Origin of the sequence: Nocardia ninae NBRC 108245, assembly GCF_007990755.1 — a bacterium.
GTDB classification, from domain to species: Bacteria; Actinomycetota; Actinomycetes; order Mycobacteriales; family Mycobacteriaceae; genus Nocardia; species Nocardia ninae.
In genome coordinates this window covers 1-44,496 of the sequence record NZ_BJXA01000075.1, presented here as the reverse complement: position 1 = coordinate 44,496, position 44,496 = coordinate 1, and the positions used below count along the sequence as shown (strand labels likewise).

Sequence of the window (44,496 nt, the reverse complement as noted above, 5' to 3'; positions counted from 1 at the left end):
CTTCCAGAACGGCGTAGTCACCGGCTGGATCGAACTCGACGGCAGGCGGATCGATATCGACCCCGAGCAGTGGTGGTTCGGCCGCGACCACTCCTGGGGCGTGCGCCACGGTCCGGGCGGCGGCAGTCTGGACGAGGGGCCGGGGCTGCAACCCACCGAGGTACCCGACGGCGTCCTCTACTACATGGGCATCTTCCAATTCGGCGACCAGCTGGTGCATTTCGCGCAGCGCGAGACGAGCACCGGACAACGCTGGCAGTTCGAGGGCGAGGTGTTGTACCCGCTCGCCACGGGCCGCGCCCCGACGCCGATCATCGATGTCGAGCACGAGCTGACCTTCGAGCCGGACCTGCGGGTGATATCCGGCGGCACCTTCACCGTGCACCGGGCCGACCGCACCAGCACCACCCTCGAGGTGCAACCGAGCTGCCGCTTCTGGCCCGGCCTGGCCGGCTACAACGAATACCGCGGCTACGCCTCCGGCATGTGGCGCGGCTCCGCGTTCAGCAACGGATTCACCGTCGACCTCACCGATCTCGACCAGATCGGGCCGGTCAGCCTGCTCAGCGAAACACTGTGCACGGTAAGGATGGGCGACCAGGTCGGGCACGGCCTGGTCGAGATGGTCTGCGTGGGTAGCTATCCGCGCTACGGCTACACCGGATGGTGACCGCAATGACCGTACGTCCGACCCCTGAACAGCTGCCCCCGCTGCTGGAAAAGGTGATCCGCCAGCGCATTCCGAGCGCCGAGCAGGCTACCGTCGTCGACTGGCAGCGCGCGGAGCAGGGCTTCGCCTCCGACACTTACCTTTTCGCCGTCGATGGTATCGAGGGCGCGCAGGCACCGCTGGGCTTGGTGTTCCGCCGACCTCCCGAGGTGCCCCTGTTTCCCGACTACGATCTGCGCCGCCAGTTCGTCGTGATGAAACGCCTTGCGTCCACCAGCATTCCGGTGCCGGCGGTGCGCTGGATCGACACCGGCACCGCCGACCTCGGCAGCCCCTACCTGATCATGGACCGCATCGAGGGCGGCCGGACACCGAGCGATGTGCCGCCGTACCACGAATCCGGCATGTACCTCGCGGCCGCACCGCACGAGCGAACGACGATGTGGTGGGGCTGCGTCGACACCATGGCCCGGCTGCACCAACTCGATCCGGCGGCGCTGCGCATGGACTTCCTGCGCCTCCCCCGATTCGGCAGCCACCCCGTCGAACAGGCCGTCAACTATCTCGACTGGGCCGTGCACTGGGCGGCGCCGCACATCCCCGACACCATCGAGCGGGCAATCGCCTGGCTCCGCGACAACCGCTACGACCCCGAGCACCTCGCCCTCTGCTGGGGCGACTCCCGGCTGTCGAACATGCTCTACGACAAGGACTACGCGGTGATCGGCGCGCTGGACTGGGAGGTCGGCCACCTCGGCGACCCCGAGTCCGACCTGGCGTGGCTGCTGCTCACCGACTGGGTCTCCAGCGAATACCTCGGCAAGCCGAGACTGTCCGGCACACCGACCCGCGCGGACACCATCGCACGCTACGAAGCCGCCACCGGCCGCCCAGTCCGTCGGCTGCGCTACAACGAGATCCTCGGCGCGGTTCTGCTCTCCATCGCGCTGCTCCGGATATCGACCTACCTCGACATGGGCGACCTGTCTGCGGTCGCCGTCGCGCGGCTGGACTTACTGCTCGGTGGGGAGGCGTAGGCGGGATGTGAGGGAGCGTCAGCGAGCGAACCGAAGACACAGTGTGCCGGTAGCGCGCACGACGGAGCCGAGCGCCAGCGAGGCGGAGTCGTGAGCGCTACGGTCACCCCCTTCCGAGCGCGACGGTCATTGGCGCTACCCCGCAACGGGCCTAGCCTCGGGAACACCGATCCGGACGGGCGGGGTTCGGCCGTGGCCGCGTGCCCTCGTCGAGGACGACAGAGAGCGGAGACATGGGACCACTGCACGGAGTGAAAGTCATCGAGATCGCCAGTCTCGCGCCCGGCCCGTTCGGCGCGATGATCCTGGCCGATCTCGGCGCGGAGGTGCTGCGCGTGGACCGTGGCGGCGCGCCCGGCGAGGGCATCGTCTCGCCGGAGGGGCCGCTGGATCGCGGAAAGCACAGCATCACACTGGATCTCAAGCAGCCCGCGGATCGGGAGACGCTGCTCGCGCTCGCCGACCATGCCGATGTGCTCATCGAGGGGTTCCGTCCCGGTGTCGCCGAACGCCTCGGCTTCGGTCCCGCCGAGCTCGCCGCGCGCAACCCGCGCCTGATCTACGGCCGGATGACCGGGTGGGGCCAGGACGGCCCGCTGGCCCGCACCGCCGGGCACGACATCGATTACATCGCGATCTCCGGCGCGCTCGGGTTGGTCGGCCGCGCCGGGGAGCCGCCGGTGCCGCCGGCCAATATGCTCGGCGACTACGCGGGCGGTGGCCTGCTGCTCGCGCTCGGTGTGCTCGGCGCGCTGTATGAACGGGAACGTTCCGGCAAGGGGCAGGTGATCGACGCGGCCATGGTCGACGGGTCCGCCCTGTTCACCGCCTCCATGCACGGGCTGCACCACCTCGGCCTGTGGAACTTCCCGCGTGGCGAGAACATGCTCGACGGCGGCGCCCCGTTCTACGACACCTACGAATGCGCCGACGGCGGGTACCTCGCGGTCGGCTGCGTGGAGATCCCGTTCTACAACCAGATGCTCGCCATCCTCGGCATCGACGACCCCGAGCTGCCGTTCCAGCTCGACAAGAACGGCTGGCCGCAGCTCAAGGAGGTGCTCGGGGCGAAGTTCAAGGAGCGCACCCGGGACGAGTGGGCCGAGATCTTCGCGGGTTCGGATGCCTGCGTCGCGCCGGTGCTGAGCCCGTGGGAGGCCCACGAGCACCCGCACAACAAGGCCCGCAACGCCTTCATCGAGGTCGACGGCGTGCTCCAGCCCGCACCGGCGCCGCGGTTCGACCGCACCCCCGTCGACGTCCCCGCTCCGCTCAGTTCCGACCCGGAGCACGTGCGAAAGCTGCTGTCCGGCTGGGGTGTTCACGCCGAACATATCGAACGGGTGACCAGCTGATCCGAGTTCGACTCGAAGTCCCTTTCCGTCCGCTACCTTCGATCCATGGTCGGCCCACTGCGTCCGCGCGAACCGTAAGATACAGTGGTCGGCACATGTCTCGAAAGGACGGCTGATGCGTTCGACGCTGCTTTCCCGGCGCGATCTCGATTTCCTGCTCTACGAGTGGCTGGATGTCGAGGAGCTCACCAAACGTGGGCGCTACGCCGATCATTCGCGCGAGACCTTCGACGCCGTGCTCGAGCTCAGCGAGCAGCTGGCCACCAAATACTTTGCCCCGCACAACAAACTCAACGACGCGAACGAGCCGACCTTCGACGGCGAACGGGTCACCATCATTCCCGAGGTGGCTACCGCGCTGGCCGCGTTCGCCAAGGCCGGATTACCCGCCGCGGCAATGGATTACGAGCTGGGCGGCGCGCAGCTGCCGGTCACCGTCGCGCAGGCGAGCTATGCCTGGTTCCAGGCGGCCAACCCGGGCACCTCGGGCTACTCGTTCCTCACCGTCGCGAACGCGAACCTGCTGCTCAGCCATACCGGCCCGGAGTTCACCGAACGGTTCGTCCGCCCGATGCTGGAGGGCCGGTTCTTCGGCACGATGTGCCTGTCCGAGCCGCAGGCCGGTTCGTCACTGGCCGACATCGTCACCCGCGCCGAACCGCAGGATGACGGCACCTACCGGCTGTTCGGCACCAAGATGTGGATCTCCGGCGGCGATCACGAACTCGGTGAGAACATCGTGCACCTGGTGCTGGCGAAGATCCCGGGCGGCCCGGCGGGTACCAAGGGCATCTCCCTGTTCGTCGTGCCGCGGTTCCTGGTCGACGACGACGGCGCAGTCGGCGAGCGCAACGATGTCGCGCTGGCCGGACTCAATCACAAGATGGGCTTCCGCGGCACCGTCAACACCGTGCTGAACTTCGGCGAGGGCCGCTGGATCCCCGGCGGCGCGGCGGGCGCCGTCGGCTACCTGGTCGGCGAGCCGCACCGCGGGCTGTCCTACATGTTCCACATGATGAACGAGGCGCGCATCGGCGTCGGCCTGGTCGCGACGGCGCTCGGCTACACCGGCTACCTCGAATCCCTCGACTACGCCCGCACGCGCACGCAGGGCCGAGCCAAGCTGCCCGCCGACCCGTCGGCGCCGCAGCGGCCGATCATCGAGCATGCCGACGTCAAGCGAATGCTGTTGGCGCAGAAGGCCTACGCCGAGGGCGCGCTGGGGCTGGTGCTCTACTGCGCCCGGCTGGTCGACGAGCAGCACACCGCCGACTCGGACGAGGAGATGCGGGCGCTCACCCTGCTGCTCGACATCCTGACCCCGATCGCCAAGAGCTGGCCGTCGCAGTGGTGCCTGGAGGCGAACAACCTGGCCATCCAGGTGCTCGGCGGTTACGGCTACACCCGCGAATACAACGTCGAGCAGCACTACCGGGACAACCGGCTCAACCCGATCCACGAGGGCACCCACGGCATCCAGGGCCTGGATCTGCTGGGGCGCAAGGTAACCCAGCAGGGCGGTGCGAGTCTGATCGCCCTCGCCGGCCGGGTGCAGAACACCGTGTCCGCCGCCCGCGCGTCCGGTGGCGAGGCGGCCGAGCTGGCCGGGCAGCTGGATGCGGCGTGGCAGCGGCTGATCGAGGTGACCGCGGGATTGTTCGCCGGCGGTGACGTCGAGACCGCGCTGGCGAACAGCTCGGTCTACCTCGAAGCCTTCGGCCATATGGTGCTGGCCTGGATCTGGCTCGAGCAGCTGCTGGCCGCCGCCGGGCACACCGGCGACTTCTACGACGGCAAGCGGCATGCGGCGCGGTATTTCTACCGGTTCGAACTGCCCAAGACGGCACCGGCATTGGATCTGCTCGCCCGCCTCGACACCACTACCCTCGAGATGCGCGACGCCTGGTTCTGATTCGGTACACGCATGGGAGGATGTACCATTTTTCGATGACCACCCCGAGCCAGCGAACCACCCGCCCACCAGGACGACCGGCGTCGGCGACCCGCGAACAGGTCATCGCGCTGGCCCGACAGGCGTTCCTGGCCGGTGAACGGGTAGACATTCAGGCCATCGCGGCAGAGCTCGGGCTCAGCCGCGCCTCGGTCTATCGCTGGTTCGGGTCCCGCGAGGGGGTACTCGGCACGGTGCTGGCCGGCGAGTTCGCCGCGCTACTCACCCGCGCGGACGCCCGGCGGCGCTCGACCGGGGCCCGGCGCATCCTCGACGTGCTGTATCGGGTCAATCGCTGGATGACCGACAACGTGCCGTTCCGGCGGTACTTCGAGAACGAGCCGCTGTCCGGTCTGCGGATTCTCACCGCGAGCGAGGGACCGGTGCAGCCGCTGGTGGTCGCCACCGTGCGCGAGCTGATCGCCCGAGCCGAGCGGGAGGACGGCTACCGACCGCCGGTCGAACCGGACCTGCTCGCCTACGCGCTGGTCCGCCTCGGCGAGGCTTTCCTGTACAACGATAATGTCGCAGGCATCAGCGGGGATGTCGACCGGCTGCACGAGGTGCAGGCCGCGCTGCTCGGCATCCCCGAGGCGATCACCAGACCTGCCACAGGAAGCTGACATGTCGGACGCATTGCTGCACAAGCGTTTTCCTGAACTCACCGACTCGCTGCCGTACGTGCGGCTGGGTACCTCACCGACCCCGATCCGACGGCTCGACGTCGGCACCGGAGCTCCCCTGTGGTGCAAGGACGACGGTCGCTACGGCGACGGCGGCTGGGGCGGCAACAAGGTCCGCAAGCTCGAATGGCTACTGCCCGAGACGCATCGGCGCGGCGCGCGGACGATCTTCACCGTCGGCGGCACCGGCACCAACTGGGGGCTCGCCACCGCACTGTACGGCCGCGAGCAGGGCATCGAAACCGTGCTCGCGCTGGTCGACCAGCCGATGGACGACCATGTCCGCGTGCAACTGCGGCGCCTGGAGAACTCCGGCGCCACAGTGCATTTCACGCACACCAAGCGGCGCACCCTGCTGACGGCTCCGTGGTTGTACCTGCGGCACATGCGGGGCCGCAAGCGGCCCTACTACCTGCCGGTGGGTGGCTCGTCGCCGATCGGCGCGCTCGGCTATGTCGAAGGCGCCCTCGAACTGGCCGAGCAGATCGCCGCGGGCGCGATGCCCGAGCCGAGCCACATCGTGACAGCCGTCGGGTCCGGTGGCACCGCAGCGGGTTTGGCGCTCGGCCTGCGGCTGGCCGGGCTCAGCACCCGGGTTGTCGGCGTCGTTGTGAACGACGCACTCCCCCTCGATGCCCCGCACATCGTCCGCCTGGCCGGGCGCGCGGAGCGGCTGTTGCGGTCGCGCGGTGCCCGATTCGAGCCGACCGGCCTGCGCCCCGACGACCTCACCATCACCACGGACTGGCTCGGCCCCGGCTACGGTCACCCCACCCCCGCCGCCCACGAGGCGCAGACCCTCGCGGCGCAGGACGGGCTCCAGCTCGAAACCGTGTACACCGCCAAAGCATTGGCCGCGGCACTGCACCTGGATACCGCCGACTTTTTCGGTGCGGGGCCGGTGCTGTTCCTCAACACTTACGGCCCCCGGTAACGCGCACTTCCAGTCCGATACGTTTCGGCGACTGGACCAGCAGCTGACCGAGGTTTCTACGCCACGTCGGCCACGATGATCACGCCTGTCGACGCCTCGAGTAGCGGAATCGTCCGTGCCGCAGCGTCATACACGTGCACTCGGGGATGCGGTGGGTGCTGGTCTTCGTAATAGGTGCCGGGGCCGTAGAACTGGCCGTACTTCACGACGACACCGTCGACATCGAGGACGGCGGCCTCGTGGTCCTGGATGACCTGGCCGCGGCCGCCCGCCGGTTCCCAGGCGATGCTCTGGGCGAGGAATCGCTTCGCTCCGGCGGCGCGGGCGGCAGCGATGAGATTGCGGGTGCCCTCGGTGCGGATGCGGGCGTTCGCCTCGGCGCGGTCCGGGAGCAGGGTGGCGTCGTCGGGGAGATCGGTCAGCTGGTGCATCACCAGGTCGGGGCGAAAGTCGACGACGGCCGCGGTCAACGCGTCCAGGTCGTAGACGTCGCAGATCACCGGTACCGCTCCGGCGTCGCGTACCTGGTCGGCTTTGGCGGCTGATCGGGTCATGCCCGCGACCTCGTGTCCGGCCTCTACCAGCAGCGGGACCAACCGTGTTCCGATGACGCCGGTCGCGCCGGCCAGAAAGATCCGCATCATTCCACCCTAGTGACCCGGTCCGGTGTGAGACTTTCGAGGTGTCGTCGGCGAGGTGAGGAACTTGATGCATGCGTCAGTAGTAGCGCTACCCCAGGGCAAAGTCCGGGGCAATGCGACCGGGTCGGTATCCGCTTTCCTCGGAATACCCTATGCGGCAGCGCCATTGGGTGCCGCACTGTTTCAGGTGCCGGGTCCCGCGCCCAGCTGGGATGGGGAACGGGATGCGACCCGCTTCGGGCCGACCGCGCCGCAACTGGGCTACGCGGAGCCCTTGAGCTCGATCTTGCACAACCCGATCATCGACGGGCCCGAGTTTCTCAACCTCAATGTGTGGACCCCCGATCCTACGGCCTCGGGCCTGCCGGTCATGGTGTGGATTCACGGTGGGGCGTTCCGGGTCGGTTCCAGCGCCGTCTCCGTCTACGACGGGCACGCCTTCGCCCGTGACGGCGTGGTGCTGGTCAGCATCAACTATCGCCTCGGCGCCATCGGTTTCGCGGCGATCGACGGTTCACCCGCTAATCGCGGTCTGCTCGACCAGATCGCCGCCCTGCAGTGGGTTCGCGACAATATCGCGTCGTTCGGCGGGGACCCCGAGCGAGTCACCATCTTCGGCGAATCCGCGGGTGCCATGAGCGTCGCCACGTTGATCGCCTCACCTCTGGCTACGGGTCTGTTCCAGCGCGCGGTCATTCAGAGCGGCAACGGGACCATAGCCTCCACTCTCGAGGACGGGCACCTCGTCGCCGCCGATTTCGTCGAGCGACTCTCGACTGCTCCTGAAGACGCCGGTATCCCCGTGCTGCTCGATGCGGAGCGAAATCTAGTGCTCGACTTCATGTTCCAGCAGCTCCCCCGCCGTTGGGGCGAGTCATCCATTGCGGCAGGGTTGGGCATGATGGCTTTCGTCCCCACGATCGACGGCCACAGCCTCACCCAACTCCCCCTCGACGCCATCGCCGGGGGCGCTGCGCACGACATCCCGCTCATCGTCGGCAGCACCACCGATGAATTCCGCCTGTACACGGCGCCCGCGGGGCTCACCGCCACGCTGACTCCGGAACTACTCGCCAAAACGCTGGCCGCCCGAGGACTCGACCCCGCTATCGCCGACATCTACGCAGCCAACCGCCCCGATGCGAGCCCCGGCGACCTGCTGTCCGCCATCCTCACCGACTGGGCGTTCCGGCTTCCCGCCGTCCGCTTGGCCGAAGCCGCCGCCACCGCGCATGTCTACGAATTCGCCTGGCCCACTAGTCATCTGGACCTGCGCGCCTGCCACGCACTCGAAATCGCTTTCGTCTTCGACACCTTGACCGCCGAGGGCACACCTATGCTGGTCGGCGCCGACGTCCCGCCGCAGACGCTCGCCTCCGAAATGCACCACATCTGGGTCGATTTCGCGCACGGGCGCACGCCCTGCTGGGCTCCCTACGACGCAAGCACCCGGACCGTCATGACCTTCGACGCCCCACGCTCCCACGCCGTGTCCAATCCACGTGCCGACGAACTCGCGATCTGGCTCGACTGACCGCCAGTGGGTTCCGTGCTGCGCGGGCCGTTTACGATGTGCGCGGGGATCTGCGACGAGGAGCGGCTTGATGGAAGCGACGTTCGATGTGGCCGCACTGGTCGGGCACCACTATCGTGCTGACGACTATTACGAGGTCGGCCGGGAGAAGATCCGCGAATACGCGCGTGCGGTGCAGGATTTCCATCCGGCGCATTGGAGCGAGGACGCCGCCGACGAGCTCGGCTACGCCGGCCTGGTCGCGCCGACCACGTTCGTCTCGATCCCCGCGATGCTGGCCAACCGCAAGCTCTTCGAGTCCGTCATCACCGGTTACGACGTGTTCGTGCAGACCGATCAGGTCTTCGAGATGTATCAGCCGGTGGTCACCGGCGATCGGCTGGTCAGCGATGTCGAGCTCGCGTCGGTGCGCCGCATCGCGGGCAACGACCTGCTCACCATCAAGAACACCTTCACCGATCAGACCGGGCGGGTCGTGCAGGTCATGCACACCACCGTCGCGGGCATCACCGGCAACGACGTCGCCGCCGGGATCGGCGACGCGATCGAGCGCGTGATCATGCACGGCATCGAGCTCCCTTCCCGCGCCGCAGCCGCCTCCAGCACCCCCGGCGAATCGACCCGGACCACCGCACCGAGCACGAGCCTGTCCGAGGTCTCCCGAACGCGGTCCCCGCGCACCACGATCCGCTTCGAGGACCTCACCGTCGGCGACGAACTCCCGCCCCGCACCAACCAACTCACCCGCGGCGACCTCGTGAACTACGCCGGTGTCGCAGGCGACGCCAACCCCATCCACTGGCACGACGCCATCGCCACCCTGACCGGCCTGCCCGACGTGATCGCCCACGGCATGCTCACCATGGGCCTCGGCGCCGGTTACCTCACCGACTGGCTCGGCGACCCGGGCGCCATGACCCGCTACGGCGTCCGCCTCTCCAACTACACCGTCGTCGACGCCCGCTCCATCGGCACCGTCGAATTCACCGCCCGCATCAAATCCCTCGACCCCGAAACCCGCTCCGCCGTCCTCGTCCTCGTCGCAAAGTCCGCAGGCCGCAAAATCTTCGGCCTCGCCACCGCCGAAGTCCGCCTCGCGTAAGCCACCGAAAGGCTGGGTTCATCCGCGATGAGTGCAGACTTTCGCACTGACCGCATAGGCAGCGCCCTGCGCGGTGAAAACCCTACTGTGCTGCGAAGGTTGGCCGCCGGGTTCGCCGTGATAGGCGACGTTCAGTTCCTGCCGGGATACTCGGTATTGCTCACCGACGATCCAGCGGCGCAACGACTGTCCGATCTGCCGAGGGGCAAACGGATTGCCTTTCTGACCGATATGGACCGGCTGGGTGAGGCCGTCGAGCGGGCCTGCGCGAGTCTGGACCCGGCGTTCCGGCGAGTAAATCTGGAAATTCTCGGCAACGCCGACAGCTTCCTGCATGCGCACGTATGGCCGCGATTCGATTGGGAGCCAGTCGATTTGGTGCACCTGCCGGTGTGGCTGTACCCCCGCGAAAATTGGAGCGACGAGCGATACGCGCTCGGTCCGCGGCATTCCGCCCTGCGGCAGGCAATCGCGGCTGAGCTGGACCAGACCGCACGCCGGTCTTCCTGACCAGCTGAGGCACGAACCTGGTTGCCGGAGACGGCGGACGGCGCATCCCTGACTCGGCGCGAGAGGTCGAACTGCTACGAATGCCCGCTGAAGGTCATTTCGCTGATCAAAATTGCCGGGGACAGGCCGAAGGTTTTCGTGCAGACGCGGGTGAAGTGGGCGCCGTCGTAGAAGCCTGCGGCGTGGGCGGCGTCGGTGAGGGTGTGGCCGAGGGCGATGTGGTCGATGGCGCGGGACATGCGGAGCCAGCGGACGTAGGGGCGGAACGGGAGTCCGGTCTCCGCCGAGAACAGGTGGCCGAGTCGGCTTTCGGACACGCCGACCGCGGCGGCCACGTCCCGCAACCGGACCGGGCCTGCCGCGACGAGTTCGGGTAACCGGCGCACCGCCGCGGTGAGCGCGGGGTGCCGCATGGCGGCGGCGGTCGGCTTCGCGTAGGGCAATCCGTCTGCCCACCAATGGTTTTCGCCGAGCCCGGCCAGCAGCGTGGCTCCCGCGGCCGCCCATGCCTCGGCGGATGCGGGTTGCGCCACCGTCCGGGTCAATTCGATCCCATCGGCGGATTCGGCAGCCAGCTGCACCATTTCGCCGTCCACTACACCCTGGACCATTTCGTGGGCGGCATCGGCGGGAATCACCGCCGCCGGGCAGGTGACCATTGTCGCATCGGCATCCGCAACGATGAATTCACCGCGGCGGGCAATGAGCACCTGAACCGAATGGTGGGCATGCATCTTCGCCGGCGACAAACCGCCACGATAGGACAGCACGCCGGGCCGGATAGTCATTTCTCCGAAACACGACAAAGCCTAGTCCCCCTTCGATGAATCCCTAACTGCTCCACCCACGTTAGGTTTCTCACAGCGCACCGATAGGTGCGTATCGACCAGAATACTCATAGCGCCCAACGCGTCCCGCATATACAGCGTCGTATAGAACGAGGATCGACATGACACTCCCCCCGGGCCAACGAGCCGTCGACGGCTTCCCGCGCTTCGGCACCCATCTGCATCACCCACCGCCGCCGGTCCCCGCCGACCCCGCGATCGAGATCAGCGGCCCCCTGACCGAGCCCCTCACGCTGTCGGTGGCCGAACTCGCGAGCATGCCGCGGCAACAGCTCGATGCCGACTTCCACTGTGTCGCAGGATGGTCGGCCACCGGCCTGCGCTGGGAAGGAACCGCGTTCGAGCCCCTCTACCGCACCCGGATCGAACCGCTGCTCCAGTCCGGCGCGACGATCACCCACGCGGTCTTCGAAGGCCTCGACGGCTTCCGGTCGATCGTCTTGCTCGAGGACGCGCTGGCCGCCGACGTGCTCATCGCCGACCGTCTCGACGGACAGCCGTTGAACGGGGACCACGGCGCTCCCCTCCGCCTGGTCAGCCCGCACCAGTACGGCTACGTCAACACAAAGCACCTGTGCCGCATCGAATTCCACACCACCGAACCCGTGGATCCGGAACGCTGGTCACCCCTCGCCGCCCACCGCAGAGCGCGCGTCTGGCAGGAGGAACGGCACCGCTACCTCCCCGGCCGCTTCGTGCGCCCCCTCTACCGCACACTCATCGGCCCGATCCGCGCGCTGAGCGCCCGAGGTAGTCGCGAATGAAGCCCGGCAGGTGATCGCCATGCTCGAGCGGGTGCCCGCCGCGCAGGTGCCCTTCGCGTGGTTCACCGCTGATGAAGCCTGCGGCCAAGCAGGTTATCTGCGTAACTGGCTCGAGGAATGCGATGTGTTCTACGTGATGGCCCCACGATGCGACCATCAGCTCGTCACCCGCGCTGAGCGCACCACTCGAGCCGATGCGCTGGTCGCTGAGTTCGCCGCTTCGGCGTGGCAGCGGCTTTCGGTCGGTGCCGGCGGACACGGGCCGACCGCGATCTACTGGTCGGCCCGTGTCCGTAATCCCGTTGTCCTATAACAGATCTCGGCAGGCGAGCGCACCCCCGTACACCCTACGCCGCGACCGCCCAATACTGTGTTATCGACATCGGGAGGGAACATCGTGTCGGACGACATCGAGACGCCATCGGCCAAGCCGTCGCGGGCCGTCACCGCGTGGACGCTAGGGCTGCTTTGTCTGTCGATCGTGGCGGGGGGAGTGATCGTCGGCGGACTCTTGCACCATCCGGAACACGAACTGACGACCGCACCGGTGACCACCACCAAGCCGAAGCCGGAGAAGAAGCACACCTACGGCACTCCGCCCGTCACGTACCCGACGCAGATTCCTGGCTGTGCGACGGTCGAACCACCTGGCGAGAACGAAGGGTTCTCGATGGTCTCGGGGGGAAGACCCAGTTACGACAACCCGGCGTACCCCTGGTTCTCCGGGCCCAAGGCCGTCGCCATGTCGGCGGCGGCGCTGGACGCGCTGCCCGACGGGGTCGCTCTCACCTTCGCGTCCCTCGACGACTCGCTGGTCTTCGAGCCGATCTTCAGCCCCGAAGACCCGGCGGACGCCGCGCGATTCGGTGGTTCCACGACCGCGCACGCGCAGCTGTCGCGGGAGGGCAAGGCGGGCTCGCTCTTTGTCTCGGTCCATCAGTCCACCCAACCGATCCCGGCGTGCGTGGCGGGCGACCTCGATGCGCGCCGCATCCTCCCAGACGGCACGACCGTCGACACCCACGACACCTGGTCGGAAACCGATGGCGTACGCACGCTCCGCCGCAGCGCCACCGCCTACACGCCCGACGGCAGCAGGGTTTACGCGTCCGCCGATGACTCGTCGGACACCGGCTCGCCCTCGGGAAAAGTGCCGATGACCATCGATGAACTGGTCGCGCTGGCGACTACGCCCGGCGTCCGTGTCACCACACCGGTTCCGCCAGGAACGCCGGACGCGCCCCTGCCCTGCCGCTACTGGCCAACGCCGAAAAAGGCGTCTACTCCGATCGACGAGACAACTGCCCGCAGGCTGGATTCGGTGCTGTCGCGGATACAGCTCGACGGCCTCGTCCTCGACCGGCCGCTGGGCACCCTGCGGCCGGACTCGTACGGACCCGGCGTGTGCCAGGCGGTTCGCGTCACCGCCACCGGGCAACAGTCGGAGCTGCGCATCGTGATCACCGTCGAACCAACGCGCCCAACGGAATCCACCCAGCCGTCGAGAAGCGACCCGCGGACCAGCACCCGGACGTTGCCGGACGGGACAGTCATCGAGACTCAGGAACCTGATGCTTCCGTCGTGGCGACCGGGGAGAACTCACCTCAGGTGACGCGGACCGTCGTCGTGACACGCCCCTCGGGCACCGAGGTTGAGGTGTCTTCCACCGCGAAGTCGGCACCCGAACTGCTCAGCGCCGCCCAACTCGAGGCGATAGCGTCGACCCCCGATCTGGAGGTGAAGTGATGGCATGGGCGCCAGGTGTGCGCGGTCTGGTGCTCGCCGCGGTGCTCGCCGTCGGCACCTGCGCGGGCGCGGTCGCGGTGCTGCTGCACCCCGAGGACAGCATCCGCAAGATCACCGGAACCAACGCTGCCGCACCAGGTCTCGCGTGGTCGATCACCGCCGCCGAGCTCTCCGGCCAGGCGTCCGCGAAGTTCCACACCCCGGTCGACGGCACCGAATACGACTACGGCAGTGTCGGTTTCATCGACGCGGGAAACACGATGATCACCGTGATCGGCACACCGGGCGAGTCGTCGCTCCGCGACCCGCAGATGTACGGCATCGATGCGCGAACCGGTGCGATGCGCTGGCGCGCGCCCGCCGCCGAGCTGGGCGGTTGTGCCGAGATGCCGATCGACGGCAAGCTCGTCTGCTACACCTCCGTGTCGGACGATAATCCCGCCCTGGTCGGGTTCGACATCGACAGCGGCGCCGTCACCCGCACCCCAGTCGAGTGGAAGTACGCATTCGGCATCGCCGCCGACCACGATCGCCTCTACGTCGCGGAGGGCGACGTCGAATCCGACGACGTGCGCGTGCACGCGGGCACCCTCGCAGACCCGAAAGCGCACTGGTCCCGCACCTTCGCGATGGGCACCTTGTATGAGGACATGAACAGCCGAGTCCTGGACGTCGCACATGGCCAGGGCGTGTTCGAACTCGGCGCAGACCTCGCCGGTTTCGACCTGCGCACCGGCAATCCGACCTGGACCGCCGAACTGTACGGATGGCCCTACACCCGTACAACTTTCGATGCTCTCGTCGTGCGCACCGGGTCCCGCCTCGAAGGCGGCAACGGCCGCACCGGCGCCGATATCCTGGACCGCACCGGCCGCATCCTCGCCAGCACCGACAACCCGGCAGTGCAGGATGTCGAAGTCGATCTCCCCACCGACGACACCATTCCCATCCTGCTGGCCGACACCGCCTATGACCGCCGCGATGGCACTGTCCGCTGGACCAACCCCGACCTGGTCACCCACGACGACACGACGCTGCGAGTCGCCACCCTCGGAGACACCGCTGTGCTCTTCAACTACACCGCATCCACCGCCACCGGCGTGGATCTCCGCACCGGCCACCAGCTTTGGAAGACCACTACCGGCCGCGTCGGCACCGTCCACACCTGGAACGGCCGCGTCGCCGTCCTCTCCGACGCTGAGGGACTGTGGGCAATCGACCCCCACACCGGCAACACGGACTGGGACATCCCCTTCCGCGCTGTCACCGACGCCCCGACCGGCATCACCGGCGGCGGCCAACTCACCGAAAAGAACAGCGGCACATACACCTACACCGACTCACACACCATGATCGGCCTACGCCCCCTCGACTAGGCCCTAGCCCTGCTCGAGGAAGGCAGTCAGTCTGTCCAGGGACTGTGCCAATCTGGAGGTCGCCTGCTCGCGCGCTTGCTCGTCCGGGTAGCCGAACTGGGCGACCGTCATCGATGTCCATTTACTGGCGACCGGGGTCAACGTGACGAGGTGTCGCCGAGGCGGCGTCCGATAGGCCGCCAGGGGTGCGTGTCCCCCTGCCGCGTCGGTGCACGCGAGATCGAACTCGATCAGGTTGATCGGCTCGATCCGGCGGTAGGTCATGGTGACGTACCTGCCGCGCCCATCGAACTCCGCGGGCGCCCGCAGGCAGACCACCGATGTGCCACCAACCCGGAAGTCGATGTCCGCGAACGGTGCAGTGCAACCCGCTGGCCCCCACCACTGGGTCAGGTGCGCAGGGTCCTCCCAGGCCCGCCACACTTCGGTCGCCGCCGCCGCGAACTCGCGGGTGCAGGCGACGTCGAACGTCGAGACCCTCGGCTCCCCGAATCCCCCCTCCGCGAGATCGAACGCCCTACTCGACAGCCGGCGCAGCCCATAGCCTTCCAACTGTGCCCGCGACTCCAGATCGCGATCAATCTTTGCGGCGTACGCATCGTTGTAAAAGTAGTCCGGCCGCACCTTGAAGAACTTCGCCAGCGCGGCAACTGTCTCGTCGGAGGGATGGGTCCGCACCCCCGAACGTAACTGCGAGATATACGGTTTCGAAACCGGGTGCCCCGAAGCCGTCAGCGCGGCCGCGACCTCGGCGTTGGTATGCGGCTTTCGCCCGGGCAGATGTACCCTGGCGAACAACATGTTCAGGCGAGCGGCAAAGTAGTTGTCTTCTCGATACATCGACCATTCCTCGAACTCGAGCTGCGATGTCGACCTCCATCATCGTCCACCCGCGCGAGCAGGGCTAGAGGTTCAGCAAACTTTCCGCGTTCAGTGGCTAACGCGTGGACTTCCACCATTTCGCTCCGTCCGGCGCGATTTCGGGCAGTCCTTCGCTCGCGCGGAGCTTCTCGGCCATGGAGGTCGGCAGGTTCTGGTTCGCTACCGACAGGTCGGAGGCGCGGCTCGACAGTCGCCGCAACCCATCGGCTCGGAGTCGGGACAGCAGCACCGGATCGTGATCGATGCTGGCGGCGTAGATGTCGTTGTAGAACTAGGGCGACCCCGCCGTGCTGACCTGCCGGGTCCCGCGGGCGGCGAGCACCACTCCGACGCCGACTATGCCCGCGCCGACGAAACGCAGTGGCGAGCTTTCCGAGACGCCGAGCAGTACGCCGGTGACCAACGCGCACACCGGCACAACCCCGGCGAAGGCACCGGCGGTTTCCACCGGGATTCGATCCAGCGCCGCGTACCACAGGAGGAAGGCACCGGCCGACGCCACTACGGCGAGATAGAGGATTGCCGCCGATTCGCCCATCGTGGGCAGGCGGGCGGTCGGCACATCGATCAGTACCGCGACGATTCCGCAGATCACCGCGCCTGCGGTCGCGGCGTAGGTGGCCGTAGCCTTCGCGCCGATCTCCCGCACCAGCGGGATGGCGACAAGTGAGAACGCGCACTCGCCCGCCAGGGCACCTGCGGCAAGGAGCAGTCCGACCGGATCGGCTGCGGCACCGGACCATTGCACGATGACCGCACCCGTAGTCACGATGCCTGCGGCCACCACTGCCCGCATCGACGGCGAGCGACGAGCCATGAGCGGACCTGCGAGGGCCAGCACCACCGGCACCGCACCGACGACTGCGCCGACCACACCCGCATCGACCCGTTGCAGCGCAAGCACCAGGCAGATATTGAAGCCGGCGAGCCCGGTCGCCCCCAGTACTGCGATCCTGGTGAGCTGCGCCGTGCTCACCCGAGGCAACCGCCCCCAGAAGAGGGCGAACATCAGCGCGGCGGCGATCCCGTACCGCACGGCTTGCCCGGTCATGATCGGGAACTCGGTCAGCGCCGTCGTCGCGGCGATCGCGGAGCCGACCGCGACGCTGGAACCCAAGGCCAGTAGCGTCCCGAGCCAAGCACCGGATCGTTGCTCAGCGGCTCGGGACACACTGAGGCTCATACGATTTCGCTCGGTTCCGCTGGACGCAGCGCCGTCACCGGGCAGGATTGCACGCATCCCGCCATCATCTCGCGGCGATGTTCGCAGAGCTGCGGATGACGAGCCCGGATCTCGGCCAATCGTTCCGGCTGGAGCACGTCCTGCACGACCGCGGGTTGACACCGGTTGCGGGCGAACAGGAAACCGTCACAGTGGTGGGCATCCTGGTAGGACGGTGTCGCCTGCAAGGTCTCGTGCAGCTGGCGAATCCGGTAGTGCGGGACCGCCGGGTACAGGTGATGTGCGAGATGCCAATTGGAATTGTGCGGTGCGAGGAATTGCCGGACCAACCACGGCGCGTCCCAACTGCGCGTCGCCTGCCATGGATTGTCCGACCGCAGTCCGGCGTGATCGGCGATATCACTCCAGTACCGCAGAATTTGATAGAACGTGACGTATGGGACTACCCACAGCAGCAGGAATTCCAGACCGGCGCCGGCCACCAAGAAGGCTGCGGATACCGCAATCAGGAAAAGGAACCGAAGGCGAGTTTCCTTACGATCCTCGTCCCGTCCGATGAGATCCGCCGTCACCTGATACGGCACATGCGTCATCAAGAGCGGCTTCAACAGGTGCCGGCGCACGAATTGCTTCATATCGCGGGGATTCACCAGTCCGAGCCGCATATAGCCGAGCAATTTCGGATCGCGGCGATCGTCCCAGAGGTGACGGTGATGTTCGCAATGCGCACAGGTGTACGCCGACAATCCGGAGAAGATCGGCCATGCGATGAACACTCGCCCGAGCCACTTGTTGGCCGGCCCGTGCCGGGTGAGTTTCAGGTGGCTGGCCTCGTGCATCAGGCTGCGCAGCGCACGCTGCCTGCCCGCGATGATGATCACCGCGGCCAGATACACCAACGGTTGATAATCGAAGTGGACCACGACTACGGCCGAACCGATGATGACCAGCCAATCGGCCAACAATCCGAGCGGACCGTGCCAATTGTCCCTGCTGTTATGGATATCTTTGACGGCTTCTTTCGTCTCCGGAGAAAGTTCCTTTTTGAAGCCACCACTCGACGGTCTCGAAGCTCGACATCTTTGCTGAACTCTGTCTTCTTGCGGCATTGCCGTGTATCCCCACTCGAATCACCACACGGCATCGACCCGGTCGACACCGCGGCCGGATAGTGCAGGTCCAGCGAATTCCAGGCAGCCAAAACGATGTCCCCCGTGAATTGAACGCATTTCTCCCCGACTCCACCCGGCTGAATTACCAGGGCCCAGACTACGCCCGAGACATGTCATATGTCGAAGAAATAACGGCAATTTTCCAAAAACCGCCCGGTCGGCATTTACAAGCGACTCGGCGGCTAACGCAACGGACCGGCGGAGCCCATATGGCTCCGCCGGTCCGCGGTGCTGACTCAGGCGCCGACGTACTCGGCGAGGTGCTCCCCGGTGAGGGTGGAGCGGGCCGCGACCAAATCGGCGGGAGTGCCCTCGAAAACGATCTTGCCGCCGTCGTGCCCGGCGCCGGGCCCGAGGTCGATGATCCAGTCGGCGTGCGCCATCACGGCCTGATGATGCTCGATCACGATGACCGACTTACCGGACTCGACCAGCCGGTCGAGCAGGGCGAGCAGGTTCTCCACGTCGGCCAGGTGCAGGCCGGTGGTCGGCTCGTCGAGGACGTAGACGCCGCCCTTGTCGGCCATGTGTGTGGCCAGCTTCAGCCGCTGCCGTTCGCCGCCGGACAGCGTGGTGAGCGGCTGGCCGATGGTGAGGTAGCCGAGCCCGACATCGACCAGGCGCTCGAGGATGGCGTGCGCGGCCGGAATACGCGATTCGCCTGCGCCGAAGAACTTTTCGGCCTCGGTCACCGACATGGCGAGCACCTCGCTGATGTCGCGGCCGCCGAGGTGGTACTCGAGCACCGACGCGTCGAACCGCTTGCCCTCACACACCTCGCAGGTGGTTTCCATGCTCGCCATGATGCCCAGGTCGGTGTAGATGACCCCGGCGCCGTTGCAGTTCGGGCAGGCGCCTTCGGAGTTCGAGCTGAACAGCGCAGGCTTGACGCCGTTGGCCTTGGCGAACGCCTTGCGGATGGGCTCGAGCAGCCCGGTGTAGGTCGCCGGGTTACTACGCCGCGAACCACGAATCGGTGTCTGATCGACCGCCACCACGCCCGCCGAGGTCGGAATCGACCCGTGCACGAGCGAGCTCTTCCCGGAGCCCGCGACGCCGGTGATCACACAGAGCACGCCGAGCGGGATGTCGACATCGACGTTCTGCAGGTTGTGCCGGTCGGCGCCGCGAATCTCCAACGCGCCAGTGGACTTTCGCACCGTCCCCTTCAGCGCGGCCCGGTCGTCGAAGTGCTTGCCGGTGACGGTGCCGCTGGACCGCAGCCCCTCGACCGTGCCCTCGAAACAGATGGTGCCGCCGCCCGAACCGGCGCCCGGGCCGAGATCGACCACATGGTCGGCGATGGCGATCGTCTCCGGCTTGTGCTCGACCACGAGCACCGTGTTGCCCTTGTCGCGCAGTTGCAACAGCAGGTCGTTCATCCGCTGGATGTCGTGCGGGTGCAGGCCGATGGTCGGCTCGTCGAACACATAGGTGACGTCGGTGAGCGCGGAGCCGAGGTGACGAATCATCTTGACGCGCTGGGCTTCACCGCCGGACAGCGTGCCCGAAGGCCGTTCGAGCGAGAGGTAGCCGAGCCCGATGTCCACGAACGAGTCGAGGGTGTGCACCAGCGAGTCGAGCAACGGTTTCACCGAGGGCTCGTCGAGGGCGCGGACCCATTCGGCGAGGTCGCTGATCTGCATCGAGCAGAGGTCGGCGATGTTCTTGCGCTTGATCTTCGACGAGCGGGCCTCCGCGCTGAGCCGGGTGCCGTCGCAGTCGGGGCAGGTGGTGAAGGTGACCGCCCGGTCGACGAATGCCCGGATGTGCGGCTGCATCGCCTCGCGATCCTTGGACAGGAACGATTTCTGGATCTTCGGGATCAGACCCTCATAGGTGAGGTTGACGCCGTCGACCTTTACCTTGACCGGCTCCTTGTAGAGGAAGTCGTTGAGTTCTTTCTTGGTGTACTTGCGAATCGGCTTGTTCGGATCGACGAAGCCGGACTCGGCGTAAACCCGTACCGTCCAGAAGCTGTCGGATTTCCACCCGGGAATGGTGAACGCGCCCTCGGCGAGCGATTTGGAATCGTCGTAGAGCTGAGTCAGGTCGATATCGGAGACCGAGCCCCGGCCCTCACAGCGCGGGCACATGCCGCCGGTGATGCTGAAGCTGCGCCGCTCCTTCACGGTCCGGCCTGCCTTCTCGATGGTGACCGCGCCCGCGCCGCTGATCGAGGCGACGTTGAACGAAAACGCCTGGGGCGAACCGATATGCGGCTTACCGAGACGGCTGAACAGGATGCGCAGCATCGCGTTGGCGTCGGTCGCGGTGCCGACCGTGGAGCGCGGGTCGGCGCCCATCCGCTGCTGATCGACGGTGATTACCGTGGTCAGGCCTTCGAGTACGTCGACCTCGGGCCGGGCCAGCGTGGGCATGAACCCCTGCACGAAGGAGCTGTAGGTCTCGTTGATCAGCCGCTGCGACTCCGCGGCGATCGTGCTGAACACCAGCGAGCTCTTACCTGAACCGGAGACGCCGGTGAACACCGTCAGCCTGCGCTTGGGGATCTCGATGCTGACGTCGCGCAGGTTGTTCACCCGTGCCCCGTGCACCCGGATCAGGTCGTGGCTGTCGGCGGCGGGCAGCGCGGGCTTGGTGCTCTTCTTCTTGGTGGCGGTGGTCATGGTGTCTCCATCTAACCTGATCAGGACTATTGGGCGAGGTTCGGGCGCGCGGCGCGGTGCTTGGTGCGGTAGGGCTGAGCGAACATGTACAAGCCGGTGCCCATGAGCAGGAACAGCGGCGGCAGCGGCAGGTAGAACAGCCACATCGCGGTCTCGGTGAGGCCGAGGGCGGCGCCGATGAAGGCGACGATGACGGTGGTGGTGAAGATGATGGACAGCTGGCGGTGCAGCTGACGGTTCCGCTTGTTCCAAGCCATGATGATCTCCTTTGCTGCGCACGATCCGCAGGTCGTGCAGTGAATGTTTCGGGTTTATCGCTCGTCGAGGACTTTGCCGTCGACCACGCTGTGGTGGGTGGTCAGCGCCGCGGCCGCCGTGGCGAGCGGGCAGTTCTGCGCGCTCGCCGTCGCGCCGCGCATGCCCTCGGCCGACTCCCAGCGCCAGATGTCGAGGTAGGACCCGTCTTCCTGGCGGATCAAGGTGGCGGCGGTGAAGGCCGCGTTCGCCGACCGAATGGCGCGCAGCACCAGCGTGCGCTGCTCGAGCAGCTGGGCCAGCTTGCCGGTCACGACCGTGTATCGGTGCGTGCGTACGACTGCCATGGTGTCGTGCCCCTCTCGTCTCGGATCGGTTCTCCTTGTGACTCATAGTTTTCCGCCGCGGCCACCTGCGAACAATGAGCAATCACGAAACGACGGTTGCGCTCGGGGTTAACGATCGCAACGATGACGGAGTGGAATTGCGTGACATCGAGATCTTCCTGACCCTCGCCGAAGAGTTGCACTTCGGCCGTACCGCGGAGCGGTTGCATATTTCGACACCCCGGGTGAGTCAGACGATCGCCAAGCAGGAGCGGCGAATCGGTGCGCCACTGTTCGAGCGAACCAGCCGCAAGGTGACCCTGACACCGCTGGGCGAGCAACTCCGCGACGACCTGCAAGCCGGTTACCGCCGTATTCTCGACGGCGTCGAATCGGCGACGAACCTCGCGCGTGGCGGCCCGGACACGCTGACACTGGGTGTGCTCGGCCCGATGTGGCAGGACCTGGCGCCGATGACCGCGTTGTTCCGGAACCGTTTTCCGCACGTCGAGTTCCGGATGCGCGAGGTGCGCATCGATGACCCGTTCGCGCTGATCCGCAGCGACGAGGTCGACGTGGCCCTGCTCGCGCTGCCTGTGCGCGAACCCGACCTGCGCGAGGGGCCCGTCGCGTTCAGCGAGCCCATCGTGCTGGTCGTCGGGCGGACGCACCCGCTGGCCGGGCGCGCCTCGGTGTCACTGGCCGACCTGTCCGGTTACGACGTCCTGCCGTCCGGGTTGCCGATCCCGGAGTACTGGGAGGAGTCGTTCTCGCCGCTGGCGCCGGGCGCTCGCCCGGCCGATGCGCCCGCGCCGACCCGCGAGGAAGTGCTGTGGTCGGTGACCTCGGGTGACGCGGTGGCCTTCGCGTGTGGGCAGGCGATCAAGTACTACGACCGTGGCGAGGCCGTGTACCTGCCGATCGACGAGAATCCCACGCTGAGCTGGGGTTTGATCCACCGCGCCGAGACCGCCAGTCGCTGGGGGACGGAGTTCGCGCGCATCGCGACCGAACTCGGGCCGATCGAACTGACCCTCGATCTCGATCCGTCCACCCTGCATCGGCTGCGTTCGGTGAGCTGACCTGCTCAGTTCACCTGCTGGATCCGGACCATGTTGCCCGCGGGATCACGGAAGGCACAGTCGCGGACACCGTACGGCTGGTCGGTCGGCTCCTGGACCACCTCGGCGTCGCCGGCCTGCAGACGCTCGAAGGTGCCGTCGACATCCTTGGTTGCCAGCAGGATGCTGCCGTAGGTGCCCTTGGCCATCATCTCCTCGATGGTGCGCCGCTCGTCGTCGGTGATGCCGGGGCTGGCGGCGGGCGGGTACAGGACGATCGAGGTGCCCGGCTGGTCGGCGGGGCCGACCGTGATCCAGCGCATCCCGTTGTATCCGACGTCGTTGCGCACCTCGAAGCCGAGGATGTCGCGGTAGAAGGCGATGGCGGCTTCCGGGTCGTTCTGCGGGAGGAAGCTCGATTGAATGGTGATTGTCATGCTGATCAGGCTAATTCCGGTGCACTCGCCGGCGCTTCTCGATTCCTGATCGGTCTGGTGACCTGTTTGGCCACGCAGGACGGCATCCCCGCGGTCGCCTCCGCCGCCTCGCGCCGGTAGATGCTCGGCGGCACCCCGACCAACTCGGTGAAGCGGGTACTGAAGGTGCCCAACGATGAGCAGCCGACCGCGAAGCACACCTCGGTGACGCTGAGGTCGCCGCGGCGCAGCAACGCCATGGCACGCTCGATCCGCCGCGTCATCAGGTAGCTGTACGGCGACTCGCCGTAGGCCAGCCGGAACTGGCGGCTGAGGTGGCCTGCCGACATGTGCGCGTCCCTGGCGAGGGCCTCGACGTCGAGCGGCTGGGCGTATTCACGATCGATTCGGTCGCGAACACGGCGCAACCGCGCGAGATCGCGCAGGGTCTGCGCTGCGTCGGGCTTGCTGGTCACTCGAATGATCGTGCCATGTCGTATCGGAGTTGCCTAGCGCCCGGTTTCTCACCCAACCGGCGGAAAACGTGCAGGGACGTCATTTCTATGGGGGTGCACCGCACCCGCCGGTAAGACAGTATCGGGGGTCGTGACCGCTTATCTTCACCACGAATCACCCACGCTCGAACAGTTACTCGACGATGCCGCACTGATGTCTTTCGAACATCAAGAGCGCAGTATCGAGGTGCTGGGTGAACATCGGTGGCAGGTGAGTTATGAACCGCCTCGGTTCGAGTTCTTCGGCGATAAGCCGCTGGTGTGCACGCGATTTCATGTGCTCGGCACGGCGGCACCCGGTCCGCGCAGTTGGCTGTGGAGTTGGGCGAACAACGACTGGTATCCGCCCGAGGTAACCGAGCTGGCCCGCTCGGTGCGCGATTACGGACTGCGGCACGGCATTTCGGCGCTGTGCACCGACGAGGTGCCGTTCGCGGACTTGCCCGGCGCACCCACCGACCCGAACCGAGCCACCTGGCTGATGGGCGAACTCGCCAAAGCAGTATCCGGCAGTTGGACCTGGTACAGCTGCGACGTCGGCGGCGGCACCCGCCTCGCCGTGCTGATCGAACACCCCGACCTCGCCCTCCCCGCCCCCGACCTGATGCACACCATGCAGGCCCTCACCGGCGTATTCAAACTCGAGCTACCCGACCACAAGCGCGCCCTGCACAGCTATGCGATGCAACGCGGACTGACCGCCGCGTTCGCCACCGACGGCTCGACAATGCGCATCGCAGGCCCGGGAATCGAAGTCGCCATCGCGTTCAACGAGCGCGGCCTTGTCACAGCGATGTCGTCATCGACCGGCGCCGACTCCCTGGCCGTCCCGGCCGAATAATCACTGGCGCCGTCGAATCTGCTCGCTAAGCTCGCAGATGCGGCGATGACGAGCGTGACGAACTCCGAGCCGCGTCGGCCGGTCACCGAGAATTCGACCAGTAGAGGCAGCGCGCATCGCGCTGCGAAGGTGTGGTGGCACCGCGACGGACCCGATCGCCCACACCTCCCGGGGATAGCAACCAGGAGGTGAAACCGATGCCACGCACGCTCTGTTCGGCATTGCCGACTACCCGCACGGACAGCGGATCGGTGACCGTCGAGGGATGGATACACCGGCGCAGACAACTCGCGACCGTCACGTTCGTCGTGCTGCGCGACCGATCCGGCGTCGCGCAGGTGGTGGTAACGGATCCACAAGTCCGAGAACAGCTTTCGGCGTTGCCGGAGGAGACCGTGGTCCGGGTGACCGGCACCCCGATCGGCAATACGAAGGCACCCGGCGGTGTCGAGATCATCGAGCCGGCGATTACGCCACTGAGTGCACCGGCCGAGCCACCGCCGGTCGAACTGTGGCGGCCCGGCCTCGGGGTCACCCTGCCGACCATGCTCGACCACGCCGCGATCAGCTGGCGCCACCCCACCCGGCAGGCGGTGTGGCGGATCGCGGCCGCCTCGATGGCCGGGTTCCGCCGCCACCTGGACGAAGCGGGATTCACCGAGGTCACGACGCCCAAGATCGTCGACCAGTCCACCGAGTCCGGCGCGAATGTGTTCGCGCTGGACTACTTCGGCTCGACCGCCTACCTCGCCCAGTCGCCGCAGCTGTACAAGCAGATGCTCACCGGCGTCTTCGAGCGGGTGTACGAGGTGGGGCCGGTCTTTCGGGCCGAACCGCACGACACCGCGCGGCACCTCGCCGAATACGTCTCGCTCGACGTCGAATTCGGTTTCATCCGCGACCATCGCGACGTACTCGGCCAGCTGCGTGACACACTCGCCGCGATGATCGAGGCTGTTCGCGAAAAGGCCGGTGCCGCAGTGGAAACCGTGGGTGCCGAGTTGCCGGTGGTGCCCGAGCGGATCCCGATCATCCACTTCCGGGAAGCCCTCGAACTGGTCGGCGCGGCGCCCACCGAACCCGACCTCGCGCCAGAGCACGAACGTTTCCTCGGCACGTGGGCCCACGAGCGGTTCAACTCGGATTTCCTTGCGGTAGAGGGCTATCCGGCGGTCAAACGCCCCTTCTACACGCACCCGCAACCGAGTGATCCGCGCTGGACCAACTCCTTCGACCTGCTGTTCCGCGGACTCGAGCTGGTGACCGGTGGCCAACGGCTGCACAACCACGCCGACTATCTCTCGGCACTTGCCGCCCGCGGCGCGGACCCGGCGGAGTACGCGCCCTATCTCGAAGCCATGCGGCACGGCATGCCGCCACACGGTGGCTTCGCCATCGGTTTGGCCCGGTGGGTCACCCGCTTGATCGGAGCGGACAACATCCGCTACGCGACCCTGTTCCCCCGCGACATTCACCGCCTCCGCCCGTGAGCCCGGCGGCGGCTGCCCATGCCGGGCAGCTGCCGTCGAACGGACAGTGGTGGCGCGTCGCGTCTTTCGTCGCGAACCGGCTCCCTCGCCGCGATTCCGGCGGGTACGGTGGGGGCCAGTGGGTCGGCCTTCGATGTCGCGGAGACCGTGGCGAAAGTGGGGAAAATGACGATCATCGGTAGGTCGGTGCGGCGGATCGAGCCCAGTGCGAAAGGTGTGCAGGTGTTCGGTGAACCCTACGAGACCGCCGACGGGTCGACCGTCATCACCGTTACCAGGGTGGGTGGGGGTCCGTTCGCGGCGTCACCGCAGGGCATCTTCGTCATTCACAACGGCAAGGTGCACTGGGAAGCCGCGGTCGATGTCACCCGGGTGGCGTTGCTCGGTGAGTTCATCGGGCTGGTGGCGACGGTGATCACCACGCTGGCAATTCTGCGCCGACCGCCGTGGCCCGACGTGTCCGCTGCCGGCATGAATGCGATGAAGCGCATGAAGTCCGCCTGGAAGTAATATGCGCTTTCAGCGCATTTCGTAGACGTAGCAACCGAACCCGTCGACTTTCGCAGGCAGCGCCGCTTCACCGAAGGCGCTCTGGGATTCACCCTCACAGACGGCAACCATCCCGGGTTTCGGTTGCACACCGCGCTGGTGCAGTTTGAATTTCTGTTTGATCGGACCGGTAGCGGGTGCGCCGTGCTCCGCCTGGCAATTTCCGGTGCCCTCCGCGCCGACATCTTCGGGCTCCTCGATTTCGTCACAGACGTAGATCCACGTCTCGTCCGCGCTGGCCACCGAGGCGAGGAAGGTCAGACCGGCGGCCGCCGCGACGAAGACGACTGCGAGGGCGGCGATCCGAGTCGGACTGATGCGCATGACAATCCCCATTCTCTCTGGATTCGGTCATTCGGCCGCGAGTCGCACGAACACCGGCATGGTGCGGATCGACGCGGCCAAAAGAATTCCGGATAACACGCGATAGCGCGAACCGTAGCGGAATCGAGCGACGGTTCGGCCGATTTGAAACCGGGTGTCGCGGGCGAATCGCTATCCACCGAAAAGCAGGATAAAAACTCCAGCAAATACGCACCGACAAGCCCATAAATCGCCGTCACAGACAAAACAATGTTTGCCGATACCGCGGACCGGGTACGTGCCGACGGCCACATCCTGGCTACTCGTATGCTCTGTGCGCAGTCGCATCGAGGGAGACGGAGCATCCATGGCGGATCGGGAAGTGCTGAGCTGGGAGTTGTTCGGTTCGGCGAGCCGGGAGTTGGCGACCATGATCGCGGACGACGGGTTCGAGCCCGATCTGATCCTGTCGATCGCGCGCGGCGGGCTGTTCGTGGCCGGCGCGCTCGGGTACGCGCTGGACGTGAAGAACCTGCACGTGATGAACGTGGAGTTCTACACCGGCATCGACCAGCGCCTCGATATGCCGGTGATGTTGCCGCCGGTGCCGCAGGCGGTGGATCTCGCCGGAGCGACCGTGCTGGTGGCCGACGATGTGGCCGACACCGGCGCCACCCTCAAACTGGTGCGCGACTTCTGTGAGCACCACGTCGCGGAGGTCCGCTGTGCGGTGATCTACCAGAAGCCGCGCTCGGAGGTCGATTGCGAATACGTCTGGAAGCACACCGACCGCTGGATCAACTTCCCGTGGTCGACCGAGCCGCCGGTGGTGCAGCGCAAGGTCAAGGTGCTCGACGCGTGACCGGTGCGCTCAGGCTTCTTTTCGCGCCTCGGCGATCGCGTCCAACCGTTCGCCGAGCGCGTTGACCTGGTCGCGGAGGGCGATGAGGTGCTCGATCGGGTAGCCGACCCCCTCCATCACCGACTCGATCATCTCCCTGGCCTGATGTTGCAGGGCGACACCGGCTTCGGTCGCGCGGAGCTCTACCGCGCGGCGATCGTGGATTCTGCGCACGCTCTCCACGAACCCGTGCGCCTGTAGTCGCTGGATCAGCGGCGAGACGGTGCCGTAGTCCAGGCTCAGCTGTTCGCCCAGTTCCTTCATCGTCATGCCGGGCCGTTCCCATAGCGCGAGTAGCGCAAGGTACTGGGGATAGGTGATGTGCATCTGCTCGAGAAAGGGGCGATAGGCGGCGGTCATCGAGCGCGACGTGGAATACAGGGCGAAGCACAGCTGATTCGTCAACAACAGCAGATCGGGATCGGAGTCCCCGGCGGTTGCGGTGGTGCCCGGCGCTGCGGCCGGTTCGACACGCACCGCGGAACTTGGATGCGCTACCTCGGGCATACCTGCACTGTACGCATTGCTACCGACGAATTTCGCATCGTCGCGCCGGGACGCCGGCTCCGTTACCGCGGTGTAGCCCATGGTGATCCGCTATCGGTCCGCATCGCGCGATATTCTGCCGAGGTGCGGGCCCGCCATACACGCGGCGCGCACCATCCCGCGGCGACGGTCAGTTTGTGACCATCGGCCTCGAAACAAGGGCTCGAAGACCGTGGTGCGGGCGGTGACCGACACAAAGACTCGGGTCATGGTCACAGACAGGGACTCCGGTACACCCGATCTCGGGACTATACGGCGGGCACTGACATTGGCTTGCCGAGCGCCGTCGGTGCACAACACTCAGCCGTGGCGGTGGGAATTCGATGGCAAGCAGCTACTGCTTTACCGCGACCACCACCGGCAACTTCCGGTCGCGGATCCGGCGGGCAGGCAGCTGGCGATCAGTTGCGGCGCGGTGCTCGATCACGCCCGCTTGACGTTCATGTCCTTGGGATGGTTCACCTTCGCCAACCGGATTCCCGACGCGGACCGGCCGGAACTGCTGGCCGTGCTCGAATTCCGGCCGTGGCACGAGGCGCTGCACCAGACCGCCGCCCGCGTCCGCGCCATCACACTGCGGCACACCGACCGATTGCCGATGGCGCCGCCCGACGACTGGCCCACGGTGCTCGGTGCGCTGCACGAGTTGGCCCGGCCGCACCACGTGACAGTCGATGAAATCGGTGAGCAGCATCGTCGCAGACTGATTGCTGTCACCCAGCACGCCGCCGCGCTGTCCCGGCACGATCGGGCATACCAGCACGAATTGCGTTGGTGGAGTGAGGGTTCCGGTTCATTCGACGGAGTTCCCGTCGCCGCCCGGACTTCCGCAGCCGAGGCCGACCGCGTCGGCGTCGGGCGGCACTTTCCGTCCCCGCCGCACTCGAACCGCCGCGCCGATCTCGACGACCGCTCGCGTTTGGTGGTGCTCAGCACCGACGCCCACTCCCCTGGCGAATGGGTGGATACCGGCGAGGCCTTGTCGCAGGTGCTGCTCGAGTGCACCCGCCGTGGCTTGGCCAGCTGCCCGCTCACCCATCTCACCGAGTTCGAAGCGACCAGCACAGTGGTCGCCGAATTGCTCCCCCGACCCGCAGTCCCGCAGGTGCTGATCCGGATCGGCACCGCCGCGCCGGAACACGGCCGCGCCCCGACACCGAGGCGCGCGCTGTCCGACGTATTCCACCACAGCACAATCGAATCCGGCTCAACGAGAGAGATTTCGCCGAGCCGGTGACCTCAGTATCCGATCAGATGACGGCGTTCATGATGGTGCCCGCGCTGGTCGCTACCGCGCCGCCCGCCATCGCGCTGGCGATCATCTTCGGCGATTGCAAACCGCCGCCGTTCCACTTCTCCCAGGCGAATCGGCCGCCGCCGTAGGTGATGGCGGTGATACCGGACAGTTGGACCAGCCAGGTGAAGTAGCGACCCATTTGCAGCAATTTGTCCGCCAGCGGCGGCGCCTCCGGTGTCGGATTTCCGACCTCCGCGAGAACGGTGTCGTGTAGCGCGGCCAGAATCATGCTCACGTGCGTGCTCCTTTTCGCAGGCTGGGATGGGTCCGGACACGAGAAATCGCGGTGTGCTCGCCAAGACTCGGATATCGAAGAAATCGCGCCGCCGAAGAATTCGACGACACCACGGGAACGACGGCGCTAGCTGTCGCTGCGGACTCGTGCCATGTCGTCTCCTGCTTTCCGCTCGTCGCCGGAAAAACTCGTGACCTGCACAATTCAACCCCATCAAGATCACGGATGCGGCGCGACACACCGCACGGCGACACACCGTCCGAGGGAGTCGGCCGCCCGGATCGAAGGCAGCCGGTGCGGTATCCGAAAAAAAGTGCGGCGAAACCGGCCGGTCCCCCGAAAACCCTCCCTCATCCGGCCGAAGCACCGCATGCCAGCCATTCGCTGGAATATCCTTGGCGGGCAAGATTCGCAGTAGCAGTCGCCGTCCCGTCGGCGACTCGGCGGTCACCGGGCCCGACTCTCCCGTGACTGCCACAGGAGGGAATCCCCATGTCGGACAGTCGTGCACAGACACCCACCGCATTACCCACCAAGATCGATACGAGCGTCGCGCACGAAGCGCGGGTCTACGATTACTGGCTGGGCGGAAAAGACAATTACCCGGCCGACCGCGCGCTCGGCGACGCCATTGCCGGTCACATCCCCGCCATTCAGACCATGGCGCGCGCGAATCGGGCGTTCCTCGGCCGCGCGGTGCAGTATCTGACCAGCGAGGTGGGCATCAACCAGTTCCTGGACATCGGCACCGGCATCCCCACCGCAGGCAACACCCACGAAGTGGCGCAGCGGCTCGATCCGGCGGCCCGGGTGGTCTACGTGGACAACGATCCGATCGTGCTCGCGCACGCCCGCGCCTTGATGGCGAGCAAACCGCAGGGCAGGACGGCCTTCATCCACGCCGACCTGCACGACCCCACCGCCATCCTGCGCAACGCGACCCTCGGCGCCACCCTCGATCTGGAGCAACCGGTCGCCATCATGCTGGTGGCGATCATGATGTACTTCCGCGACAGCGACGATCCGCACGGCATCATCCGCAACCTGCTGGACGTGGTGCCGTCCGGCAGCTACCTCGTACTCACCCACCCCACCGCCGATTTCGACGAGCGCGCGATGGCCCGGGTGGCGGCCGCCGCAGAAGACGCGGGCATCACCTTCTACCCGCGCAGCCGCACCGAAACCGAGGCGCTGTTCGCGGGCACGGAACTGATCGAGCCGGGCGTCGTCCCCGTGGTCACCTGGCATCCCACGCCCGGCGAGGAACCGGTCGACCCCGAATCCGCCTGGTACTGGGCTGGCGTCGGCCGCAAGCCCTGACCAGCGCGCCTGCGCTGAGCAGGCGATGTTTGGCCTGCGCCAGGTCGGCAATGTCGGGAAGACCCCTAGGCGGACCCGAGACCGGTGAGGTGCAGAGACATGGTCAACGACGTGCGGAAACGCCAACGCGACCCGAAGACCTATCGGCGTGCCGCGACCTACGTCCTCATCGTCAACGCGGCTGCCGCCCTGGCCTTCGCGGTGGCGGCCATCTGGACGGCGAACCGCAGCGCCTGCGCCGATGCGGACACCCTGCTCTGCGACACCGGCGCGAAAACCGCGATGCTGCTGGTGCCGACCGTGATCCTGCTGCTCGGCGGCATCGGCGCGTTCATCGAGACCTACCTCGAGTGGCGACGCGGCGGGGCCTGGCCGATCTGGCAGGGCGCGGGCTGGTTCCTGTTCATGGTGATGGTGGTCTACCTGGCGATCGGCGGCAGCACGGTCGCGCGCTAGTCGGCGACCTTGACGACCACCTTGCCGAAATTACGACCCTCCAGCATGCCGATGAACGCCTCGGGAGCGTTCTCGAACCCCTCGGTGATGTCCTCGAGGTAGCGCACGCGACCGTCGCCGACCCATTCGCCCATCTCGCGCAGGAAGTCCGGGTACAGCTCGCGGACGAACTCGGTCTGAATAAAGCCGCGGACGGTGAGACTCTTGACCAGGATGCGGCTGTAGAAGGCGGGCAGACGATCCGGGCCGTCCTCGTCGCCGGTCGTGTTGTAGTTGGCGATGAGCCCGCACACCGGGACGCGCGCGTAGGTGTTCAACAGCGGATATACCGCGTCGGCGACCGCGCCTGCCACGTTCTCGAAGTAGACGTCGATGCCATCGGGCACCGCCGCCTTCAGCTGTTCGGCGAAGTCGGGCGCGCGATGGTCGATCGCGGCGTCGAAACCCAGCTCGTCGAGCAGGGCCGCGCACTTGCGCGGTCCGCCTGCGATGCCGACCGCGCGGGCCCCTTTGATCTTGGCGATCTGCCCGACCGCCGAGCCGACCGGCCCGGTGGCGGCGGCGACCACGACGGTCTCCCCCGCCTGCGGCTGCCCGATCTTCAGCAGCCCGGAGTACGCGGTGAAACCGGGCATACCCAGCACGCCGAGCGCCGTCGAGACGGGTGCCGTGTCGGGGTCGAGCTTCCGCACGCTGGACGCGGCGACCACGTCATGCGTCTGCCAGCCCGAATAGGCCAGCACCACATCGCCTTTCGCCAGCTCGGCGGCCCGGGAGTCGACCACCTCGGCCACGGTGCCGCCGACCATCACGCCACCGACCTCGACCGGTTTCGCATAAGACTTCGCGGCACTCATCCGGCCACGCATGTACGGGTCCAGGGACAGATACAACGTGCGCAGCAGCACCTGTCCCTCCTCGAGCGGCGGCAGCTCGGCGGTTTCGGTGCGGAAGTTCGCCGCGGTAGGCGCACCCTCCGGGCGGGAAGCAAGCACGATTCGCGTCGTCTCGACCATGGAATCGAGCTTAGACCCGAGCGCGTTCGCGCCCGGTCAAGCTAACGGTGCTGCCGGTGCGACCGATAGAGCGATTGTCGGACACCACGACACCGGCTCTTCCACGTCGAAGGGAAAATCCGTGAAATCAGCAATGAAACGCGCGTTCGTCGGTACCGCCGCTGCGAGTTTGCTCACGCTGGCGCTCGCGCCCGCCGCCTCCGCCTACCCCGTCGGGCCGTGGGGCGTGGAAGGTCCGTGCAAGGGCCTGCAACCGAACGAATGTCCGTGGAGCCACTCGGACGACGGCCTGACCTGGTCTTATAAGGGTCACTCCTCGAACTACGACAAGCAGGGGAACTTCGTCTGCGGCACCGGCGACACGCCACTGGACAACCTGTACTGCGACCCGATCATGCTCGCGGTCCGCGCCCTGCCCTCGCTGCCGATCGGCAAATGGCTGCACCCTGGTAGCTGAGCTCCACCTCTGTCTCGGATCCGACCAACTTGCTCGAGGAGTTTCTTTTGGCACGCCTACGTCGCACCCGCGTCGCATTCACAATGACCACCGCCGCCCTCGCCGTCCTGCTGACCGCAGGCACCGCGGCCGGACGGCCGATCGGGCCCTTCGATGTCGGCGGGGCGATCGAGGTCGAGTACGACCAGGCCGGCGGTGGCGCGGTCTTCGGCGACCCGGTCATCCCCGAATCCGATGCGGGGCGCGGCGGCAAGTACCAGGCCTTCGAACGCAACTCCTCCATTTACTGGCACCCGGCCACCGGGGCCAACCAGGTCGGCGGCGCCATCCGCGACAAATGGGGCAACCTCGGCTGGGAGAACGGCTTCCTCGGCTATCCCGTCACCCGGGAAGCGGCGACGCCGTCGAAACCCGGTCGCTACAACCACTTCCAGGGCGGCTCGATCTACTGGTCCGTCGGCACTGCCGCGCACCAGATCGGCGGTGCGATCCGCGACAAATGGGGCTCGTACGGCTGGGAGAACAGCCCGCTCGGTTTCCCGATCACCGATGAGGCCACCGCCAAGAACAACGGCCGCTACAACCTGTTCAACGACGGCGCCATCTACTGGTCCGGCGCCACCGGTGCGCACGTCGTCTGGGGCGCGATTCGCACCACCTGGGAAGCCAGGGCAGGCGTGAACGGTGGCTACGGCTACCCCACCAGCGACGAGTACGACTACCAGAACGGCAAAGCCCAGGACTTCCAGGGCGGCCGCATCACCTGGCAGCCCTGACCCACCGCCGAGCTGTTCGGACCGGGGCGCGTGCGCGGGGGTGTCGTCGGCGTGCCATCATCGCCTACCGACGCTCCGCCCTGTCTCGGCACACCTGACTAGGAGTTCTCTTGGTTCGCCTTCGTGGTATCCACCGCACGTCCGCACCGCTGGCCACGGCCACCGTCGCACTGGCGGTGCTCTTGACCGCGGGCACCGCGGCCGCGCGCCCGATCGGGCCGTTCGAGGTCGGCGGCGCGATCGAGGTCGAATACGACCAGGCCGGCGGTGGCAGCGTCTTCGGCGACCCGACCTCGCCAGAGTCGGATGCCGCCAACGGCGGCAAGTTCCAGACCTTCGAACGCAACGCCGCCATCTATTGGCACAACGACACCGGCGCCCATCAGATCGGCGGACCGATCCTCGACAAGTGGCGCGCACTGGGTTCGGAGACCGGCGGGCTGCGCTACCCGGTGACCCGGGAAGAGTCGACACCGGTGAAGCCCGGGCGGTTCAGCCACTTCCAGGGTGGCTCGATCTACTGGTCCGTGGGCACCGCAGCGCACCAGGTCAGCGGGGTGATCCGGGACAAGTGGTACGCGCTGGGCGCGGAGAACAGCCCGCTCGGGTTTCCGATCACCGACGAGGCCCCCGCCAAGAACAACGGCCGCTACAACTTGTTCAACGACGGCGCGATCTACTGGTCGCCGCGCACCGGTGCGCATGCCGTGTGGGGTGCGATCCGCACCAGCTGGGAGGCCAGGGCCGGCGCGGACGGCGTCTACGGCTACCCCACCGGGGACGAATACGACTTCGAGGGTGGTAAAGCCCAGGAGTTCCAAGGTGGCCGAATCACCTGGAAGCCCTGAGTAATTCGATCAATGACAGGCAGCTAGCTGAGCCACCCGAGCCGTACGCCGGGTGGCTCAGTTGTTCGAGGACCACCCTCTTTCAGTACATCCTTTTCTGAATACAGTAATTTCTGTACAGTCGTCGTGTGGACACGATGCTGCACAGTGACGCGCTCTCCCGGTTCGGGTACGCGCTGTCGGATACGACTCGAACGCGGATTCTGTTGAGTCTGCGGGCCGAGCCCGGGTATCCGTCCGAGCTGGCCGACCAGATCGGGGTGTCGCGGCAGATCCTGTCCAATCACCTCGCCTGCCTGCGTGGCTGCGGACTGGTGATCGCGGTGCCGGACGGTCGGCGGAGCCGGTACGAGTTGGCGCACCCGCGCATCGGACGAGCACTCGACGACCTCGTCGGCTTGGTGCTCGCGGTCGACCCCACCTGCTGCCCCGCCTCTGACACCGAGGACTGCTGCTGATGGCGGACCTCGGCACTCCCCTGCTCACACTCGGCCCCGATCCCGCACGGCGGCAAGTATTGTCGCGGCGCATCCGATGGTTCGTCGCCGCGACGATCAGCTACAACGTGATCGAGGCGATCATCGCGCTCACCGAAGGCACCCGGGTGTCCTCGACGGCATTGATCGGGTTCGGCCTCGACTCGGTGATCGAGGTGTCCTCCGCGGCCGCGGTGGCATGGCAGTTCAGCGGCCGGGATCCCGAAGCGCGCGAGAAGATCACGCTGCGCATCATCGCCTTCTCGTTCTTCGCCCTCGCCGGTTATGTCACGGTCGACGCCGTCCGGTCACTGCTAGGCGTCGGCGAGGCCGCGCATTCACCGATCGGAATCGGTTTGGCGGCAGCGAGTTCGGCGATCATGCCGGTGCTGTCCCGGGCGCAGCGCCGGGCGGGACGCGAACTCGGATCCGCTTCCGCGGTCGCCGATTCCAAGCAGACCCTCCTGTGCACTTATCTCTCGGCGGTGCTGCTGATCGGACTCGTTCTCAACAGCCTGTTCGGGTGGTCCTGGGCCGACCCTATCGCCGCACTCGTCATCGCGGCCATCGCGATCAAAGAAGGTCGCAACGCCTGGAAAGGTGACACCTGCTGCCCGACAACATCATTTGCAGACCCCGCGCGAGAGCGAACCCAGGCCTGCGACTGCTGCGACAGCGAGCAGTAACTCCAGCTTGCCCTGCACCGGCGCAGCCGCTCTGCCCAGGGGCGGGAATGCACGGGTCGCGGCATTGCGGGACATATGGCGATCGGCAGTCGTCAAGGTTGATCGACGCGAAAGATGGAGCGAGCATGGCGATCTGCTTCGAATTGGTGGTCAACTTTGGATGGACGAGTTGCGCGAGTGACGGTTGAATCAGGCCACCACGGCGAGCAGTGTCATCGCGGAATCGGCAAGTTCCTGGTCACCGCGCAATTCACTACGCTGACGGGCAGTTTCGACGGTGATGCCACGGCTGGCCAGTCGCCAGAGCGTGTCCTGGTCCATCCGCACGGATGCGGTCGGCTCCAGAGTTTGTGACGTCGTCAACTCCCAGTGTTGACCGTCTGACACGCCTGTCCAGTGCCCACCCGCCGGGCCGGCGATCTCGAACCGCACCGTCGTACCGCAAGGCCGGATCCGATCGCGCAAGGCCGGCGGCAGAGCGTGCAGGAATGTAACCAGCACTGGGCGCAGCATCGAAACGTCATCGGCCCCAGGGCGATACACCGCGTCCCGGATCTGTTGCTGATGGACCCAGAATTCGGTGTATTCGCGGGCAATGTCGAGCCAGCCCGGACTGACACTCAGCCCCGCCCAGGAGACGTCCAGATGTGCGGGGCCCTCGAGATCAGTTGCCGCCCATAGGAGATCCAGCTCTGGGCCCAGCCGAGCCAGCAGCTCGATGAGCAGGTGCGGGCTGCATTGCCGCATCGCGCGGACGAACTCCTCATTGATCCGGGCCAGGTATGCAGGCAGTGTTTCGCCATCGCCGAAGGCGGCACCGCCGTGTTCGTCTCGGCTGCCAGAGATGCGCCGCATGTAGTCGTTGAGGATGTGAGCAGTCACGTCGGCGACACTCCAGCCGGGACATACCGTCGGCTTCTGCCAGTCGGTCGGCTCCAACGACCGGAGTAGTTCGAGCAGCGCCTGTCGCTCGATCCGGAATAGTGGTCGGGTATCGATCGGGATCATGGTTGTTCAGTGAACTGCTCATCCAGCCGCTGATGCCAGTAGTTTTCCCACAGCGTCCCACGCCGCAAAGTCGGTTGGTGGGTGCGCGGACATCGGGAGGAACGGGATACGGCGATCAGTCGTCGGAGGCGTCGGTACGAAGGTACTCGAGGATGGCGAGCACCCGTCGATTGTGCGCGACACCAGCCTGTAGATCGAGCTTGGTGAAGATCGCGTTGATGTGCTTCTCGACCGCACTCCGGGTGATGAACAGCTCAGCGGAGATGGCCGCGTTGCTGAGCCCGAGAGCCATGCGAGTGAGGACATCACGCTCGCGATCGGTGAGCCTGCTCAGCGGCGAGTCGGCGCGACTGTGCAGCAGCAACTGCCGGACGACCTCGGGATCGAACGCGGTGCCGCCGGAGCCGACTCGCTCGATCGCGTCGAGAAAGGTGTCGATCGCCGACACCCGGTCTTTGAGCAGGTATCCGATACCGCCTGTGCCGGTGAGGAATTCCGTCGCGTATCGGCGCTCGACATATTGCGACAGCACCAGCACGCCGATCGTCGGCCAGCGTTCCCGGATCTCCAGGGCGGCCCGAATGCCCTCGTCCACGTGGTCGGGCGGCATTCGGACGTCCGCGATGACGAGCTCCGGCGGCCGAACCGCAACGGCGGCAAGCAGTTCGGTCGCCGTGCCCACCGAATCGACGATCTCGTGCCCCTCGGCGATCAGCAGCTGAGCCATGCTTTCGCGCAACAAGGCGGAATCCTCGGCCAGCGTTATGCGCACGGCACCTCCACTCTGATGGTCGTCGGCCCACCCGCGGGACTATCGATGGCGACGACCCCGTCGAGCGCGGTGATGCGGGAGGCGATTCCGGCGAGTCCGAGACCGGCCGGGTCGGCGCCACCGCGACCATCGTCGCGCACGGTCATGATCAACACGGAGCCGACCTCGGTGACGGTGAGTTCGATGCGCTGCGCCGCCGCGTGCTTGATCGCGTTGGTGATCGCCTCGCTCGCCGTGAAGTAGCACGCCGATTCGACCGAACGCGGCGGCCGCCCCGCCAGTCGATAGTCCACGGCCGTCGGCAGCGGCGTCCGGTCGGCCAATGCCACCAAGGCGCTGTGCAGTCCGTCCCGAGCCAGCATGGCGGGGTAGATCTTCCACGACACCTCGCGCAGGTCGGCGAGGATGTGCCGGGTCTCGGCGAGCGCACGGCGGTGCAGTTCGGCCTGTTGTTGCTGGTCGGCTTCGCGTTCACCGCGGGCCAGCAGGATCGACAGCGCGATGACTCGCTGCTGCACCCCGTCGTGCAGGTCGCGTTCGATGCGGCGGCGTTCCTCGTCGATGGCGTCGACAATGTCGGCGCGGGTCGTGGTGAGCTCATCCACCCGCTGCGCCAGCGCGCCGGAGCTGGGGCGGGCGAAGGCATTCCACGCGCGGGTTTCGACGCCGACGATCCCCGCCAGCCCATGCACCGCCAGATAGCACAGCACCACGCCGGGCAGTGCGAGGGCCGCGACGGTCGACCAGTTGACCTGCCCCGGCTCGTTCGCGTCGAAGATCGGAACGGCGGCTCCGGTCGCTGCGCCGACCACCAAGCTCACCGCGATCACCAGCCCCAGACCGAGCAACAACCCGATCACGCCGGTCAGCATCCCGATCAGGGCGCGGACCGTCAGATAGCCCACCGCACGGTAGCCGCCGGGCGTACCGCGCAACGTCACGCCGAACAGCGCCAGACGACGCCGCTGCAGCCCGACCGCACCGCGGGCAAACCGTGGTGACGCCAGGCTGCCGAGCGCGGCCACCAGGTCGACCGGCACTGTCACGACCCCGAGCAGCAGGCCCCCGAGGACGGTCACGGCCCGACGCGCGCGGCTCGAGCCACGCGCGTCGGACTCGGCGTCGATGGAGGGTCTCATTTCCTGATTGTCTCGCGCCGCTGTGCGCGCAGCGTGCGCACACGGCTCACGACGAACCAGACGCCGCCGACGACTACCGCGAGAATCACCAGCTTTTGCAGCACCCCGGCATAGGTTTCGACGACCGGCCAGCTCTCGCCGAGGAAATATCCGGCGAGCACGAAAATCGAGTTCCACAGCAGGCTACCGGCGGTGGTCAGTGCGGTGAAGCGCACCAGATTCATGCGTTCGACCCCGGCGGGAACAGATATCAAGCTGCGGAACAAGGGGATCATCCGCCCGAAGAACACCGCCTTCGTACCGTGGCGGGCAAACCATGCCTCCGCTCGGTCGAGATCGGAGACCCGAACCAGCGGCATCCGGTCCACGATCCGGCGCAGCCGCTCCCGGCCGAAGGCGGCGCCCAGCCCATACAGGACGAGCGCGCCGACCACCGAGCCCAGCGTCGTCCAGATCAACACCTCGAGCAGACCGAACTCGCCACGACTCGCGGTGAACCCCGCCAGCGGCAGGATCACCTCGCTGGGCAGCGGCGGGAAAAGGTTCTCCAGCGCGATGGCGATACCCGCGCCGAGCCCGCCCAGTTCTTCCATCACATCGACCGCCCAGCCAGCGATCCCGGAGAGTTCGCCGCCGGTGGAATCTATTGCCATATCCATGATTTCGACGCTATGGACGATGTGGGCGGCAGACAGTAGCGGCAACCACCCGACCACTGCCTGACGACCCCACCGTCGAACTGCGGTTTTCCGCACCCCGATCGCAGCGCCTGCCTCATCGTTTCGGAGTGTCGCCCCGCATAGCGTTGGCTCAGCAAGGTTCCCCCCCAGTTAGGCTGGCGCGGTGGAGGTTCGACCGTTCGACCGCATCGATCTGGCGGCAGTGATGCCGGATCTGTCCGACGATCAGATAAACCGTCTCCGCCGCGCCGCCGCACGCATCGACCAGCCACAGCCGCCGGTCGGCCGCTCCGGATGGAACTGGTTCCCAGACAAACTAGATCGTGATCAAGACGGACACCGCTGGGTTCTCTTCGGAACAACCATCGTGTATGACACGCCCGAACGCGACCCCGTTGACTTCGATCTATCTGTGATGCGCGAAGAACGCCCACGGGTCAGGGTGGAAGTCTCGATCGCGGTGGACTGCTGGTGCGATCACGAGCATTCGACGCATGAGATTCGTGCCCAGTCATGGCTGGCCGGGCACGCGGAATCGTTCACCGAGACCTTCGAGTCGGCAGCAGAGGTGCTCGCGAGCTGGACCAGCGGCCGTCATACTGCGTCCGTCTATCGCGCTGCGGCATGCCTACCACCGCCACCGGATCGGCGCCACTTCAGCTCGCACGATCGGAGCTGATCACAGCAACGCTCGCCTACGCTTCATCGGCGTAGACATCCCAAATTCGGTGCGGTTGGGAGGATTTGCCAGCCAGCCGGTTTGGACGGTCGACCAACGTGCGGGTCGCGGCATGAGCGGATGTCGCTCGCGATCATCTACTGCAGCCGGTAGAACAGTCGCCCTGCCTAAGTCGACCCGGCGGGAAGCCGAATCACTTCGGACAAAAGGTCATGACAGGCCGGTGATTTCAGTCGGTGACGAATGGAATTCGATGAACTCGACTGGGCTGAACTCCTCGGAGGCTTGCACGCGGGCTTCGGTCACACTGGCATGGCAGGTGTCGGTGATGACGTTCCAGTCCATCCACTACGTGCCGCGTCTGTCCGGACCGTATCGCACCCCCGATGTCCGCAGTTGCCAGCACTCGTGCGCCATCGAGGAACTGCGGTATTTCCGTCACGAAACGAATTATCTCTCGGCGTGGATCGCACGCGCTGGTCGCCCCCGCCATCTGAAGGTATGCACCGGAATCGGCTACTTTGCGCGCGTTGGGAGGCCGTGTCTACCAGCAAATCTGGACGGCCGATCAACGCGCGGGTCGTAGGCATTACCGCGCACTCTCGCTGACTGAAGTCAGCATTCACGGCGACGATACCGGGTCGCAATACAGATCAAAGTAATCAAGAAAATGACTGTGCAGGAGGGGATTGTGGCGGCGTGAGCCGGCGCGCCAGGGCAAGGGAGGCTCGCGCAGTACCTGTATCGCCAGGGTCTCCCAGAGGTCCAGGACGCCTGTCAACCTGTTCGAGTCGGCTTCCAGCTAAACGGAGGAGAAGTAATGGATCCTCGGGAGGCGCGCGCGGCGGCGGCCCGGGAATCCGTCCCAGGAGCCCTGAGCGAAAGTGCCGACAACACTTCATGGACACGCACGGCGGCTTTACCCCCTATCAGTTCAATTCGGCTGCACCGGACGCGTGATCGTGTCAGCACATGTTTCCACGATAGAACGGACGAACACCAATGGCGGACAACCAGTTCACCACTCACTCAGATCTTTTCGATCTGAGTGGGAAGCATGCCCTTGTCACTGGCGGCACCCGGGGCATTGGGATGATGATCGCGCGCGGCCTCCTGCAGGCGGGCGCCCGTGTCGTCGTCAGCTCACGCAAGGCAGACGCGTGCGCGGAGGCACAGCGTCTACTGTCCGAATTCGGCGACGTTCGAGCAATCCCCGCCGACCTGTCCAGGTACGACGAATGTCAGCGACTCGCCGATCTGGTCGAGGCCGACTCGGAACGCCTGGACATCCTCGTCAACAACGCGGGAGCGATGTGGCTCGAGCCGCTGGAGACGTTCCCGGCCGAGGCATGGGACGCAGTGATCGACCTCAACCTCAAGTCGCCGTTCTGGCTGGTGCAGGCGCTGCTGCCCGCACTGCGCAGGGCGGGCAGCGCCGCTGATCCCGCGCGGATCATCAACATCGGCAGTATCGCCGCCATCCACGTCGCCGAGGCGCCCAACTACTCGTACGCCAGCAGCAAAGCGGCACTCCATCAACTCACCAGGGTGCTTGCCAGGGAACTGGGCCCACAGCACGTCACGGTGAACGCGGTAGCCCCAGGAGTGTTCCCGTCGCAGATGATGGCGGCCACGATCGATGCCATCGGCGACACGATCGCGGCGAAGGCCCCTCTGCGCCGGCTCGGCCGCGACGACGACATGGCAGGTGTCGCCGTGTTCCTCGCTAGCCGGGCCGGGTCTTACCTGACGGGCACCATCGTCCCGGTCGACGGTGGCACCGCCACAACCGCATCGGGTACCTAGGCGTCGGCGCGAGACTTTTGCCGGCGACCGCCGGGCCCTCGTGAAAAATCTGCAGGTCGGGTCTCAACAGGGGTACCAGCAGTACCTCCCTTCGCCCGCGGACAGGGCCTACCGTGAAGGGGTGTCCACGATCGAACTGCGCACTGAGATCAAGGAGTTCCTGAGCTCGCGTCGCGCGCGGATCACGCCCGAGCGGGCCGGATTGCCCGCCTACGGCGGCAACCGCCGGGTCAAAGGTCTGCGTCGAGAAGAGGTAGCTCTACTAGCAGGGGTATCGGTCGACTACTACGTGCGTATGGAGCGCGGCAGCCTCACCGGCGCCTCCGATGGGGTGCTCGACGCGTTGGCCTCTGCCCTGCAACTCGACGAGGCCGAGCGCGATCACCTCTTCCACCTTGCGCGGCAGTCCAGGGCGCCCGGCGGTCCACGCCGCCCCCGATCCGCCGTGACGGTCCGCCCGGCGCTTCAGCAGGTGCTCGATGCCATCACCGATGCGCCGGCTTGGATTTGCAACAGCCGTTATGACGTGCTGGCCATGAATCACCCTGCCCGCGCACTGTATTCACCGGTGCTGGCCGATACGCGACGGCCGGCGAACACCGCGCGGTTCGTGTATCTGGATCCCGAAGCGGCAAAAACGTTCTTCGTCGACTATGACCGAATCGCCTGCGATGTGGCCGCGAAGCTACGCATGGAAGCCGGCCGCAATCCGCACGACGAGGAGCTGATCGCCCTGGTCGGTGAATTATCAACACGGAGTGAACTATTTCGGCAGCGGTGGGCATCTCAGGATGTTCGGCTCCACCGGTCCGGACGCAAACGGGTGCACCATCCGGTAGTGGGCCAGCTCGACCTGGACGTCGAGTCGATGGATCTGCCTGCCGACCCCGGCCTACTCCTGAACGTCTACACCGCGCCCGCTGGCACGGCGACCACGGACGGTCTAGCTCTATTGGCGTCGTGGGTGGCTAGCCAGGAGAAGCTAGCGACCGAGATTCAAGCACTCAGCTGACAGTCCAACTTTTTCAGTCCCGAAATCGGCAGGATGGTGCGTTCATGACAGCCGTCATGCGTTCGGCCCGTTGATCTTCCGCTCGCACGGCGGCATGAGCGAAGGTTCGCTCAGGCAGCCGATCGGAGGCTGCGGCAGCCCGGCTACTGCGACGCGCGCAAGGCCGCACCCGCCACGGCGACATCGAGGTCGACGACGAGCTCGTCGTCGACCCAGCAGCCACGGTCTGAGATCGCCAGACCGATCAGCGCCAGTTCCGCAGCCCGGCCACGCAGGGCATACTGCTCGCGGGTCTCCTCGCCGAGTTCACCCAGCTCGTCACGATCCCAAGCAGCCAACGCGGCTTCAGCCAAGGCTTTCGGCAAGCGCACTGTGACCCGCCCGACCTGAGCCTCGACATAGGCGCCGATCGCCGCCAACACATTCGAATCGTCCTGATACCTCGCATACTGCTCTTGCTCGCGCACTCGGCGAGGGTACGCAACGACTCACTATCTGTCGCCGTCGATTACCGCGCCTGCCGCCTCGGCATGGCCTCTTCGCTCAACGCGGTATGCGGCATGTGAGTGCGTTCGCGTCACCGGTCGCCGGTCACGGCCCGGCCATGGGTCTCGGGTCTCGGGTCTCGGGTCTCGAGACCCGAGTCTCGAAGAGATGGTCGGCGTAGTCAATGCGGGCACCTGATGCGAGACTTCGACACCGTGAATATCGAAGGCACTGCTCGGAGGCCGGAAGTGCACGATTGGCGTATCGAAGCACGCGAATACGAGCGCCAAGAAAACCGCCGCGGACGGCGGTTCGCTTACTCCGACCTCGTACCCGCGGCGACCGCGCTGGTTGTCATCGACATGGTGCCCTTCCATGTCGCGGACAACCTCTACTGCCACGGGATCGTGCCGAACATCAATCGCCTGGCCGAGACACTGCGCGCAGCAGGCGGAACCGTCGTCTGGACTCTGCCTGGCACGAGTGAACCCAGTCGGGCAGCGATCGAGTTCTTCGGTCCGGAAATTGCCGAAAGCTTCAGCAGATCAGGCGGTTTCGGTCCACTGCGTGCCCGGCTGTGGTCGGAGTTGGTCGCTGACGAAGGGGACGTATTCGTGGATAAATCCGCGTTCAGCGCCTTCTTTCCAGGTCGGTGCGCGCTGCCGCAGCAGCTGGAACAGCGCGGTATCGACACGGTGCTGATCACGGGGACTGTCACCAACGTGTGCTGTGAGTCCTCGGCCCGCGACGCGGCTACCCTCGGCTTCCGAGTGATCATGGTCGCCGACGCCAACGCCGCTCGCCGCGATCAGGACCATAACGCCGCACTGCACACGATCTACCGATCGTTCGGCGACGTGCGCCCGACATCGGATGTGCTCGACATGATCCGCGCCACCGGACGATAGAGCCGCCATCGAGGGCCACCTGTCAGGTTTTCTTCCGGTGTCGAAGGTCAGCCCAGTTTCGATCCTGAGACGGCACTGCATTCGGCATGTCCGTGTGTTCGACCGGCCCCGGATCGCCACCGCCAGTTGATCTTCCGCCCGGGACCAGCGGCTGATGAGAATGCCTGCGCCGCAGTCGGCATCACGTCGAACACTCCACGCGTGGTCCAGATAGGTT

Annotated in this window: 48 protein-coding genes and 4 pseudogenes; 29 read left to right on the top strand and 23 right to left on the bottom strand. The window is 66.4% G+C overall.

Annotation, left to right across the window (positions count from 1 at the left end):
- The 6 genes from NN4_RS35845 to NN4_RS35820 form a co-directional block, all read left to right on the top strand.
- A partial coding sequence (locus NN4_RS35845) for an Rv3169 family protein (RefSeq protein ID WP_503826348.1) occupies positions 1–670 on the top strand: 670 nt, incomplete at its 5' end.
- 5 nt (positions 671–675) lie between these two features.
- A complete protein-coding gene (locus tag NN4_RS35840; protein WP_147140516.1) occupies positions 676–1,707 on the top strand; it encodes a phosphotransferase family protein in 1,032 nt (343 codons plus the stop codon).
- 233 nt (positions 1,708–1,940) lie between these two features.
- The gene (locus tag NN4_RS35835) at positions 1,941–3,062 is read left to right on the top strand and encodes a CaiB/BaiF CoA transferase family protein (RefSeq protein WP_147140514.1); all 1,122 of its coding nucleotides are present in this window, start codon (positions 1,941–1,943) and stop codon (positions 3,060–3,062) included.
- 115 nt (positions 3,063–3,177) lie between these two features.
- Complete coding sequence (locus NN4_RS35830) at positions 3,178–4,974, top strand: acyl-CoA dehydrogenase (RefSeq protein ID WP_147140512.1); 1,797 nt, start codon at positions 3,178–3,180, stop codon at positions 4,972–4,974.
- 35 nt (positions 4,975–5,009) lie between these two features.
- The gene (locus NN4_RS35825; RefSeq protein ID WP_246181265.1) at positions 5,010–5,636 is read left to right on the top strand and encodes a QsdR family transcriptional regulator; all 627 of its coding nucleotides are present in this window, start codon (positions 5,010–5,012) and stop codon (positions 5,634–5,636) included.
- Between the two features lies 1 nt (position 5,637).
- Positions 5,638–6,630 (top strand): 1-aminocyclopropane-1-carboxylate deaminase/D-cysteine desulfhydrase, encoded by a 993-nt coding sequence (locus NN4_RS35820; protein WP_147140508.1) that lies wholly within the window; start codon positions 5,638–5,640, stop codon positions 6,628–6,630.
- 56 nt (positions 6,631–6,686) lie between these two features.
- Here NN4_RS35820 and NN4_RS35815 read toward each other — a convergent pair whose 3' ends face one another.
- Positions 6,687–7,271, bottom strand: coding sequence for an NAD-dependent epimerase/dehydratase family protein (locus tag NN4_RS35815; RefSeq protein WP_147140506.1), 585 nt, complete (start codon positions 7,269–7,271; stop codon positions 6,687–6,689).
- A 67-nt stretch (positions 7,272–7,338) separates the two neighbouring features.
- On the opposite strand from NN4_RS35815, the gene NN4_RS35810 reads away from it, so the two are divergent.
- Entirely contained in the window at positions 7,339–8,805 is a 1,467-nt protein-coding gene (locus NN4_RS35810; RefSeq protein ID WP_147140504.1) for a carboxylesterase/lipase family protein, read from the top strand.
- 70 nt (positions 8,806–8,875) lie between these two features.
- Positions 8,876–9,907, top strand: a complete 1,032-nt coding sequence (locus NN4_RS35805) for a fused (3R)-hydroxyacyl-ACP dehydratase subunits HadA/HadB (protein WP_147140502.1) — start codon at positions 8,876–8,878, stop codon at positions 9,905–9,907.
- A gap of 18 nt (positions 9,908–9,925) precedes the next feature.
- Here NN4_RS35805 and NN4_RS45400 read toward each other — a convergent pair whose 3' ends face one another.
- Positions 9,926–10,243 (bottom strand): hypothetical protein, encoded by a 318-nt coding sequence (locus NN4_RS45400; RefSeq protein WP_186818789.1) that lies wholly within the window; start codon positions 10,241–10,243, stop codon positions 9,926–9,928.
- Between the two features lie 248 nt (positions 10,244–10,491).
- Positions 10,492–11,205 carry a helix-turn-helix transcriptional regulator gene (locus NN4_RS35795; protein ID WP_147140498.1) on the bottom strand — a complete coding sequence of 238 codons (714 nt, stop codon included), beginning with the start codon at positions 11,203–11,205 and terminating at the stop codon, positions 10,492–10,494.
- A gap of 161 nt (positions 11,206–11,366) precedes the next feature.
- On the opposite strand from NN4_RS35795, the gene NN4_RS35790 reads away from it, so the two are divergent.
- The 4 genes and pseudogenes from NN4_RS35790 to NN4_RS35775 all read left to right on the top strand — a co-directional run bounded on the left by NN4_RS35790 (position 11,367) and on the right by NN4_RS35775 (position 15,152).
- Positions 11,367–12,029 (top strand): molybdopterin-dependent oxidoreductase, encoded by a 663-nt coding sequence (locus NN4_RS35790; protein ID WP_147140496.1) that lies wholly within the window; start codon positions 11,367–11,369, stop codon positions 12,027–12,029.
- A pseudogene (locus NN4_RS35785) lies at positions 12,022–12,318 on the top strand (IS701 family transposase); the annotation flags it as partial. The gene NN4_RS35790 and the pseudogene NN4_RS35785, both read left to right, overlap by 8 nt.
- A gap of 108 nt (positions 12,319–12,426) precedes the next feature.
- Entirely contained in the window at positions 12,427–13,776 is a 1,350-nt protein-coding gene (locus NN4_RS35780) for a hypothetical protein (protein ID WP_246181264.1), read from the top strand.
- On the top strand, positions 13,776–15,152 hold the full coding sequence (locus NN4_RS35775; protein WP_147140494.1) for an outer membrane protein assembly factor BamB family protein: 1,377 nt from the start codon (positions 13,776–13,778) through the stop codon (positions 15,150–15,152). Before NN4_RS35780 ends, NN4_RS35775 begins: the two co-directional genes overlap by 1 nt.
- Positions 15,153–15,155: 3 nt before the next feature.
- On the opposite strand, the pseudogene NN4_RS46420 reads toward NN4_RS35775, so the two are convergent.
- From NN4_RS46420 to NN4_RS35740, 8 genes and pseudogenes are all read right to left on the bottom strand, one after another.
- Positions 15,156–15,578: pseudogene (locus tag NN4_RS46420) on the bottom strand (SRPBCC family protein); the annotation flags it as partial.
- Positions 15,579–15,650: 72 nt separating this feature from the next.
- Positions 15,651–15,992: pseudogene (locus NN4_RS46415) on the bottom strand (helix-turn-helix domain-containing protein); the annotation flags it as partial.
- 97 nt (positions 15,993–16,089) lie between these two features.
- A pseudogene (locus tag NN4_RS46810) lies at positions 16,090–16,305 on the bottom strand (transcriptional regulator); the annotation flags it as partial.
- The gene (locus NN4_RS35760; protein WP_186818786.1) at positions 16,306–17,205 is read right to left on the bottom strand and encodes a DMT family transporter; all 900 of its coding nucleotides are present in this window, start codon (positions 17,203–17,205) and stop codon (positions 16,306–16,308) included.
- An 8-nt stretch (positions 17,206–17,213) separates the two neighbouring features.
- On the bottom strand, positions 17,214–18,179 hold the full coding sequence (locus NN4_RS35755) for a fatty acid desaturase family protein (RefSeq protein WP_186818785.1): 966 nt from the start codon (positions 18,177–18,179) through the stop codon (positions 17,214–17,216).
- A 446-nt stretch (positions 18,180–18,625) separates the two neighbouring features.
- A complete protein-coding gene (locus NN4_RS35750; RefSeq protein ID WP_147140488.1) occupies positions 18,626–21,019 on the bottom strand; it encodes an ATP-binding cassette domain-containing protein in 2,394 nt (797 codons plus the stop codon).
- A gap of 26 nt (positions 21,020–21,045) precedes the next feature.
- The gene (locus NN4_RS35745; protein WP_147140486.1) at positions 21,046–21,276 is read right to left on the bottom strand and encodes a hypothetical protein; all 231 of its coding nucleotides are present in this window, start codon (positions 21,274–21,276) and stop codon (positions 21,046–21,048) included.
- 54 nt (positions 21,277–21,330) lie between these two features.
- The gene (locus NN4_RS35740) at positions 21,331–21,621 is read right to left on the bottom strand and encodes a hypothetical protein (RefSeq protein ID WP_147140484.1); all 291 of its coding nucleotides are present in this window, start codon (positions 21,619–21,621) and stop codon (positions 21,331–21,333) included.
- A gap of 131 nt (positions 21,622–21,752) precedes the next feature.
- Here NN4_RS35740 and NN4_RS35735 point away from each other — a divergent pair, with 131 nt between their 5' ends.
- Positions 21,753–22,682 (top strand): LysR family transcriptional regulator, encoded by a 930-nt coding sequence (locus tag NN4_RS35735; RefSeq protein ID WP_222595232.1) that lies wholly within the window; start codon positions 21,753–21,755, stop codon positions 22,680–22,682.
- 5 nt (positions 22,683–22,687) lie between these two features.
- Here NN4_RS35735 and NN4_RS35730 read toward each other — a convergent pair whose 3' ends face one another.
- Together NN4_RS35730 and NN4_RS35725 are read right to left on the bottom strand one after the other, a co-directional pair.
- Positions 22,688–23,098 carry a VOC family protein gene (locus tag NN4_RS35730; RefSeq protein WP_147140482.1) on the bottom strand — a complete coding sequence of 137 codons (411 nt, stop codon included), beginning with the start codon at positions 23,096–23,098 and terminating at the stop codon, positions 22,688–22,690.
- Positions 23,099–23,103: 5 nt separating this feature from the next.
- Positions 23,104–23,553, bottom strand: coding sequence for a helix-turn-helix transcriptional regulator (locus tag NN4_RS35725; RefSeq protein ID WP_147140480.1), 450 nt, complete (start codon positions 23,551–23,553; stop codon positions 23,104–23,106).
- 130 nt (positions 23,554–23,683) lie between these two features.
- Between NN4_RS35725 and NN4_RS35720 the strand changes: the two genes are divergently transcribed.
- From NN4_RS35720 to NN4_RS35710, 3 genes are all read left to right on the top strand, one after another.
- Entirely contained in the window at positions 23,684–24,433 is a 750-nt protein-coding gene (locus tag NN4_RS35720; protein WP_222595231.1) for a DUF6882 domain-containing protein, read from the top strand.
- A gap of 197 nt (positions 24,434–24,630) precedes the next feature.
- A complete protein-coding gene (gene aspS / locus NN4_RS35715; protein WP_147140478.1) occupies positions 24,631–25,923 on the top strand; it encodes an aspartate--tRNA(Asn) ligase in 1,293 nt (430 codons plus the stop codon).
- Positions 25,924–26,088: 165 nt separating this feature from the next.
- Complete coding sequence (locus NN4_RS35710) at positions 26,089–26,433, top strand: hypothetical protein (RefSeq protein ID WP_147140476.1); 345 nt, start codon at positions 26,089–26,091, stop codon at positions 26,431–26,433.
- 9 nt (positions 26,434–26,442) lie between these two features.
- Here NN4_RS35710 and NN4_RS35705 read toward each other — a convergent pair whose 3' ends face one another.
- Complete coding sequence (locus NN4_RS35705; RefSeq protein ID WP_147140474.1) at positions 26,443–26,796, bottom strand: hypothetical protein; 354 nt, start codon at positions 26,794–26,796, stop codon at positions 26,443–26,445.
- Between the two features lie 346 nt (positions 26,797–27,142).
- Between NN4_RS35705 and NN4_RS35700 the strand changes: the two genes are divergently transcribed.
- Complete coding sequence (locus tag NN4_RS35700; protein WP_107656260.1) at positions 27,143–27,637, top strand: phosphoribosyltransferase; 495 nt, start codon at positions 27,143–27,145, stop codon at positions 27,635–27,637.
- A 9-nt stretch (positions 27,638–27,646) separates the two neighbouring features.
- Here the strand turns inward: NN4_RS35700 and NN4_RS35695 are convergent, their stop codons facing one another.
- Positions 27,647–28,183: a MarR family winged helix-turn-helix transcriptional regulator gene (locus tag NN4_RS35695; protein ID WP_147140472.1), complete on the bottom strand. Its 537-nt coding sequence runs from the start codon at positions 28,181–28,183 to the stop codon at positions 27,647–27,649.
- Positions 28,184–28,430: 247 nt separating this feature from the next.
- Here NN4_RS35695 and NN4_RS35690 point away from each other — a divergent pair, with 247 nt between their 5' ends.
- Entirely contained in the window at positions 28,431–29,459 is a 1,029-nt protein-coding gene (locus NN4_RS35690; RefSeq protein ID WP_147140470.1) for an Acg family FMN-binding oxidoreductase, read from the top strand.
- Positions 29,460–29,472: 13 nt separating this feature from the next.
- Here the strand turns inward: NN4_RS35690 and NN4_RS35685 are convergent, their stop codons facing one another.
- The gene (locus NN4_RS35685; protein ID WP_107660396.1) at positions 29,473–29,748 is read right to left on the bottom strand and encodes a hypothetical protein; all 276 of its coding nucleotides are present in this window, start codon (positions 29,746–29,748) and stop codon (positions 29,473–29,475) included.
- Between the two features lie 498 nt (positions 29,749–30,246).
- Here NN4_RS35685 and NN4_RS35680 point away from each other — a divergent pair, with 498 nt between their 5' ends.
- Together NN4_RS35680 and NN4_RS35675 are read left to right on the top strand one after the other, a co-directional pair.
- Positions 30,247–31,074, top strand: a complete 828-nt coding sequence (locus tag NN4_RS35680; RefSeq protein WP_147140468.1) for an SAM-dependent methyltransferase — start codon at positions 30,247–30,249, stop codon at positions 31,072–31,074.
- Positions 31,075–31,173: 99 nt separating this feature from the next.
- A complete protein-coding gene (locus NN4_RS35675) occupies positions 31,174–31,530 on the top strand; it encodes a hypothetical protein (protein ID WP_147140466.1) in 357 nt (118 codons plus the stop codon).
- On the opposite strand, the gene curA is transcribed toward NN4_RS35675, so the two are convergent.
- Positions 31,527–32,546 (bottom strand): NADPH-dependent curcumin/dihydrocurcumin reductase, encoded by a 1,020-nt coding sequence (gene curA / locus NN4_RS35670; protein ID WP_147140464.1) that lies wholly within the window; start codon positions 32,544–32,546, stop codon positions 31,527–31,529. The two genes, NN4_RS35675 and curA, sit on opposite strands and share 4 nt — an antisense overlap.
- Positions 32,547–32,667: 121 nt before the next feature.
- Between curA and NN4_RS35665 the strand changes: the two genes are divergently transcribed.
- The 5 genes from NN4_RS35665 (at position 32,668) to NN4_RS35645 (ending at position 35,789) form a co-directional block, all read left to right on the top strand.
- On the top strand, positions 32,668–33,003 hold the full coding sequence (locus tag NN4_RS35665) for a hypothetical protein (protein ID WP_107656256.1): 336 nt from the start codon (positions 32,668–32,670) through the stop codon (positions 33,001–33,003).
- A gap of 47 nt (positions 33,004–33,050) precedes the next feature.
- A complete protein-coding gene (locus NN4_RS35660; protein ID WP_246181263.1) occupies positions 33,051–33,779 on the top strand; it encodes an LGFP repeat-containing protein in 729 nt (242 codons plus the stop codon).
- A gap of 110 nt (positions 33,780–33,889) precedes the next feature.
- Positions 33,890–34,627, top strand: a complete 738-nt coding sequence (locus NN4_RS35655) for an LGFP repeat-containing protein (protein WP_246181262.1) — start codon at positions 33,890–33,892, stop codon at positions 34,625–34,627.
- A gap of 137 nt (positions 34,628–34,764) precedes the next feature.
- The gene (locus tag NN4_RS35650; RefSeq protein ID WP_371865796.1) at positions 34,765–35,085 is read left to right on the top strand and encodes an ArsR/SmtB family transcription factor; all 321 of its coding nucleotides are present in this window, start codon (positions 34,765–34,767) and stop codon (positions 35,083–35,085) included.
- Positions 35,085–35,789, top strand: coding sequence for a cation efflux transmembrane domain-containing protein (locus tag NN4_RS35645; RefSeq protein WP_147140460.1), 705 nt, complete (start codon positions 35,085–35,087; stop codon positions 35,787–35,789). Before NN4_RS35650 ends, NN4_RS35645 begins: the two co-directional genes overlap by 1 nt.
- A gap of 189 nt (positions 35,790–35,978) precedes the next feature.
- On the opposite strand, the gene NN4_RS35640 is transcribed toward NN4_RS35645, so the two are convergent.
- The 4 genes from NN4_RS35640 to NN4_RS35625 all read right to left on the bottom strand — a co-directional run bounded on the left by NN4_RS35640 (position 35,979) and on the right by NN4_RS35625 (position 39,367).
- Entirely contained in the window at positions 35,979–36,797 is an 819-nt protein-coding gene (locus NN4_RS35640) for a maleylpyruvate isomerase family mycothiol-dependent enzyme (RefSeq protein ID WP_147140458.1), read from the bottom strand.
- A gap of 115 nt (positions 36,798–36,912) precedes the next feature.
- On the bottom strand, positions 36,913–37,569 hold the full coding sequence (locus NN4_RS35635; protein WP_147140457.1) for a response regulator transcription factor: 657 nt from the start codon (positions 37,567–37,569) through the stop codon (positions 36,913–36,915).
- Positions 37,560–38,708, bottom strand: coding sequence for a sensor histidine kinase (locus tag NN4_RS35630; RefSeq protein ID WP_147140454.1), 1,149 nt, complete (start codon positions 38,706–38,708; stop codon positions 37,560–37,562). Before NN4_RS35630 ends, NN4_RS35635 begins: the two co-directional genes overlap by 10 nt.
- Positions 38,705–39,367, bottom strand: coding sequence for a DedA family protein (locus tag NN4_RS35625; RefSeq protein ID WP_147140453.1), 663 nt, complete (start codon positions 39,365–39,367; stop codon positions 38,705–38,707). Before NN4_RS35625 ends, NN4_RS35630 begins: the two co-directional genes overlap by 4 nt.
- A gap of 226 nt (positions 39,368–39,593) precedes the next feature.
- On the opposite strand from NN4_RS35625, the gene NN4_RS35620 reads away from it, so the two are divergent.
- Complete coding sequence (locus tag NN4_RS35620; RefSeq protein WP_147140451.1) at positions 39,594–40,067, top strand: hypothetical protein; 474 nt, start codon at positions 39,594–39,596, stop codon at positions 40,065–40,067.
- A 210-nt stretch (positions 40,068–40,277) separates the two neighbouring features.
- Here the strand turns inward: NN4_RS35620 and NN4_RS46705 are convergent, their stop codons facing one another.
- Entirely contained in the window at positions 40,278–40,412 is a 135-nt protein-coding gene (locus NN4_RS46705; protein ID WP_281289445.1) for a hypothetical protein, read from the bottom strand.
- A 657-nt stretch (positions 40,413–41,069) separates the two neighbouring features.
- On the opposite strand from NN4_RS46705, the gene NN4_RS35615 reads away from it, so the two are divergent.
- Both NN4_RS35615 and NN4_RS35610 read left to right on the top strand, forming a co-directional pair.
- Complete coding sequence (locus NN4_RS35615) at positions 41,070–41,873, top strand: SDR family oxidoreductase (protein WP_147140449.1); 804 nt, start codon at positions 41,070–41,072, stop codon at positions 41,871–41,873.
- Positions 41,874–41,994: 121 nt separating this feature from the next.
- The gene (locus NN4_RS35610; RefSeq protein WP_147140447.1) at positions 41,995–42,885 is read left to right on the top strand and encodes a helix-turn-helix transcriptional regulator; all 891 of its coding nucleotides are present in this window, start codon (positions 41,995–41,997) and stop codon (positions 42,883–42,885) included.
- A gap of 143 nt (positions 42,886–43,028) precedes the next feature.
- Here the strand turns inward: NN4_RS35610 and NN4_RS35605 are convergent, their stop codons facing one another.
- The gene (locus tag NN4_RS35605; protein WP_147140445.1) at positions 43,029–43,352 is read right to left on the bottom strand and encodes a hypothetical protein; all 324 of its coding nucleotides are present in this window, start codon (positions 43,350–43,352) and stop codon (positions 43,029–43,031) included.
- 267 nt (positions 43,353–43,619) lie between these two features.
- Here NN4_RS35605 and NN4_RS35600 point away from each other — a divergent pair, with 267 nt between their 5' ends.
- Entirely contained in the window at positions 43,620–44,279 is a 660-nt protein-coding gene (locus NN4_RS35600; RefSeq protein WP_222595230.1) for a cysteine hydrolase family protein, read from the top strand.
- Positions 44,280–44,496 lie beyond the last annotated feature (217 nt).

What these genes read in the sequence shown, in the direction of transcription:
- NN4_RS35840 (WP_147140516.1), top strand. Translation starts at nt 676, where the DNA reads ATGACCGTACGTCCGACCCCTGAACAGCTGCCCCCGCTGCTGGAAAAG.
- NN4_RS35835 (WP_147140514.1), top strand. Translation starts at nt 1,941, where the DNA reads ATGGGACCACTGCACGGAGTGAAAGTCATCGAGATCGCCAGTCTCGCG.
- NN4_RS35830 (WP_147140512.1), top strand. Translation starts at nt 3,178, where the DNA reads ATGCGTTCGACGCTGCTTTCCCGGCGCGATCTCGATTTCCTGCTCTAC.
- NN4_RS35825 (WP_246181265.1), top strand. Translation starts at nt 5,010, where the DNA reads ATGACCACCCCGAGCCAGCGAACCACCCGCCCACCAGGACGACCGGCG.
- NN4_RS35820 (WP_147140508.1), top strand. Translation starts at nt 5,638, where the DNA reads ATGTCGGACGCATTGCTGCACAAGCGTTTTCCTGAACTCACCGACTCG.
- NN4_RS35815 (WP_147140506.1), bottom strand. Translation starts at nt 7,271, where the DNA reads ATGCGGATCTTTCTGGCCGGCGCGACCGGCGTCATCGGAACACGGTTG.
- NN4_RS35810 (WP_147140504.1), top strand. Translation starts at nt 7,339, where the DNA reads ATGCATGCGTCAGTAGTAGCGCTACCCCAGGGCAAAGTCCGGGGCAAT.
- NN4_RS35805 (WP_147140502.1), top strand. Translation starts at nt 8,876, where the DNA reads ATGGAAGCGACGTTCGATGTGGCCGCACTGGTCGGGCACCACTATCGT.
- NN4_RS45400 (WP_186818789.1), bottom strand. Translation starts at nt 10,243, where the DNA reads ATGCAGGAAGCTGTCGGCGTTGCCGAGAATTTCCAGATTTACTCGCCG.
- NN4_RS35795 (WP_147140498.1), bottom strand. Translation starts at nt 11,205, where the DNA reads ATGACTATCCGGCCCGGCGTGCTGTCCTATCGTGGCGGTTTGTCGCCG.
- NN4_RS35790 (WP_147140496.1), top strand. Translation starts at nt 11,367, where the DNA reads ATGACACTCCCCCCGGGCCAACGAGCCGTCGACGGCTTCCCGCGCTTC.
- NN4_RS35775 (WP_147140494.1), top strand. Translation starts at nt 13,776, where the DNA reads ATGGCATGGGCGCCAGGTGTGCGCGGTCTGGTGCTCGCCGCGGTGCTC.
- NN4_RS35750 (WP_147140488.1), bottom strand. Translation starts at nt 21,019, where the DNA reads ATGACCACCGCCACCAAGAAGAAGAGCACCAAGCCCGCGCTGCCCGCC.
- NN4_RS35745 (WP_147140486.1), bottom strand. Translation starts at nt 21,276, where the DNA reads ATGGCTTGGAACAAGCGGAACCGTCAGCTGCACCGCCAGCTGTCCATC.
- NN4_RS35740 (WP_147140484.1), bottom strand. Translation starts at nt 21,621, where the DNA reads ATGGCAGTCGTACGCACGCACCGATACACGGTCGTGACCGGCAAGCTG.
- NN4_RS35730 (WP_147140482.1), bottom strand. Translation starts at nt 23,098, where the DNA reads ATGACAATCACCATTCAATCGAGCTTCCTCCCGCAGAACGACCCGGAA.
- aspS (WP_147140478.1), top strand. Translation starts at nt 24,631, where the DNA reads ATGCCACGCACGCTCTGTTCGGCATTGCCGACTACCCGCACGGACAGC.
- NN4_RS35710 (WP_147140476.1), top strand. Translation starts at nt 26,089, where the DNA reads ATGACGATCATCGGTAGGTCGGTGCGGCGGATCGAGCCCAGTGCGAAA.
- NN4_RS35705 (WP_147140474.1), bottom strand. Translation starts at nt 26,796, where the DNA reads ATGCGCATCAGTCCGACTCGGATCGCCGCCCTCGCAGTCGTCTTCGTC.
- NN4_RS35700 (WP_107656260.1), top strand. Translation starts at nt 27,143, where the DNA reads ATGGCGGATCGGGAAGTGCTGAGCTGGGAGTTGTTCGGTTCGGCGAGC.
- NN4_RS35695 (WP_147140472.1), bottom strand. Translation starts at nt 28,183, where the DNA reads ATGCCCGAGGTAGCGCATCCAAGTTCCGCGGTGCGTGTCGAACCGGCC.
- NN4_RS35690 (WP_147140470.1), top strand. Translation starts at nt 28,431, where the DNA reads ATGGTCACAGACAGGGACTCCGGTACACCCGATCTCGGGACTATACGG.
- NN4_RS35685 (WP_107660396.1), bottom strand. Translation starts at nt 29,748, where the DNA reads ATGATTCTGGCCGCGCTACACGACACCGTTCTCGCGGAGGTCGGAAAT.
- NN4_RS35680 (WP_147140468.1), top strand. Translation starts at nt 30,247, where the DNA reads ATGTCGGACAGTCGTGCACAGACACCCACCGCATTACCCACCAAGATC.
- NN4_RS35675 (WP_147140466.1), top strand. Translation starts at nt 31,174, where the DNA reads ATGGTCAACGACGTGCGGAAACGCCAACGCGACCCGAAGACCTATCGG.
- curA (WP_147140464.1), bottom strand. Translation starts at nt 32,546, where the DNA reads ATGGTCGAGACGACGCGAATCGTGCTTGCTTCCCGCCCGGAGGGTGCG.
- NN4_RS35650 (WP_371865796.1), top strand. Translation starts at nt 34,765, where the DNA reads ATGCTGCACAGTGACGCGCTCTCCCGGTTCGGGTACGCGCTGTCGGAT.
- NN4_RS35645 (WP_147140460.1), top strand. Translation starts at nt 35,085, where the DNA reads ATGGCGGACCTCGGCACTCCCCTGCTCACACTCGGCCCCGATCCCGCA.
- NN4_RS35640 (WP_147140458.1), bottom strand. Translation starts at nt 36,797, where the DNA reads ATGATCCCGATCGATACCCGACCACTATTCCGGATCGAGCGACAGGCG.
- NN4_RS35630 (WP_147140454.1), bottom strand. Translation starts at nt 38,708, where the DNA reads ATGAGACCCTCCATCGACGCCGAGTCCGACGCGCGTGGCTCGAGCCGC.
- NN4_RS35625 (WP_147140453.1), bottom strand. Translation starts at nt 39,367, where the DNA reads ATGGATATGGCAATAGATTCCACCGGCGGCGAACTCTCCGGGATCGCT.
- NN4_RS35620 (WP_147140451.1), top strand. Translation starts at nt 39,594, where the DNA reads ATGCCGGATCTGTCCGACGATCAGATAAACCGTCTCCGCCGCGCCGCC.
- NN4_RS46705 (WP_281289445.1), bottom strand. Translation starts at nt 40,412, where the DNA reads ATGGACTGGAACGTCATCACCGACACCTGCCATGCCAGTGTGACCGAA.
- NN4_RS35615 (WP_147140449.1), top strand. Translation starts at nt 41,070, where the DNA reads ATGGCGGACAACCAGTTCACCACTCACTCAGATCTTTTCGATCTGAGT.